Genomic DNA, 57671 nt, shown 5'->3' with positions numbered 1-57671 from the left:
GCAAATATCAGCGTGCGGAAAGTCTGTTTAACAATAGTTTTCTCGCCTCTGAAGGGCCTGTTTCTTCATCAGAAGCCGCTGTGTTAGCACCGTTTAAACAAGAACTGCCACCGGCATTGTTCTCTGAAACCTTTCATTGGCCGACCACCGATGGTTCAGGTAATGATCGGGCGAACCTGATTAAAGCAAAGCAACTGCTTGAAGCCGCCGGCTGGAAAACCGAGCAGGGGCGGCTGGTTGATGCCAATCATCAACCGTTTGTGATTCACTTTCTGGTGCCGTCTCCGGCGATGAAACCTGTCCTCGGTGCCTATCTGCAAAATTTGAAACGACTGGGAATTGAAGGACAAATCGCGGTGCGTTCAGGTACTGAATTCTATAAGCAGTTGATGCAACGTCAGTTTGATATGACGCCCATTCAGTACAAAGTGCGTATTCCGCCCAACACCGAAGTCCGTTCTGCTTTATTGTCGTCATTTGCTGATGTGGCAACCAGTAATAATATTGCCGGATTTAATGACCCGGTGATTGATGCGTTGGTTAAAGATTTAGTGCATGCCGATAGTTATGAAAGTACCGAAGTCTATGGCCGAGCTCTGGATCGGGTGTTGAAATGGAAATACTACTTTCTCCCGTTATGGGCTCGTAACTTCCAGCTTGTTGCACATGCCAATTATATTCACCGGCCGAAAGTAGATCCGGCCTATGGCTATGAAATCGAATTTTGGTGGGACAGTCGGAATAGCGGGGACAGTCGGAATAACGTACAGCAGGACAGCGCCCACCCATGATGCGCCAATATGTAGTCAAACGGTTGTGCCTGATCATACCGACCTTGCTGGCGATTGTGACACTGAATTTCTTTTTGTTGCAGTGGCTGCCGGGCGGACCGCTTGATGCGGTTCTCGCCCAAATGGGGGGAATGGATACAGGCACGACGTCTCTGTTTGAAAGTGAGAACACCCAGTTGGACGGGCAGCAGATCGATACGCAGTTGCGCCAGAAAATCGCCCGGCAGTACGGGTTTGATCAGCCGCTTTGGCAACGGTATACCGAGACTGTATGGCATTATCTGACGCTGGATCTCGGTAAAAGTTATTTTAGTGGTCAGTCGGTGGCTGCGTTAATCGGGAGCAAATTGCCGACGTCTTTTTCCATCGGCTTTTGGAGTTTATTGATTACCTATGTGGTCGCGATTCCTCTCGGGGTCTGGAAAGCGCTCAATCGCGGTGGATGGCTGGATGCAGTGACCAGTTTTGTGCTTTTTCTTTCTGTCGCGTTGCCAACATTCATTATTGCGATTTTGTTGATGATTCTATTCGCCGGTGGCGGCGTGTTTGACTGGTTTCCACTGCGGGGGCTGGTTTCTCCGGGATTTGAACAGATGACGCTGATGGAACAGATAAAAGATTATCTCTGGCATATTTTCTTACCCGTGATGACTTGTGTCGCTGGCGGACTGGCTCCGATTACGGTCTTGATCCGAAATTCAGTGGTCGATCAGCTCAATCAACCTTATGTCGAAACGGCGCTCAGTATCGGTGAAAGCCGTCAGAGTGTGTTGTTTCGTCATGTATTACCCAACAGCCTACTGGTACTGATAGCCCGAATTCCAGCTGATTTACTGGCATTATTTATGGGCGGGGCTTTGTTAGTGGAAATTATCTTCTCGCTTGATGGTGTCGCGCTGCTGGCATTTGAATCGCTGTTGCAGCGGGATTATCCGGTGGTGTTGGGGATTATTTATGTCTATTCGCTGCTTGGGCTGATGATGACTTTACTGGGTGATATTCTGTACCGCCTGATTGACCCGAGGATGACGTTTGAGGCGGTGAACGGATGAGATTACAGGACAAGCAGTTTAAAGTTGTCAGAAGAGGCAAAATTGCAGCGATGCTCCTTGCCATGATTTTTCTCATCAGTTGTCTGTCCCCCTTACTGGCCAACGATAAACCATTACTGATCGTGTATCAGGGGCAATGGTATTTCCCATTGCTCCATGTTTACCCTGAAACAGTATTTGGCGGTATTTTTGATACAGAAGCAAACTATAAAGATGCGTTTGTTGCCAAAGAAATTACCCAACATGGCTGGTGGTTATGGCCACCGGTTCATTTCTCGTTTGATACGATTAGTTATGATGTGAGTTTTCCGTCTCCCCCGTCAGCGGTGAACTGGCTGGGTGTCGATGACCAAGGTCGGGATGTGCTGGCCCGAATTCTCTACGGAACGCAAATCAGTTTATTGTTTGCGCTTGGGTTGACCATCATTGTCGCTTTGCTGGCATTATTTTTTGGTGCCTGTCAGGGCTACTTCGGTGGTGTTGTTGATCTGCTGGGACAGCGAATTACGGAAATCTGGGGAGCCATTCCGGCTATCTTTATTGTCATGATTATGGCAAGTCTAGTGCAGCCGGGCCCTTGGATGTTATTGCTTATCTTGTCACTGCTAGGCTGGCATCATTTGGCACAGCAGGTTCGGGCGGAAGTATTGCGGATTCGTCAGCTTGATTACGTGCAGGCTGCGATCATTGCCGGTGTTTCTGACCGACGTATTATTTTCACCCATATTTTGCCGAATGCTGTCGTTGCTTTGATCAGTAATTTACCGTTTATTTTTGTCGGGGCATTAGGCGCGCTGATCACTTTAGATTTTCTCGGTTTTGGCCTGCCTGCCGGTTACCCCTCATTGGGAGAGTTGCTAGCTCAGGGGAAAAATAACCTACAGGCTCCTTGGCTGGGCATGATCGGATGCACCTATATTTTAATGCTGGTGACCTCGGTGGTTTTAATCGGGGAAATGGTTCAGGAACTGGCGGCAAGACGGAGCTCTGTTAGAGGGACAGGCGTTGCAGTAACCGTTGAAGGCGTTGCAGGGACAGACGCTTTTACGGATGCGGATATTAAAGGGACAGACACCTCAACAAAAGCTGTTCAATACGGGGACACACCGAATTCTGACTCCGAAACGAAAGGGAGAGACGGGCGTGCTTAAATGTTGTGAGCTTTCATTCTCGATTGGTTCTCAAACGTTGTTAAAGGATGTCAGCTTTGAACTGCCTGCCGGTAAGACGCTTGCGATTGTCGGGGAAAGTGGTGCCGGAAAGACGCTGTTATCGAAATTGATGACGGGGCTTGCACCGAGTAACGGTTTGCACAAGGGACAAATTTTCTTTGAACATCAGGATCTGAGCAAGATTACCGAAAAGCAATGGAGATCACTGCGCGGTAGTGTCATTGGCCGAGTGTCCCAGGAGCCACTGTCAGCTTTAAACCCGGTCAAGCGGGCTGAATGGATACTCACTCGGGCTATTACGTTACATCAGCCCAATCATCAACTGTCTAAACCCCAGATTCGTCAGCGTGTTGATGAGCTGCTGCTTCAAGTGGGATTGCAGCCTGAACATCGAAAACGTTTTCCTCATCAGTTATCCGGCGGGCAAAGGCAGCGTCTCCTGATCGCCATTGCGATCGCAAACTCACCGCAACTCTTGATTGCTGATGAACCGTCAACAGCGTTGGATGAGCAAACTCAGCAGCAAATTTTACGACTCTTGAAACGTTTGCAGCAAGAGCTGAACATTGCAATGGTGCTTATTTCACACGATTTACAATTGGTTCGTGATATTGCTGATCAAGTGCTGGTTCTGAAGCAGGGAGCCGTTGTCGAACAGGGGAGTACCGAACAGATTTTCTCATCCCCGACACAAGACTACACGCGGATGCTGTTAGAGCATGAGTCCTCCGGACGGCCTGAAGCTGTAGTTTCTTCTTCGCTGTTACGTGTAAACGATCTCTCGGTCGGTAATATTATCAATGGCATTCATTTCGAACTGTCCTTGGGAGAGAATCTAGGGATTATCGGCGAGAGCGGGGCGGGGAAATCGACTCTGGCAAAAGCCTTACTGAGGCTTATTCCCGCCGGGGGAATGATTGAATTCGATGGTATGGACTGGCAGCGTCTGTCCCACAAAGAACTGCGAGCACAACGCGGTAAGATGCAATTTGTATTTCAGGATACAACATCCAGTTTTAATCCGCGTCTGACCATTTACCAATCTCTGAAAGATGCTTATTTGGCTCAGAAGCGTGGACAGACCGATACCGTTGCACAAAAGCTCACTCAAGCGATGCAAGAAGTCGGTCTTGATGAGTCGCTGCTTGAACGTTACCCCCATGAACTGTCTGGCGGGCAACGGCAGCGAGTGATGATTGCCAGAGCATTAATTGTGTCACCGAAGCTGTTGATTCTCGATGAGCCGACGACGGCATTGGATCAAGTCAATCGTCGTCACATTATGACGCTGCTGCAGCGTTTACAGGCCGAGCGACACTTCAGCCTGATTGTGATTAGTCATGATCAGGGGCTATTAGAGCGTCTTTGTCATCAGTATCTGGTGTTATCTCAAGGCCAGCAGCGTGCTTGGGGTGAATATTCTGATTTATGTGATGCACGGGACTGCTCTTCTGGTGACTATCCTGAAGAACAACACCACAACAGAAACCAGACATCATTACAGGTTGTTTAATTATGGAATCTTTAGCGCCTTTATTATCCAGACGTTCTTATTGTCGGAAAAAACTCATTCATCCGGCTCCCGACGATCAAGAATTGCAGCGTTTATTTGAGTTGGTGATGACTACGCCTGATCATGGCAATTTGAAACCTTGGCGTTTTCTGATTGTGAAAGGCGATAAAATGCAGGTGCTGGCAGATGCCACATTGGAAATGTATCGTCGGCAGCTCCCGAATGGTGAACTGACCGAAAAGGCTCGGCGCTCCTGTCAGGAAATCGCCAATACCCCGATGATGATTATTGCTGTGACAGACTTAAAACCAGAGCACCATGTGTCATTGTGGGATCAGTGGTTATGTGGTGGTGCAGCGGTACAAAATATTATGACGGGCCTGCATCTGATGGGATACGGCGGTTTTTGGTATACCTTTCTGGCAGGCGATGAGCTTAAGCCAGTTCTGGGAATGCAACCGGAAGATCAGGTACTTGGCGCGATATCCGTCGGCACACCGAAAGAACGGTTTGTCCGACCTGTAGAGAGGCAGTCTCCCAATCAATACTGCTTTGAATGGCAGGGGTTGGCAGAACAACCAACGCCATATTTCGAAGATTAGGCTAGCGAGGTACGGAGGACACACGGTTTATGGTGTTATGGGTGTTATGGGTGTTATGGGGACAGACTGTTTTGTTATCTGGAAACACAAAATAAGCTCATCGCCTTAAATCCAGCGAGTATGTCATTCTTGAGTAACATAAAAGTTACATAGAAAAAAGTTACATCACACGTAACCTCGCCAGAGAACTCTTTTTCTACGTTCTTACTTGCGGCAGACTCATTTCATCATTCTTCGACCGGAATTGTTATGACGATTGCCCGAACACAGCTCGTTTCCCCTGACATCACTTCGTTCTACCATTGTGTGTCACGCTGTGTTCGGCGCTCTTTCCTCTGTGGCGATGATCCCCTCACTGGTGTTTCTTATGAACATCGTCGCCATTGGGTTGAGCAACGTATATTGGCTTTGGCTCAAATTTACTGTATCGATATCTGTGCCTATGCAGTGATGAGTAACCATTATCACTTGGTTGTTCATATCAATCGCGCCAAAGCCCTGCAACTCTCTGAAAGAGAAGTGGTTGCGAGATGGGAACAAGAGCATCAACTGCCCCCATTGATACAATCCTATCTTAAAGGACAACTCTCAGCATCTGAGTATCCTGCATGTCTGAAGCTGATTCATATTTGGCGGGAACGTCTTTATTCGCTCAGTTGGTTGATGAAAGAGTTGAACTATCATATTGCTTTGCGGGCAAACCAAGAGGATCAGTGTCGCGGACATTTTTGGGAGGGGCGATTTAAATCTCAGGCACTGTTAGATGAAAAAGCCTTGCTGGCAGCCATGACGTATACCGATTTGAATCCTGTCCGAGCTAATATCGCTGAAACGCCAGAGACATCAGAATATACATCATTCAAGCGGCGTGTTAATGCATTGGAAAGTAATCAAGAGACACCTTTGGGTTTGTTTCCATTTATCGGTGATATGCATCAGGATCAAACGAATGGTATTCCATTTCGTCTGATCGATTATATGGAATGGGTTGATTTTGTGGGGCGTCAAATGCGGGAAGGAAAGCCGGGGTATATCAAGCAAACACATCCCGGTATCATTAGCCGCTTATCTTTGAATCAAATTGACAGTATCCATCTTTGTACTCGTCTTGAAAGAGAGCGCGGTTTATGGATTGGCACTAAACAACGCCTTCAGTATGTGAAATCTCTCCTGAACAGACAAAGGCTGCATGGGATCATGGTGTGAAAGTTTTATCCCTTAGAGCAAGCGAACCAAATTCTCGATAAATACCTTTAAATTCTGCTGGAAATAAAAGTGATCACCCGGCCAGTCTATATGTTGATAATCAGAGGTATACTGATTCCACTCTATTACTTTTTCTTGTTTAACGACCGGGTCGGAGAGGCCATGAATTGTGGTGATTGGACAAGACAACGGGGTAATATCTTGCCGAGTATAATAGTCATTCAGCGCGAGATCAGAGCGGATAATCGGCAAAAGAAGCTCAAGTAGTTCACGATGTTCCAGCACTTCATTCTTTATCCCTCCCATCTCTTTTAATAAAGCGATAAGTGCTTGTTCTGAAAGATCACTTTTTAGCTGAGTATCTCCTCGCAGATGAGGCGCATGGCTGGCAGAAATCACCAAGCTTTGTGGTGAGTCAAGGTCGGGTGTCTGCTGGATTTTTAACGCTAATTCGTAAGCGATAAGACCGCCTAAACTATGACCAAATAAGTGATGTTGTTCATGAGAAGGAAGTGTCGTTCTGAGCTGTTGTATCAAGTCATCCACCAGAGCCGTAATACTAGTCGGCAATGGTTCAGTAAACCGTCTTCCTCGGCCTGGATATTCAGGGCAGTAAAGCGTGATATTGTGTGCTGCGAGAAGTGGTTTCCAGTCAGAGTAGAGTGAAGATGAGCTACCGGAAGACGGTAGGCATATCAGTATTGCCATATGATTTCCTAAAATGATTGTATAAATTATGCATGTTTAACGTCTGTCTTACGAATACCTTGCATCCATCTATTTTAAAAGCATCTGTCCCTTTAGTTTTCCCTTTAGCTTTGGAGTGCCTGTCCCGCGAAGGAAATCGAGCGACTGTCCCGCTAATTTATTTGCCTTCAATTTCCATTTGCCTTCAATTTCCAAAAGAAAATAAAAGAAAGGCCGTCTGTCCCCCAAACGGCCTTCTTAAACCAAGCACTTGTTAATCAGAACTTATAATTCGCTTTCAGAGACACCGTTCTGGGTGACCCCAGATACACCGCATTCTGTGACGAGTCTGAAGATGAGGCATAGTAGTCTTTGTCGAACAAGTTGGCGACACTCAGTTGGACACGCAGATTTTTATCAGCAAAGGCTGGCTGATACCAAGCCGTCATATTCACGAGAGTATACGCATCAAGTGTATAATCATAGCCTTGGCGTCGGTTACCTGCGCGTTCTCCCACATAAACGACGCCTGTCCCTGCACCCCATTGTTCATTGATATCATAGAACAACCATGCACTGGCATTATGATCTGGCACGTTCACTGGTTTGGCTGTCGTATCCGGGGCATTGACAAACTCGACATCGGTATAGCCGTAAGAGAAGATAGCTGTCAGTTGATCGGTAATGGTGTAATCACCGTCAATTTCAAAGCCACGGCTGCGCTGTTTATACACATCATAGCTACCGGTGACATCCCCTTTATAAGCGACGTTATCCAAGTCAATCCGATAAGTTGAGAACGTCAGGTTGAGGTTTTTATCCAACAGGGCTAGTTTTGTGCCGATTTCATATTGGGTTCCTTTCTGAGAATCCACCCAATGATTGGCGACCGAGTCATATTTATCGTTCGGCATATAGGATGTCGCGATATTCGAGAACCCGGAAACATTATCGGTGAACTGGTATAAAGCCCCTAACTGACCACTGACGTTTGTTTCATAAGGTGTCTTTGTCTCACTTCCCTTGAATGATGGAAGCGTTGATTGCATATGTTTACGTGAATAGCGGTCGGCACGTAGGCCTGCAACAAAGTGCCAGTCACCGTATTCAATCAGATCATTCAGATAAATCCCATATTCAGTCAATGTCTGGGATTCATCTTGGATCTTGAACATGTCATTGGGGTTGGAAACATTGGTAAAATGGTCTGAATTATAGTCGTAAGCACCACTATTCGGATCAGCAGTTCCCAAAAAGCGTCCTGAATACACAGTTGTTGATGTATTTAAACCACTCCAACTGGCTGAAACGCTGGTTGTTTTATCTTCTTTGTAGCGGGTTGCATCAACCCCCGTGGTGATTTGATGGTAGGTCTGACCGATGTCAAAGGTCAGCTGGTTTTCCCAGGAAATTACATCGGTACGGCTTGAAGTATTCTCTCCGCCGATATATCGGTTGATTGTCCCGTCGAATACATTTTTGTTCTGATCCTGACCATAAATTGTGACACCTGCGGTTTTACCTCGGGAAGCAGCCGATGACGCATAAAAATGGACACGCGTGCCATCATAATCACGTTTCTGATGGCGCAGTTTCAGCCGAGTGGTCCACATATCATTCATATAATGCTCGATATCCAGCCCCCATTTTTGCGTGGTTCTCTCTTGCGAAGAGAATCCTGCCCCGAGCCGTTTGCTGCCGATATCAAGGAATCGCCAGTCACCGTTCGATGAATTGAGCACTGCCAAGGTACCACGGTCAAAAGGCACTTTTTCCTTATTGTATTTATAAGAGAAGGTAAGGCGTGTGTCCTCGCTGGCAATCCAAGTTAAAGAGGGGGCGATATAGGTTTGTCTGCTGTCGGAGTCATCACGCCATCCTTCAGAATCATCGGCCACACCGACAAGGCGATACAGCAGCGAACCATCTTCGTTCACCGCACCGGTGCTGTCGAAGCTGACGCGTCGTTTGCCATGCTCGTCAAGATTCAAACTCACTTGTGAGCTTTGCTCCGCTTCGGGTTTTTTACCGATAAGGTTAATCAGGCCGCCCGGATTCATGTTGCCGTACAGAATAGATTCGGGGCCTTTCACGACCTCAACGTATTCAATATCTTCCAAGACAGCTTTATCTGAGGCCAAGCCATAAATACGGGTGCCATCTTCGTAAACGCTGGCTTTAAACCCACGAATGGTAAATTCGTCGCGTGTTCCACCGTAGTCGTTATCTTTTGAGACATTACTGATATTACTCAGTACATCGCTCATATCGACCGCATTTTGTTGTTCGAGTAAGTCGCGGTTAAGCACTACCGCTGAACGCGGAATCTCGGTCAGATCAGCTTCTGTCCGCATCGTAGATTGCGCAATATTGGAGGTCAGCGTTTGTTTAATACTGCTACCAGTAACCACTATCACATCCGCATTGTCCTGGTCGGTTTCATTCGTTGCGGCAAAAACTGGAGAAGCGGTGAATCCAAGCACCAGAACATTACGGGGGTGGAGCAATGCACGAATGATTTGAGCTAGAGGTATTTTATTCATGTTGATGACTGCTTTTTCCGATGAAAGTAATTCGAGATAACCTGACAATTCCGTGTGTCCTTTCTATAGGAATGCAATTCATTCCATATTTATTACAGACAGCTATCTCACCATTGCATGTTAATTGAGCGCAATAAATGTAAACAATTCTATATACAACTGTAAAGTTCTAATGATAATTATTTTCAATATCACTATCATTTAGATTATGATAGCGTTCGATTTTTAATTCATAGAACAATTATGCATATACCCCATAAAGTGTATGTGTTTATCGTGCAGAGATAACCGACAAAAAATAATCACAGGAGATATCGCGATGGGAATTGAATTACCCCTGAAAGTCATCATGCAAAACCCGGAAGGCTGGAGAACGGATCTGGATAATATGCATCGGATTGTTGCAGACAATCTTCATCGGCATGGCGGTATTCTGTTCCGTGGATTCGATATTCTGGGCGAGACTGAATTTCAAGAATTTGCCCGATCATTCGGATTTCCGCTGCTCAACTATGAGTTTGGCTCAACGCCTCGCACCGATCTTGGTGAAGGGGTCTACACCACTACAGAGTATCCTGCCCATCAGGTTATCCCCCTACACAACGAACAGGCTTATACCCTCAACTGGCCGATGAAAATCTGGTTTCACTGCATTCAACCTGCGGAGACGGAAGGCGAAACGCCGATTGCCGACAGCCGTGAAGTGTATCGTCAGATCCCGACTCGGATCCGTGAGCGTTTCGAAGAGAAAAAACTGATGTATGTCCGCAACTATGGCAACGGGCTGGATTTACCGTGGGAAAAAGTGTTTGCCACCAGTGAGCCGAAACAGGTGGAAGCATTCTGTCGTGCCCATCAGATTGACTTTACCTGGAAAGGGGATGGTGAACTGAGAACCCGGCAAGTCTGTCAGTCCGTTGCCAGACATCCCGTCACACAGGAGATGGTGTGGTTCAATCAAGCGCACTTGTTCCATGTGTCCAATCTGGAAGCCCATATCCGGGAAACGCTGCTGTCTATTGTTGAAGAAGAAGATTTACCCCGGAACGTTTATTACGGGGACGGCTCACCGATTGAAGATGGCATTCTCGATGAAATTCGCGGTGTGTTAGATGAATGCATGGTGAAATTTCCGTGGCAACAAGGGGATGTTCTGATGCTGGACAACATGTTGGTTGCCCATGCCCGCTCTCGCTTTACCGGACCTCGCAAAGTGGTCGTTGCGATGGCAGAACCCAACTGCTAACCCTTGTTTTGAGCGCTAGGTGAGGAAAAAATAACGATGAATACGATTTCTCTTGAACAGACAAACGCAAACCAGCGAGTGTCACTCAATCAGTCCGCGCTGTGGTTTTTATACCAGCTTGCACCGACTTCTACCGCATATAACGTTTACTTTGTCAGTGAGCTAGGTCAGCCGGGCGAACCGCCTTTACAGTTGGATGAACTGGAAAAGAGTTTTTATCAGGCTGTCGAAAGTCATGAAATTATGCGTACCGGATATTTCCAGCAAGGGGAGCAAGTATGTGCGCGACTGTTTGCCGCGACGCAGGCAGAATTTACGGTCGAACATCAGATATGTGCTGATGCAGAACGGCCGGATTGGGTGAAACGTTCAGCCGATAAACCGTTCCAACTTGAAGCCGGAAACGTGCTGCGCGCCAGTCTGTTGATTGGTGAAGATGCTTCTTATATCACGGTCACTGCGCACCACATCGCCGGTGACTTTTACGGTATGGAGCGGTTTATGCAGACTTGGGCTGAGTTTTATACTCACCTGACGACGGGGCAACCGGCCCCAGAGATCCGCGAACAGTTTTCTCACTGGCTGGCACGTCAGGAGTTATGGCTGGCAAGTGAATCGGCAGCCAAAGCAACAACGTTCTGGCAACAGACCATCGGTGATGTACCCGAAGGATTAAATATTCCAACGGACTTCGAGCGCCCTGAAGTCCGTTGTTTTGCCGGTGATGAGTGGATTTGTCAGGCTGACAGCCGCCTGAGCGATACTATTCTGGCCACTGCAAAAGCGTATCAGGTCACACCGTATATCTTGTTGCTAAGTGCGTTTCAGTATTACCTTCACCGCTTGAGCGGACAGACGCGCTTTCTTATCGCGTCCCCCACATCCGGTCGGCGTGGACGACGAGATCGCGATGTGGTGGGTTACTGTGCGAACCCGATACCAGTGATGGCCGACTTTTCGCAATCCATTAGTTTTGCTGAATTGATGCAACAGAACACCGCCTTTCTTAAAGCTTCACTACCGCACCAGAAGTTACCGTTTGCCCGGCTTGCACAAGGGCTGATGAAAGAGCGCAGTGCTGATCGCAGCGGACTTGTGAGCCATATGCTGACTTACACACCGACCCATACACTTGATTTTTGTCGTCCGATCATCGGTCAGATGCTGGAAACCGGACAACGGGGTGCCGCCCACGAACTCAATCTCGGTGTGTATAAATCTCAGACCGGGGAACTGTCATGCCACTGGCGGTTTAATACCAGTCTGTTCCGCGAGGAAACCGTCGCTGCAATGGCAGATGACTTCTTTGCCCTGCTTGATTGTCTCACTGATAACCCGGAATGTGCGCTGCAATCTTTACCTGTGACGGCATGGATGAACGCATCTGACAGTCACAATGAGTGCGGTGACTCTCAACCTGATCCGCAACCGGCAACAGCGCTGGCACTCTGGCAGCAGCGTGCTGATGATGAAGTCGCGTTATTACATCACGAACAAGTTATCACAGTCGGTGAATTGAACCGAACCGTCGCCAGAATACACAATGGATTTGAACAGCAAGGGTTCAGCCCCCGAGAGCAGGGCTCACTTGCAGTGTTGCTACCACGGGGACAGACACAGGTTGCTGCGATGTTGGCGGCATGGCAATTCGGCATGCCCTATGTTCCGTTTGATGACAAACTGCCGACAGCGCGTTTACAAAGCATGATGGCGGATGCACAAGTACAGGCTTGCGTGGGACAAGGCGTGCGTCCGGCATGGCTGGCCGATCACATCGTATGGCTGAATGTGGACGATATGACGTCTTTCTCAGCACAAATGGCTGAATTACCGGCCAATCCTGCTTCAAGCGCTTATATGATATTTACCTCAGGATCGACCGGCACGCCAAAAGCTGTGGCTGTCGGGCACCAAGCGTTAGCCGCTTATGTCACAGCACTCAATCAGCGTTTGAACCTGAAACCCGGCAGTGTCTATGCCAGTCTGGCCAGTATCGCGACCGACTTGAGTTATACCGCACTATGGGGCGGATTGCTGGGTGGTTTCCCTGTCCGGGTGCTCGATGAAGAGTGGATGCTCGATGCCGAAGGGCTAGCGGATCATCTGCACACCTATCCGGTTGATATGCTGAAAATCGTACCATCTCATTTGCAGGGATTACTGGCCTCGGAGCGACAGGAAATCCTGCCCCGGGGGGCTTTAGTGCTGGGGGGCGAAGGGGTTACTGAGGCCTTGTTGCAACAGCTATGGCAAACTGCACCGAACCTGACCGTCTTTAACCACTACGGACCGACAGAAACAACTGTCGGCGTTCTTGCCGGCAAACTGACTGCCGGACAGCCGATTGCTCTGGGAACACCGCTGGCCGGCAACCGGATTTATGTACTGGATGATGCCATGTCTCCGGTTCCGACCGGCGCGGTCGGTCAGCTCTATGTTGCCGGTGCTCAGCTTGCTGAAGGATACTGGCAGGATGCTGAAAAAACCGCACAAAGTTTCATCGAGCATCCGCTGATCTCCGGTGAAACGATTTACCGCACCGGAGATCGGGTCCGGTGCTTGCCAAATGGCGCGCTACAGTTTATCGGCCGTGCCGATGGTCAGGTAAAAATCCGCGGTTATCGCGTCGAGCTGGCTGAAATTGAGCGTAAATTGGCGCAACTACCGTCGGTCAGCGAAGCTGCAGTTCATTTTGAAAGAGATGAGCGACGCGAATCACTGGTCGCATTTGTGGTTGCTGAGCATGGTCATGAACAACTTACAGCGGCGCTGGAAAGCGAATTGCCTAGTTATATGTTGCCGCATTTCTGGCACACCCTTGACCAGCTACCGCGTCACAGTAACGGCAAGGTAGACCGTAAGGCTTTGCGGGAGCTGGCGCAAAAGTTCATTGCCGGCCCGAGCTTAGCGGGACAGACGGATTTAGAGGCTGGCGACAAGTTAAAGGGACAGACGAATTTAGAGGGACAGGCAGCGTTAGCGGGACAGACCGATATAGCCGCGCCACAGCATCAGTTTGTCAGTCAGCTACAGACGCTCTTTGCGCAAGTGCTGCAACTGGAATCAACATCCATTGACCCGCAGGCGGGATTTTTCGCGCTGGGAGGCGATTCAATTCTGGCATTGCAACTGGTCGCGACTGCCAGAAAGGCATCATTGCCACTGACTCCTCAGATCATCTTCCGCCATCAAAGCCCGGCAGCACTGTCAGCATTCCTTGCTGAACAACAGGTAAAAGAAGCTGTAAATACCACTGCTGAGGTTGCTGATAACCGGACAACATCATTACAACCCTCGCGCTCTCGTCGTCAGATGGCATCACTGCCGAATACCATCGAATGTGGTGAGGTGACTACTGATCTCAGTCAACCGGATCTGACGCAAATCACCGCTCAGATTGACGCGAATGTAATTGAGGATATTCTGCCGTTGTCTCCCGGTCAGCAAGGGATCTTCTATCATTGCCTGCTGGAAGACGATCCGAGCTTGTATACCAATGTCACCGGGATGTCACTTGAAGGACGGATTGAACCGTTCGATTTTCTCCGGGCATGGCAAGACGCTGCGCAACGTCATGATATTCTGCGCAGCCGGTTTATCTGGGAAGGGCTGGATCAACCGGTGATGGTGGTGTGTCGCGGGCTGAAAATCGCGACGGACTATCAGGACTGGCAGCATCTGAGTGATGCGGATCAGGGGAGTGCATTTGCAGCGCTGTTAGCCCATGAGGCGGACAACGGATTTGATATTGGCACGGCACCGCTGATGCGAGTCACTTTAGTGCACTTTGGTCAAGCGCAGTTCCGCTTAGTCTGGACGCGTCATCATCTGGTGGTCGATGGCTGGACATCTGCATTGATCGCAGGAGAAGCGATCGCGCTCTATCGTCAGGAAAAGCTGGCCGAAGCCCCGACATTACAAGCGTATAGTCAATGGCTGGCCGATGCAGATGAGTCACAAGCGTTATCCTACTGGCAACAGACGCTGGCTGGTGTGGAAGCTCCGACGACGCTGTCATCATCGGTTTCGGCTGACGGTAGCCATTACGCGGAAGATGACGGTGAGAGTTCCGGGTTGCAAACCAACTATCCGCAAACCAACTATCTGAAAACCCAGCTCGATAGCACGTTACAGACACAACTGACGCAGCAGGCCCGGGCTCATAATCTGACGATCAATACCTTACTGCAACTGGGATGGGCACTGACCCTTAACCGAGTCACAGGGCGCAGTGATGTGATCTTTGGCAGCACCACCTCCGGGCGGAGCGATGCGGTCACCGCGATTCAGCAAACCGCAGGAATGTTTATCAATACATTGCCACAACGCGTGATCCTGCAAGCAGATATGTCGCTGCAAGAACTCGCTCAACAAGTGCAGCTCAGTGCGTCGGAATCACGCCATGCCGATTTTCTCTCGCTGGCACAGATCCAGTCATCGTTATCTCTGCCACCGGGGGAAGCCTTATTTGATTCGGTGCTGGTGTATCAGAACTATCCATTCCCACCGGCGCTGGCCGAACTTGATGATCCCAAAATCGAATTACTGTCGATCATCGAGCATAGTAACTTACCGCTCATGCTGCAGGTCGAGCCCGGTGAGACGCTGACGTTACACTGTCGGTATGACCGCCAGCGCATCAGCGAAACACGGATAGCAACCTTACTGACGATCTTTGAACAGGCATTAATTCAGCTCGGTCAGTCGTTGACGCAGCGGATCGATACCTGTCTGTCAGCCTTGATCGCACATGACAGTGAACTGGCGATATGCAAAGGGCCGATGACTGCCACACCATCCGGTCCGAGTTGCGACTTGATCCAGCAAATCCATGTTCAGGCCAGTCAAACCCCCGATAAACCCGCGCTGATTGCCACCGAGCAAACCTACACTTATGCCGCATTGGTTGAGGCCGTTGAAAAACGTGCCGCAGTGCTGACCGGTCTGGTTGCGGAACTAACGGGGACAGACACTTTTGTCGATGCATCTGTTACAGGGACAGACACCCTAACGCGGACAGTCGCGGTCGCGTTGCCGCGAGATGCTGAGTTGGTGATTAACCTGCTGGCGTTGTACCGCGCCGGTATCACCTATATTCCCCTTGACCCGGGTCATCCGGCGGAGCGGCTGGAGAATATTCTGCAACAGTCTGATGCGAGTTGTTTGCTGGTGGCGGAGCCACTGGCACTCAAGACTGCGGTACGTCAGGTGACGATTGCAGAATTACAAACGGCTGATGTCCCGGCTGCGAACCGCATCGCCATGCCGACATCGGATGAGACCATTCCGGCCGAGGCGATTGCCTATAGTATTTTTACTTCCGGTTCAACGGGGCAGCCGAAAGGGGTGCAGATCTCAAGAGGGGCGTTACAACACTTTATGCGTGTGATCGCCAACGAGATTCCTGTTTCTGCCCAGAGCCGCTTACTGGCCGTGACGACTGTCGGATTCGATATTGCTGCGCTGGAACTATTCTTGCCGTTGTTACACGGTGGTTTGCTGGTACTGGCCGGAGATGACGATTGCAAAGATACCCAGTCCTTGGTGCAGCAGATTATCAATCATGACATCAACCTGTTACAGGCGACACCAGCCACTTGGCAGGGATTGGCTGAATATGACGGGACATGGTGGCAGAAGCTCGATGTTTTATCCGGCGGGGAAGCGTTGCCGAAAACGCTGGCTGCCACATTGCTGCGGCAAGCCAACCGGGTATTTAATCTGTATGGTCCGACGGAAGCAACAATTTGGGCGAGTTGCGAGCCGGTTTCCTGTGCGTCACTGGACAGTCTGTCAACCAATCATGTCGTGATTGGTCAGCCATTTGCCGATACCGAGTTTTATGTGTTGGATGAGATGCAACATCCGGTGCGGCTCGGTGTTGAAGGGGAGTTATATATTGCCGGTAACGGTCTGGCTCAAGGTTACCTGAACCGGGCTGAACTGACGGCAGAGAAGTTTGTCGCCAACCCATTTCGGGATGAACCGGGAGCGCGGATGTACCGAACCGGTGACCGGGTAATGATGGATGAGCAGCAGCGTATCCACTACCTCGGACGAATGGATTTTCAGGTCAAACTGCGTGGTTTTCGCATTGAACTCGGCGAAATCGAAGCGCTGTTGCTCAACCATGAGGCGGTCAAAGAAGCGGTCGTGGTTTTATGGGATGGAGAGCAAGATTCAGCCTTTATTGCCGCTTATGTTTCACTCCGCCACGGACACAGTGAGTCAACGGATTTAACCGCATATCTGGCTGAGCACCTGCCGGGCTATATGGTACCGGCCTCTATCCAGATCATGGAGCACTTACCGCTGAATACCAATGGCAAGATCAACCGACAGGCATTGCCTTATCCGGCAGCGCGAGAAAGCCGTCATTATCGTCAGCCGGAAACGGCAACCGAGCAGCGTCTGGCGGAAATCTGGCAACAAATACTAAATGTTCCAGAGATGAGCGTTGACGACAATTTCTTCCATTTAGGTGGAAACTCGCTCTCTGCAACGCGCTTACAGGCCCGGATTCAGCGCACTTTCAATCAACGCCTGCCGTTGGCTGAAATTTTCCAGAACCCAACAATCAAAGCACTGGCAGACAAACTGAGCGCGGAATCTTCACAGCAAGATGATTTAGCGACGATGGCTGCCCTGTTAGATGAGTTTGAATTATGAGTCATGCCGAATTGAACCAACAGAATACCCTTGATGCCAGCAAGTCTGATGCAACCCCGCGTCCGAAACCGGAGAACCCGCTGGATCCGCATCATATCGCTCAGCGTCTGGCGCAGCTGCCTCCGGAGAAAAAACAGCAGTTCCGGGCATTACTGCAATCGAAGCAGATTGACAGTTGGCAATTGCCGATTGTCCCGGTGTCACATCCGGACAATCGTGCGGCGCTCTCCAGTGCGCAGCAACGCTTGTGGTTTATTGAACAGTATGAGCAGGGACGGGCGTTATATAACCTGACCGGACGGCTGGTTCTGACCGGACAACTTGACCAACAGGCGATGCAACGGGCGTTTGCCAGTTTGCTGCAACGTCACCATATTTTGCGCAGTACCTATCAGACCGATGCGGCTGGTCAGGTCTACCAGCAGGTTGAACAGGACTATCAACTGCCGTTCGAGATTCACACTCAAGTCACCGATATTGAGCAGCGCTGTGAACAGATCAGCAATCAGCCGTTCACCTTGGATCGCGATCTCCCTGTCAGAGTGGCGTTACTCTCTCCGGCAGAAGAGGCTTGTGAAAAGCGTCTGTCCTCAGAAGCTATGTCTTCAGAAGCTGGGGAAGCAGAAAAGTGCCTGTCCCCGGAAGAGAACCAAGCCTGCCTGTCCTCCGAAGAACGCTCTTTGCAAGGGCGTCTGTCCCCGCAAGGGGAGCCGTCTTCAGCAAGCCGTCACAACCAGTGCTGGCACTTACTGTTTGTCATTCACCATATTGCGTTTGATGCGTGGTCTGAATCTGTGCTGATTCAGGAGTTGGCCGCATTATACGATCATCATCTCAATCATCCGGGCGAAGAAGCTGCACCGCCGTCATCGTTGCAATATGCAGATTATGCGGTCTGGCAGCAGGAATGGCTGATGAGTGAGAAGGCCGAACAACAGCGTGAATTTTGGCAGACAACCCTAGCCAACGCCCCGAGTCAGACACAGTTACCGTTTGATTTTCCCTATCCGAGCGTGGCTCAGCGTAATTATCAGGGCGCGCAACAAAGTCTGACACTGCCTGCTGCTGTTCTTCAGGCTGCACAGAGTTTTGCCGCCCGGGAAGGCACCACGTTATATAACGTCATGCAGGCTGCGTTCTTGCTGCAACTCAACCGGCAAGGGGCCGGAGCCGATATCTGTCTGGGGACGTCGGTCGCCAACCGGCAACGGCCTGAGCTGGAGACGATGCTCGGATTTTTGGTCAATACACTGGTGTTGCGTCATCAGTTGCCGCCACAAGTCACATTCCGGCGCTTGGTCTCCCAAGTGTCGCAGACGACACAATCGGCATTTGAACATCAGGATCTGCCTTTTGATCTGGTGCTGGATGCATTGGATGTTGAACGCGGGCAGGCATGGAGCCCGCTGTTTCAGGTGCTCTTTGTCTATCGCAATGTGCCGCGTAGCTCTCTGTCTCTGACAGATCTTTCGATTGACGTGGTGGAACGTGAACTCAAACAGGCGCGTTTCGATATGACCGTGCGTTTAAATGAGATCGAGCAAGCTGACGGTGAGGCCGCGTTACGCATTGATCTTGAATACAGCACCGAGCTATTTAGTCAGGAAACGATCCAAACTTTACTGGAAGCGTATCTGCAAATCCTGACACAAGTGTTCGAACAGCCCGATCTGCGATGGGATATTCGTGAACGAGAGCTGGCTGAACCGGTGTCTGCCGATGATGCTACGGTTTCCGAGACGCTTTCGTCAGCGGACAGCGCTGAGGTGATGCAACTGGCTGAACAGATTGCAGCGGGATACCGTGAGATGTTACGCAAAGATGTGACACTGCATGACAGCTTTTTCCAGCTTGGTGGTGATTCGATTCTCTGCTTACAACTGGTGGCGTTGCTGAAAAAATCCGGAGTAAAACTGACACCGAAACAGGTTTTTGCCAAGCAAACCCCGCTGAAGATTGCCCGGGCACAATTACAGGTTGAGTCAAGTGATACCGACGATGTCACGCAACTGGCCGAACAGATTGCCGCCGGATATCGCACTATGCTGAACAAAGATGTGACGCTGCATGACAGTTTTTTCCGGCAGGGGGGCGATTCGATTCTCTGCTTACAATTGGTCGCGTTACTGAAAAAATCCGGGATAAAACTGACACCGAAACAGGTTTTTGCCCGGCAGACGCCAATCGCACTGGCTCGCGAACTTATCGGTGGCGTTCCGGCAGCAACTCAGGTTGAGGCGACCGAGCCGAGCCAGTCCAACATTCCGCTGGCACCGATTCAGCACTGGTTCTTTGACCAACATCTGGCGCAAGCCGATCACTGGAATCAGTCGGTGCTGTTAAGTTACACCGACACGATTGATCTGTCATGTCTGCGCCAAGCGGTATCACAAGTGTTTGCGCTGCATCCTCAGTTATCAGCGCGCTACTTTGTTGCTGATGAGGTGAGCATCGTTGCGGGGACAGACACCCCAACAGGGACAGACGTTCTTGCAGGGACAGACACTTTATCTGGGACAGACGTTTTATCTGAGACCGATTTGCTTACGGGGACAGGCACCCGAGCCGCGAATGCCCATGCTGAGAAACAAACCGTATTGCAGCAACTTGGCGAGGGGCCGTGGCCGGTCGAGGCTCATTCGTTGCCGGCTGAGCAACTTGATACCTTATTGCAGGCGCAGCAATCATTACTCAACTTACAGAATACCGCTCCGATTCGTGCCGATGTGATTGATTTTGATGATCAAGCCGGTGGGCGGATTTTGCTGACCGCTCACCATTTGGTGGTTGATGGTGTGTCTTGGCGAGTGCTGATCAGCCAGTTATGTCAGGCTTATTTTAGTCTTTTAGGCGGAGCGCAAGCTGAACTGCCTGAACCAAGTGCTTCATACGGGGAGTGGGTTCGCAGCCTGCAACAGTGGCCGGAATCCCACAAGCGTGCCGCCCGAGAATACTGGCAGCCGCTTGCAAGGACAGACGCCGCAACGCAGCACCAGTGGGTACGTTTGCCAGCCTCGGTCGGGGAGATCGATTTCACCCAGCCAAACCGTTTGGCGGATACCGAGAGTATTGATGTGCAGCTTGAACCTGTGCTCACCCGGAAATTAACCACGACCGCACTGCAAGCTTATGATCTCGGCATTAATGACCTATTACTTGCGGCACTGAATGGCTCCATCGCAGAATGGCGTGCAGTACCTGAAGTTCTGATTGAACTGGAAGGTCACGGTCGGCAACACGAGACATTGGATTTATCGCAAACCGTTGGTTGGTTTACCAGCCGTTATCCGGTACGTTTGCAGTGCCATGCGCATTTCGTTACGGGCAGCGTTACGGGGACAGACACCTTAGGAAAAGACGTTGCATGGACAGACGCCACAATGCGTCAGTTGATTCTGGATACCAAAGCGCAACTGCGTCAGGTGCCGGAGCAAGGGCAAGGATTCGGCGTGCTGAAATATTTGTGTGGTGAACTCGACACGCTGGTTACCCCCTCGATTGTGTTTAACTATCTCGGTCAGTTGGATCGTGGTTTAGCGATCGGCGATATCTCGCTCGCGGATGAAACGGTGCCTGAACAGCGACATGGCAGCAATACCCGCAAGCAGTGGCTGGATATCAATGGGATGATTAAGAACGGTGCGTTAACCGTGCACTGGCAGTTTAACCACAATGTGCAGACGCCTCACATGATCCGGCAAGTGGCAGAGCGTTTTATCACTGTGTTATCCGCATTGATTGAGCACTGTGAGCAGGCACAGCCAACCCTGTCACTGAGCGATTATCCGTTGGTGATTGACGCTGTGGATTCTCAAGAGGCATTCGAGCATTTGAGCGACCAGCTTCCGATTGATTCGGATGCGCTGGAAAATATTTACCCGCTGACCCCGACACAACAAGGGATGCTTTTCCATAGCCTTGCTGAGCCAGGCAAGGGATTATATCTCAATCAGAGTGTGATCGACTTTCATGGTGAACTGGACGTACAGGCGTTACAGAATGCCTGGCAGGCGCTGCTCGATCACCATCCGGTACTACGCAGCGGTTTTCACTGGCAAGGGCTGGATTCCCCATTACAATATGTGGCCCGCACCGTGCCACTGGATTGGCAAGTGATGACACTTCGTGACGACACAACGCCGGAGCTGCAAGTACATGAACTGGCTCAGGCTGCATTGACCCAAGGATTTGCGCTTGATCATCCCGGGTTAATGCGTTTCCAGTTAGTGCGTCTCAAAGCCGATCACCACTGCCTGATCTGGACCCGTCATCACTTGATTGTCGATGGCTGGTGTACCGGCCAGATGGTAGCCGAAGTGCGCCGCTCTTATCAAAGTTTGGTTGCGGGACAAGGCGTAGCTGATGCGGTCAGTGTCGGTGAATTCGCTGATTTTGTTGCCTGGTTGCAACAGCAAGATACCGCGGCCAGTTTAGATTACTGGCAACAGTTGTTGACCGAGACCAACGCGGCTGATAGTGCAAAGCTTCCCCGGCCATTCAAACCGGAGCAAGGGCAAGCACCAACAAACGCTGCAATAGGACAACAATATACTCAGGCGTTGTCTCCGGCATCGGTCACCGGGCTGAAAGCATTGGCGGCCCGGCATCAATTAACACTGAACTCCTTGTGTCAGGCGGCTTGGGCGCTGATTCTCAAACGTTACACCAATCATGACACCGTCACCATGGGCATCACCAGCGCAGGGCGACCCGATGCGCTGGAAAATGCACAGCAGATGATGGGCGTGTTTATCACCACCATTCCGTTAGTTGCGCAGCTCAATGAACCGCAATCATTAGTAGATCTGGCACACCATTTACAAAGCCAGCTGATGGACAGCCGTGAACATGAGCATGTGCCATTGGTTGAAATCCAGAAAACAACCGGCGTGGCAGACGCGCTGTTCGATAACTTACTGGTGTTTGAAAACTACCCCGGTGAACAATTCCAGATGGATGATGCCTTGCAGTTTACCGTGCGGGAAACGCTGGAGCGCAATAATTACCCGTTAACGTTAGTGTTGGTGCCGCATCAACAGTTAGATATGCGTCTCACTATCGATTCGGGTCAAGTTGAGCCGTTAGTTGCGACAGCGATGTTAGCGGATTTTGTCACGTTACTGACCCAGACTGCGACGGCTGAACATGATATTCATGGAGATGAATTTATCCGTGCGTTGGCAAGCGAGTGTCAGCAACCCGGCCCGTGGCAGTGGAACCAGACCGGACAAGTCTATGATGTGCCAGCCACGCTGGATGCTTATCTTGCAAGGCAGGTTGAACGGACACCGACGCACGTAGCATTGGTGTGTCCGGCTGACATTGTGTCTCCGATTTATCTGGAGGCTCTTGGCGCGAATGGCAGTGACTGGCAACCGGGTCAAGATCTAGCGCTGAGCTATCAGACGCTCGATGCGCTGGCGAGCCGGTTGGCGCATTACCTGCGCCGGTCACACCAATGTCTGCGTGGTGAGCGCATCGGTTTATGTATGCGTCGCTCACCGGAGATGGTGATTGCTATGCTGGCCTGTGTGAAGCTCGGCTGTGCTTATGTACCGCTCGATCCGGATATGCCGGCTCAGCGTCTGGCGATGATCGTTGCCAGTGCCCGGCCGAAGGTGGTTCTGGCACAGCAGAATGTGATGCACCAGCTCGAAGGACAGACGCCTGAAGAGCCGGTATTAACGGGACAGACGGCAGAAGGAGCGCTGGGAGCTTTCGCAGGACAGACGGTGCTGGCGGTAGAAACCGTTCTTACTGAAAGTCACAACTATCACGGACAACCATGGCAGCCAACGGACAGCCAAATCGTACAGGCCGATGATATTCTGTATGTCCTCTATACCTCCGGCTCGACCGGTAAACCCAAAGGCGTTGCTGTGCCCCATGCCGGGATCGTCAACCGGATTGCGTGGATGCAAGACACATTTGGCTTGCAGCATGATGACGTGGTGTTACAGAAAACCCCGTATGGTTTCGATGTTTCAGTCTGGGAGTTCTTCTGGCCGCTGGTCAGTGGCGCTCGATTGGTAATGGCTGAACCGGATGCGCATAAAGACAGCGGCAGACTGTCTGAACTGGTACGGGATTACGGCATTACGACCATGCATTTCGTACCTGCGATGCTGCATGGTTTCCTTGAATCCTTAGCGGGACATTCCTTAGCGGGACATTCCTTAGCGGGACAGACGCCTGAAGGAGAGACATCCTTCGCGGGACAGACACCGCAAGCGCCTTCTCAACAAGCAATCGCCTGTCCTCATCCTCAGTTACGCCGGTTGATTTGTAGTGGCGAAGCTCTGCCTTATCACGTGCAGCAACACTGTCTGAAGTTATTGCCGCATGTAGGGCTGTATAACCTGTACGGCCCGACTGAAGCCTCGATTGATGTCACATGGTGGGATTGCCGGGCGAAAAATATTGTCAACGAAGTACCGATCGGTTATCCGATTGCCAATATGCAGACGTGGATTCTCGACCGTCAGCTCAATCCCGTACCGGTCGGGGTTGAAGGGGAATTATATCTTGCCGGGGTCGGTCTCGCAGCCGGTTATCTGGGGCTGCCTGAATTGACTGAATCGGTGTTTATTGCCAATCCATTGGCTGCAACAGCAACCCCTTCAGCCACAACTCAACCGACCAGCGATGCGCAGTATGCCCGTTTGTATCGTACCGGTGATCTGGCGCGCTATCGTGCTGATGGCGCCATTGAGTATCTGGGAAGAGCCGACTTTCAGGTCAAAATTCGCGGGCAGCGGATTGAACCGGGAGAAATCGAAGCAGTGCTGGCAACCTATCCGGCGATTCGCGAAGCCGTGGTTCAGGTGCGCTCGCGAGGGCAGCAAGATGCATTGGTCGGCTATGTGGTCTGTGAGCAACAACTGCCGATTGAGCCGTTGATGACCTTCCTGCAGCAGCGCCTGCCCGTTTATATGGTGCCGGATCAGATTGAGATCTTAACCTCATTGCCGCTGACTCATAACGGCAAAGTGGATCGTAAAAATCTACCGGAGCCGAGCTGGCAGCGTGTGGCATTCTCCGCACCGCAAACTCCGACCGAACAACAACTGGCAGCCCTGTGGCAGAGCTTATTGGGTATCGAGTCTGTCGGGCGTCACGACAACTTCTTTGCACTGGGGGGCCATTCGCTATTGCTGACCCGTCTGGTGAACCGAATCAATCAACAATTTAACCTGAATCTTCGTTTGGCACAGTTGATGGAACTGCCGGATCTGTCAAGTCTGGCCGCTTATGTGGATATGCACTGTCATACCTGCCAAGCCGAACCAACGACCGACCACGAAGATGAAAGGGAGAGCTTTGAATTATGAGTATTGCCGTACTTTTAGCTGAGTTATTCCAGCGTGATATTCGCTTACATCTGGAAAATGGCAAATTGAAAATTGATGCCCCGAAAGGGGCATTTACTGCCGAGATCAAGCAGACATTACAGGCGAGAAAAGCGGAAATTATCGCGCATCTGCAACAGCAGCAACAGTCCCGGACATGGCCGGCACTGACCCGGGTCAACCGTGCGGATGCGGTGTTGCCACTCTCTTTTGCTCAGGAGCGGATGTGGTTTTTGCAGCAGTTTGAGCAAGCGAGCGGCCAATATAATGTCAATGCACTATTGGCGGTAAAAGGTCAGGTTGATCTGACGCTGTTCCGGCAGATTTTTGGCCAGTTAGTGGCAGAGCACGAAATTTTCCGAACCACATTTTCAGCGGCGGCCGATGGTCATCCGGTTGCCCATATACACACAGCACAAGCGATCATGGATGCATGGCAGATTCGCGAGATTGATTTAGGTGCTATCGAACAGCCGCAAGCCGATGATGAGGCTTATGATTCGGCACTGAAAGCCGTCATGAGTGAACCATTTGATCTGGCAAAGCCACCGCTGTTTCGTCTGACACATCTGAAATGTGCAGCGGGAGCTTCCCGGTTGCTGCTGACTTTTCATCATATTCTGGTCGATCACTGGTCGTTACAAACCCTGACAAGCATGATGGTGGAAAAAGCCAATCAGTTGACCCGTCAGTTAAGTTCGCAGCAAGACGTATCGTCACCCGAGCTGTTTCAATATATCGACTACGCCCAATGGCAGAAACAGTTACTCAGCGGCGATATCTACGAGCAACTGATGACTTACTGGCGCAACACACTGGAAGATGGCGATTATCACCTTGAGTTGCCGATGCGTCGTCCGGTTGAAGCGCAACTTGTGACGGCCAGCGAAGCAGACTGCGGAGATGATGAAGGGGCCCGGTACCATTTCTCACTGACCGAGGCCGATTATCAGCAACTGAAACGCGTCTGTGAAACGTACCGGATGACGCCTTATACAGTGTTGCTTGCCGCTTACCAGTGGATGTTGAGCCAGCGCACCGGGCAGCAAGATATCCGGGTTGCGTGTCCTGTGGCGGAGCGTTCTCTGCCTGAATTCGAAAATATGCTGGGACTGTTCGTCAATACCTTGGTGATTCGTTCACAACTCAGCACTGAAACCACCACCGAAAGTTGGTTACAAACGGTTCATCAGGCGCTGGCAGGCGCGCAGAGTCACAGTGCGATGCCGTTTGAGAAACTGGTCGATACACTGGTTTCGACACGAGATATCAGTCATGAACCGCTGGTACAGACCATGTTCAACTATCTGGATGATGCGTCATCCGGTCAGGTGACGCTGGGTGATATGGTGATTGAATCGCTGCCGGTGCCTGAATTTACCGCCAAATATGATCTCTCTTTATTTGCCGTTCATCATAATCAACAACTTGGATTGTCATTCCAGTATCGGACGGCCTGTTATCGCACAGAAGATGTGGCGCAACTGGCTCAGTTTTATCTGAGCGCGCTGCGTGATTTATTGCAATGTCTGACCGATGAACCGACCCGGCCATTACGCACTATGTCCGGTCTCAGTGAGGCAGAGTGGCAGATGCTATGGCAGTGGAACCAAACCGAACAACCGGCTTTTCTGCCGCCACAACTGGCACATGCTACGCTCGGTGAAGCCTTAGCGGGACAGGCACGCAAAACACCGCAGCAGCGGGCTTTAGTCTTTACCCAAACCACGGCGCAAGGGTCACAGCAAGTCTGCTGGGATTATCAAACGCTCAATCATAAGGTGAATCAGCTAGCCCATTGGATCCGCAAGCAAGGGGTGGCACCGGAAAGCCGGATAGCTATTTGTATGCCAAGAAGTGCCCAGATGGTGGTCAGTTTGCTGGCCACGGTGCAGGCCGGGTGTGCTTATGTGCCGGTTGACCCTGAGCATCCGCCGCAACGGCTGGAATTAATAGTCCAACAAGCACAGCCCACTCTGTTGCTGACAGTGCCTGAGCTGGAAAACTTCACGACGGAATTTGCCGGAGAAGTACCTTGTCATACGCTGGATGATGACTGGTCACTGGTGGCACAAGAAGCGACGGACTGGCAGGTGCCAAACCGGATTGAACCGGAACATCTGGCGTATGTCCTCTTTACTTCCGGTTCGACAGGCAAGCCAAAAGGGGTTGCTGTGCCGCATGTCGGCGTCATGAACCGGATTCTGTGGATGCAGGAGCAGTATCCCCTTGACGGGACAGACGTGGTACTGCAAAAAACACCGTACAGCTTTGATGTCTCGGTCTGGGAGTTTTTCTGGCCGTTGATGGTGGGCGCGACACTCGTCGTAGCACCACCGGAGGCACATAAAGACAGTCAGAAATTGGTCGATTTGATCCGTCAGCATACGGTGACCACGCTGCATTTTGTCCCGACCATGCTGCAAGCCTTTTTAGATCATCAGCACGTGGCGGCTTGTACCTCGCTGCGACGGGTGTTTACCAGTGGCGAAGCGCTCTCCTTTGCTTTGAAAGAGCGGTTCTTTTCTCAGTTTTCTTGTCAGTTACATAACCTGTACGGTCCGACGGAAGCTTCAATTGATGTGACCTACTGGGATTGCAGCACCCCGTGTCCGGCAATCGTGCCGATCGGTTACCCGATTGCCAATATGCAAACCTGGATTCTCAATGCTGATCTGAACCCGGTGCCGGTCGGCGTCGCCGGTGAGCTTTACCTGAGTGGTCCCGGTCTGGCGCGCGGTTATTTTGGCCGGGATGACCTGACAGAACAGGCATTTATTGCCAATCCGTTTTATGAAGATTACAAGGACAGACGCCTGAAGACTGGTGGCCGTTTTGATGAGGATGTTTACAGGGACACACGCTGGTATACGCGCTTGTATCGCACCGGTGATCTGGCGCGTTACCGCGAAGACGGCAGCATTGAATATCTGGGACGGACGGATTTTCAGGTTAAAGTCCGTGGTTTACGGATTGAGTTAGGGGAAATTGAAGCCGCGATTCTCGCGCTGGACTTCGTCAAAGAGGTGCTGGTGACCGCTCCGGATCAGCAGACGTTAGCCGCTTATGTGGTGATTGACGGCGATGAGCCTGACTGGGCGCGGTGGCAGACGCTACTTGCCCCTCATTTACCGGCTTATATGATTCCGGCGGTGTTTGTCCGTCTGGACGCGATGCCGGTCAATGCTAACGGCAAAGCGGATCGTAAAGCCCTGCCTGAGATTGATCTGGCACGTCAGAATGCCGGTGAGTATGTTGCACCACAGTCTCCGCGTGAAGTACAACTGGCACAAGTGTTTGCTGAGGTACTGCGGCTTGACACGGTCAGCATCGAAGATAATTTCTTTGCGCTGGGCGGTGATTCGATCATGAGTCTTCAGGTTGTCGCCAAAGCCCGGGCGCACGGATTAGCGATTGAACCGAAGCAAGTGTTTCAATATGCCACGGTCAAAGCGCTGGCCGCTGTTGCCCGTGTCAGTGAACAGACTGATTTTGCTGCTGATACGTATTATGGGGACACACAACCGAGTGCGATTCAGCACTGGTTCCTCACGCAGAACCTGCCCAATCCGAACCAGTTCAATCAGGCTGTTTTACTCGCAAGCACAGCCGATATTCAACCTGTATTGGTAGAACAGACACTGGCGGGTCTGTTACAGGCGCATCCGCTGCTTGCTGCTCGCTTTACCCGGAATTCGGATGGTCAATGGATTCAGTCGATTCCTTATCCAAATCAGATCACCGCCGAACAACTGGCGTTTCAATACCTTGAATGGCAGAGCTCAGCGGAAGAATCACTCCAAGTCCGCATCGACCAACTGTGTCAGCAAACGCAGTCGGCGCTGTCGATCGAAGAAGGACGGCTGTTCCGGGCGGTATTGGTGCGTATTGTCGATGATGCAACAGCGGCTTGTTCGTACCGACTGTTACTGGTGGCACACCATCTGGTGATTGATGCCGTTTCGTGGCGGATTTTATTTGAGACGTTAAGCCAAGGATATTCACAACTTGCCGCTGATGCCGACGGGCAAGGGGGGCTGTCTTTACCGGGACAGACGGCGCAACAGGTGCTTCAGCAAGGCGGAGTTTTCCAAGCTCAGACCTTGCCATATAAAGGCTGGGTGGCGCAGTTTGCCGCGTGCTTCGGCTCTCCTGCCACGGCTACCGGCTTACAGGGACAGACACCGGAGCAAGCTACGGACTTACAGGGACAGACGGTTGAACTGGCGGATGAACAAAACACCGGACTGAACGCATGGCAAGCGTGGACGGCACAGCCCGAGGTTCAGCAGGCCTTACAGGTCAATTATCCGCTGGCGACGCAGCCGCTGTTTCCGCAGCAACCCATTGGGATCGCAGCGCTGGAACGGTTTGAACTGTCGCAACACACCACGCAAGCGCTGTTTGAGCGCATTGCTCCGGCGGTGAAAGCCAATGGCGAAGAGGTTTGTCTGACGGCCTTGGCGCACGCTTTGTGGCAATGGAGCGGACAGCCGAACCATCTGATCCAGTTGGAAGGTCATGGCCGGGATCAATTGGATCTCGATGTCAGTCAGACTCTGGGATGGTTTACCCGGATTTATCCGGCGCTGATCAGTGCTGCGGTGACACCGGATCAATCGTGGCATCAGGCGTTGCTCTCGAATCGCGCGGCATTGAGCCATAACCCGGAACGTCAACAGGCAGTGCCATTTCTATCGATTCAGTCACAACTGACCGAGTTGTCTGCGGCACAGGGGCAACCGACGTTGGTATTCAATTATCTGGGGCAACTGGATCTGATATCCACAGAGCGTGATGGGGAGGCTTTGTTCCGCAAAGCGCCTGAATCGTTATCGGCATTCCGGGATGAACAAAATCCCCGTTATTGGCCGATCGAAATCAATGCGTTTGTCCAGCAGGGACAGTTGGTGGTCAATATTCAGTATGCCGCACAATGGTTATCTCAGACTGAAGCACAGCGGCTCGCAACGCTGCTGGCTGACAGCCTTCAATCTCTGGCGGATAGCAATGAGACGGCGACTGGGGCTATTGCTGCAGATTACCCATTGGCGAAGGTCAATGATGCACAGGTGCAGGTGATTGTCCGTCAGGCTGAACGTCAGGGAATGGCGGTTGACGATTTGTATACTCTGTCTCCGGCGCAGCAGGGGATGTACTTCCACTGTCTTGATTATCCGGATGCCTATATCAGCCAGAGCGTAGTGACATGCCGGGGGGCACTGCACAAAATGCATTTTCAGCAGGCATGGCAAAATGCAGTCAACCGCCATACCGCTTTGCGGACTTGCTTTATTTGTGACGGAGTTGATGAGCCGCATCAATTGGTGCTACGGCCGTTACGGGGACAGACGCCTAAAGGTCAGTCTTTACAGAGGTTACAAGGACAGTCGTTACAGGGACAGACACCGCAAATGCCGTTGGTGTTTGACGAATATGATGCATCATCACTGACCGAGTCTGAGCGTCAGCAACAGTTACACCGGTTGCAACAGCAAGCGCGGGAACAGTTGGATCTCGAACAAGCGCCGCTGATGCGACTGGCGTTGGTGCGCTGGCCCGATACCGCAGACGGACAAGCCGATTATCGGCTGATCTGGACGATTCACCATTTGATTATGGATGGCTGGTGTCTGCAACGGCTGGTGGGGGAAGTGATGGCGGATTACCGGACGTTGGTGAAAAGCGAACCTTTACCTAATATCGCCGGATCGGCTTATCGCGACTTTATTGCATGGCTGGGTGAATCTGAACGTGCCACCGATGCGAAAGCATATTGGCACAGTGCTCTGGCAGGATTTGAGCAAGGCAAATCACTTCCCGCTCCCGTGGCAGATGTGTCAGTGCGTTCAACAGCAACGTTCCATTCGCAGTCGCTGGGTGAGTCACTCAGTGCTTCACTGAGCAACTGGGCGCGAACCCAAGGGGTCACGCTGAATACTGTGATTCAGGGATTGTGGGGGCTGGTCTTATCTCGTTATCTGGCAACCGATGATGTGGTGTATGGGGTGACAACATCCGGGCGTCCGGCGGATCTCGCCAATGCCGACGGGATTATGGGCGTCTTTATCAATACCTTGCCGCTGCGCTTACGGATTGAAGCCGATGCAACATTGGGTGACTGGCTGACCGCCTTGCAGGCGCAAAATTTACACATGCGAGATTATGAACAGACACCGTTGGCGAATATCCAGCGTTACGCAGCGCTATCCGGCAACGGCCCTCTGTTTGACAGCCTGTTGGTGTTTGAAAATCTGCCGGTGTCCGATTCGACACCGATTGACGGGCTCTCTCTCACTCTGGATGCGCACCATGTGGAGAATAATTTTCCGCTGACATTACGAGTGGTGCCGAGAAAGAATCTGCAATTTGATCTGCTGATGAACCCACAGCAGGTGGATGCGGCATTGATGCCCGGGCTGGTCAGTCAGTTGATCCGTTGGATTGAGCGCGTGACTGCTGATCCGCAATCACAGCAGCAACCGCTGATAACCTTGATACGTCGCTGGTCTGAGGCGCAATCTTCATTTACGGCACAGATGACGCAAGAGGCGCTGGCTCATGCCAGTCCGGTACAATCCGTCAGTCTGGTACAATCTGAACATGCACTGGCACGGATACAAAAGCAGGCAAGGGAGGCGACTGCGCTGACGTTTTATTCCGACCACACATCACTGACGCAATGGTCGTATCAGACGTTGCTCTCTCAGGCCGGACAACTGGCGCAGCAATTACCTCGGGTAAATCGGCCCGAGGTGAATGGTGATGCGCCGGTCATTGCTATCTGTATGCCAAGACAGATGGAACAAATTGTCGCGATGCTGGCGGTCTGGTATCAGGGGGCTGCGTGGGTGTGTATTGACCCGGAACTGCCATTTTCCCGGATTCAGCACATCATCGACGATGCGCGGCCTGCTTATATTATTGGCGGTGAAATGCCTAGCTGGGTCAGTGACCGGGGAGACGGCCGGTGGGGTGTCTGTCCTCGCAACGATTCCTCCGGTGATTGGGGCGTCTGTCCCCATAACGATACCCATAACGATAACGACGCTGGTCAAGTGCTGTCGCATCATTCATGTGCGTGGATCGATATCACGGCACTGAATTTAGGCGATGATGTGACACCATCACCAATGTCGTTGCCACCATTGCCGCAGTTAACCGCGCAGGAGACCGCGTATTTGGTTTATACCTCGGGCTCAACGGGTAAACCGAAAGGGGTACAAGTGAGCCACGGCAATCTGCTCAGTTATGTCGATGCTTTGTTTGAGCGCGTATCACTGACAGCGGATGCGACGATGACGACGTTTGCGACCGTGGCAGCGGATCTGGGCTTCACGTGTGTACTGGCCTCGCTATGCAGTGGCCGGACGTTGCGTTTGTTGCCTCCGAATGATTATTTTGATCCTGAAGCCTTGGCCGGGCGGCTGGCACAACACCCGGTGGATGTGCTGAAGATTGCACCGTCACATCTGAAAGCGCTTCTGGCGGTTGCGAAGCCGCAACGGTTATTGCCGCAGCAGTGTCTGATTGTCGGCGGAGAATCTCTGGATGTGACACTGTGGACACAATTACGTGCGCTTGCACCGACGATGACTATCGTCAATCACTATGGCCCGACAGAAACCACCATCGGTTGTTGCGCGACTGAGCTCCGCTCGCAGGCTGACCTCGGCTCTATTGGAACCCCTTTGAGAAACAGTGTGGCTTATGTGGTTGATGAAGCAGGATTACCCGTGGCTAACGGGGTGGCTGGTGAGCTATGGATTGCGGGTGCTGGGGTCGCATCTGGCTATTTGAACCGGCCGGATAACACCACCAGACAGTTCAGCCGTACCGATGTGCTGGGTTTGAGTGAGCCATCTATGGCATTGCCGCTGTATAAAACCGGTGACCGCGTGGTGCGAGGGGCACAGGGCGAACTGCACTACCTAGGGCGTCAGGATGATCAGGTGAAAATTCGCGGCTTCCGGGTTGAGCTGGGTGAAGTGCGTGCCACGTTACAAGCGATGCCTGATGTTGAAGATGCTGTGGTGCTGGCGGTTGACGGGCCGAGTGGTCAACGTCTGGCTGCGGCTGTGATATTAGCCAGTCAGGACGAATCTCAGCCGCGCCGGTTAAAACAGCTCGAAATTGCGCTGGAAGGATTACTGCCGGATTATATGGTACCGCGATTGTGGCAAGTGTTGACTCAGTTCCCGTTACAGAAAAACGGCAAACTGGATCGACAGGCACTGGCATCAAGTATGGTGGCACCTGACGTGACATCTTCAGATGAAGCGGAGACAGCACAGGATTCTGAGCTACGTTGTGTGGCTCCGCAACCTGACAGCGAACCGAAGTTGTCGGCTAAAGCTGCACCCGATGTGGTGCTCAGCGATCTGTGGGAGAGCCTGCTTAAGATCCGGCCACAAGCGGAAGATAACCTGTTTGCGCTGGGCGCGGATTCAATTATCTGCCTGCAATTTATTGCCAAAGCGCGTCAGCACGGTTTCAAACTGACACCGAAACAGATTTATGCCGCCCCGACGGTTGCAGCCTTAACGACCCTTCTGGCTGAGCAAGCCGGTGAGTCTGATTGTGCGACACCGGAGACTGCACCGACCGAGAGCAAGCGCACAGTTGATGTTCCGTTTGGTGAGAAGGCGTCCGTTGCTGAGGGAGGCGTAACTGCAGCATCCGTAACTGAAGCATCTGTTGCAGCATCATCTCCGGAGAGTGAGACGCCATCGATTACGGAGACATTGCTGTCTCTCTGGTCTGCATTACTCCGGCAACCGGTGTCTGTCAGCGATAATTTCTTCACCCTCGGCGGAGATTCAATTATTGCCTTGCAACTGGTGGCCCGGGCGCGTCAGCACGGGCTGGTGATTACGCCGAAAATGCTTTACGCGACACCGACCATTGCTGAACTGGCAGTGACACTCGGTGAAACAGCGCAACCTGCGGCTGAGCCTGAAACTGTAGCGGCTGACACACCAAAGACAAGCGCGTTACCTGATCAGCAACCCCTTCTGCCGCTGTTACCGATTCAGCAGTGGTTCCTTGAACAGCCACAGCCTTACCCGCATTACTGGAATCAGGCTGTGATGCTTCGGGTTCCGACGCGGATTGTCCATCGTGTGATGAGTCAGGCGGTTGATGTCGTCTTGCATAAGCATCCGTTACTGACGGCGCGTTTTGAACATCTGGATACACCGCAACAGGCCGGTTATTGGTTGTCTCATGAAACTGCGGCCGTTTATGCCGGATTTGACGGACAGGATCCGGCCGGATTAACGGCTTTAGTGGCCGCAACTCAGCAGAGTCTGAATCTGACTGAAGGGCCATTATTCAAAGTGGTTGCTTTCAATTTGGCTGACGGTAGCAGTCAACTGTTGCTGGTTGCGCACCATCTGGTGGTGGATGGGGTGTCCTGGCGAGTGATTGGCCGGGAACTGCATCAGACCTATCAGACACTGTTGCATGGCGGAGAGGTCACACCCGATAAGGAAGAGACCACCGCAGCGCAGTGGCAGCAGCAGTTACAGCATTTGCCGGATGAAAAACTCACCGCTGCCGGGCAATACTGGCAGCCGATGGTCAATCGGTTTGATAGCGGGATCCTGATTGCCGGTGCCCAGCCCGGAACGGTCGGCGCCGTGGATACTCAACACCAGACATTCTCCTCCCAACTGACCGCCCGGTTGCTGGGTTTAGGGAACTTACATCAGCGCTCGGCTTGTGAAGTTGCCATGCTTGGCGCGCTGACTCAGGCGGTTCAGTCGCAGTTTCCGCGTGATCAGTTATTGATTGATATGGAGAGCCACGGGCGTTGTCCTTGGCTGGCTGATCAAGATTTGAGTGAGACAGTCGGGTGGCTGACCAGCCGTTTTCCGGTTCGTTTTGACACGGCATCTGAAGATCTGGACAGTGTCGCCCGCCAACTGGCAGCAGTGCCTGATCTTGGTATTGGTTATGGCGTGTTACGTTATCTGCATCAGCGGCTGGCATTTCCGGCTCCGCAGATCCTGTTCAATTATCTGGGTCAGACCGGCACGCTCGATATGGACTGGCAGTTGATTGACGGTGCCGGACAAGCGCGTCATCCCGACAGTCTTCGCCGCCAGTTGATTGAAGTGACCGCGCAGATCCGCGATGGTGTTTTGACGGTGGTATGGCAGTATCCGCCAGCGCTGAAGTCGCAGCTCGACCCCGTTGCTGATGCATTTGCACAGCGGCTTGAAGGTATTGCGTCCTTCGCAGGACAGACGCCTTTAGCGGGACAGTCGCAGCAGCAAGCGTTACGGGGACAGGCGCCTTTAGCGGAACAGTCGCAGCAACAAACGTTGCGGGGACAGGCGCTTTTAGCGGGACAGACACAGCAACAAACGTTACGGGGACAGACGGCTCAGCCGGCGGCAGGATATGCGTTGACACCGGTGCAGCAGGGGATGTATTTGCATAGTTCTGCACTGCAAGGGGCAACACCGGATGAGTCGCTGTACTTTAATCAGACAGCGGTCGCGATTGAAGGGACGTTGGATGCTGAAGCGTTTGTGCTGGCGTGGCAGCAAACGGTCAATCGTGAGCAGGCATTGCGGGCGCATTTTCAGGAAAATCAGCAGGGCGAGCCGCGTCAATACTTTGCAGCGCAGGTGCACTTACCGGTAGAGATCCTGGATTGGTCCGGTGATGCAACCACACAACAGCAACAACGTTTTGAGGCGTTGTGTCGGGCTGACCGGGAGAAAGGGTTTGATCTCAATACGCCGCCCCTGATGCGTCTGACTCTGATTCGGATTGCGGAGCAACAGCACTGGTTGATCTGGAGTCGTCATCATTTGATTGTGGATGCGTGGTGTTCGGCCTTGGTGATTCAGGATGTGATGTGCCGTTATCGTCAGGCGATGGGAGATACCTCGATTCAACTGACTCCGCGGCCGGATTTTTCGCTCTATCTCGATTGGCTGACACAGCAAGACCTTGATGCATCCAAAACGTTCTGGAAAAACTATCTGCGCGGATTTGAAACACCGGTAGCGTTACCTGCCGGAACGCCCGATGACGCATTTGAGCTGTTTGATCATCGTCTGAGTGAAACGCTTACCTCAGCGGTGAAATCGCTGTGTCGGACACATGGGGTAACTCTGAACTCAGTGCTTCAGGCCGCGTGGGCTCTGACGCTCTCTCATCACAGCGGACAGCACGATATTGTGTTCGGCATGACTACGTCCGGGCGTCCTGCTGAGTTGCCGCAAGCGCAGCGAATTATTGGTATTTTCATTAATACTATCGCAGTGCGAATGACGTTACAGGCCGATCAGACGCTGGCGCAACTGCTGGAACTGGCACACCGTCAGGGCGTTGAGCTACGTGAGCATGAATGTCTGCCGCTGGTGGACATTACCGCACAGAGTGAGTTGGCTCAGAACGGCTCATTGCGGGGACAGTCGCTTTTTGATGCGCTGTTGGTGTTTGAGAATGAAGCGCTCGGAGAGGGGGCTGGCAAGACGGGGAATCACGGTTTGTCAGTTACACCGTTACAGGCCTATGAGCGGAATAATTACCCATTGACACTGACGGTAATGCCCCATGACGCGCTGATAATGCGGATGGGGTGCGACGGCAAACGGGTTTCTCTTCAAGCGGCGAAGGCGATGCTTTCGACCTTGGAACAAGTTCTTTCTGCTTTCACTACGGCTCAGGGCAGTGACATGTTGGCGGAGATTAGTCGCCAGTGGATTGCTTCTGATGTCGGTTTCCGGGGGGAAGCGGTTACGCTGGATCAATGGCATCTTGGCGCGGGAATTTTGTCTGACTGGACACGTAAACGAGAGCGTGTTGCGGTGTCCGGTGCGGACGGACAACTGACTTATGGTGAGCTGCTGGAACGGACGTTGCACCTCGTCCATGCATTACGATGCCGGGGTGTTGATAGCCACAGTCGAGTGGTGGTGTGTCATGCTCGTCAGACTGACATGTTGGTTGCGTTGCTGGGTGTTTATGCGGCCGGTGCCAGTTATGTGCCGCTGGATCCGTCTCAGCCTCAAGCACGCTTGCAACTGATCCTTGAAGAGACGTCACCGGACTTGATCTTGAATGATGGTTCAGTGACGCTCGGCGATATTGGTCTCAACCATAGCGTTGCATCACTGATTGCGGCCACGCCGTTCAGTGACGCTGATCGCGAGCAAGCGTTGACACGTTTGACGCAGCAAGATCAAGGTTTGGCCTATACCATCTTCACCTCCGGCTCAACCGGGCGGCCGAAAGGCGTCCAGATCCCACGGACGGCACTGAGTAATTTCTTGCACAGTATGGTGTCAGTTACTCAAATCACGGAAGCCGATAAATTACTGGCGGTCACCACCGTCGGGTTTGATATTGCGGTGTTGGAACTGTTCGTGCCGCTGCTTGTCGGGGCGCAGGTGGTAATTGCTGATGAAGCCATGGTGCGGGATGGCGCGGCGTTATCTGCATGTCTGCAAAAACAGGGAATTTCCATCATGCAGGCGACACCGATGACATGGCAGATGTTAATGGATCAACCGTCGCAAAACTGGTCGCACTTAACGGCCTTGGTCGGTGGGGAAGCACTGCCTCCCGCCTTAGCTGAAGGGATGATCTCTCGTGGTGCTCGCCTGCTGAACATGTATGGCCCGACGGAAACCACAGTCTGGTCATCCTGTGCCGAAATTACACCGGATAATATGGTGCAGCCACCGCTGGGCCGACCGATTACCAATACACAATTGTATGTTCTGGATGCATGGCACAATCCGGTGGCTTTGGGCGCTGAAGGGGAGTTATACATCGGTGGTGACGGGGTGTCGCTGGGGTATCTGAACCGCACCGAGCTGACCTCCGGGGTCTTCTTACCGGATCCGTTTGCGCGCTGTGCTGACGCGGTCATGTATAAAACCGGGGATCGGGTGCGTTTGTCGGTTGATGGCGAACTGTTCTATGCCGGCCGGACGGATTTTCAGATCAAGTTGCGCGGTTACCGGATTGAGACCGGTGAGATTGAAGCGCGGCTCGGCGCTATCGAGGGGATTCGCGAAGCCGTGGTCATCCTCTGTTATGCCAATACTGAGAAAGCGTGTTTAGTCGGTTATGTCACCGTTAATGCCGCTGTTAATCAGGCTGATGATGTGATGAGCAGCGAGTCTATTTTGTCAGCGCTTAAGCGTGTGCTGCCTGCGTATATGGTGCCTCAGCACATCGTTTATCTGGCGCAGATGCCGCTCAATGCAAACGGTAAGATAGATCGCAAAGCTTTGCCTGAACCTCAGTTATCAGGCGTTATCTCGGCACAGAAAACCGCGCCGCAGACACCGGTTGAGATCGCGCTTGCTCAGGCTTGGCAGTTACTGCTTGGTACTGAAACAGTCTATCGGGAAGATGACTTCTTTACGCTGGGCGGCAACTCGCTACTGGCCGGCCGGTTGGTGGCGATGCTTCGGCGTCAGTGGGCACTGACATTGCCACTCACGGCCGTGTTCCGTCACTCTGAGTTGCAGGCATTAGCGCTGCATGTTGAAGCAGAACCGACACAGGCGGTGGTTAACAAGCCGGACAACGAATGCCACGCAGACGCAGCACTACTGGTTCCGATGAATGCTCAGGCTGAAACCAATTTGCTTACTTGTCAGGCGCGGGATAACGTATTTCTGCTCCATCCTGCCGGCGGGATTGTTCGTGCTTATCAGGCGATGGTGCAACAGTTCGGTAATCGTTTCCCGGCTTATGGTATCGAATCACCGCAACTACACGGCCTCAGCACGTCGGATCCACTAAATCTTGAGCAACTGGCTGAACGCTATGTGGCTCTGATTCGCAGTGTCCAACCTCACGGGCCTTATCGCTTGGTGGGCTGGTCTTTCGGTGCATGGCTGGCAATGGCAATTGCACATCGGCTCGAAACGCTTAATGAGATGGTCGGGCAGGTGACGATTATCGATGCCCGGGCCGATGTCGATAAAGCGCGTTTGCAAGTGCCGGAACTCAACCAGGTCTCGCGTTATTTGGCCTGCCTCAATCATCGCCATCGGACGTTATTGCTGGACAATCATCTGGCGGAACTGACATTGCTGGAGCAAACGTTAACTGGACAGACGCTGTTAGCAGGACAGACGGCGAAACCGGATCCGGAACCATCATCAGGTGGGGGATTATCGCGTCTGTCCCCGCAAGATTCGCAGGGCTTTGAGGCGTCTGTCCCCGTAAGTGCATCTCTCGGCATTAAATCGTCTGTCCCCGCAAGCACGGAGGCAGCGCAAGGGCGTCTGTCCCCGCAAGAGCAGGACTTGTTTGTGTTCGATACGCTGGCGCAGTTGTTGGGTGAGACAGCGCTTTTGGATGATGAAGCAGCAGACAGGACGTTACGCTTGATGCAGATGCAGTTGTTGATGCAGAGTCATCGGTTGATGCGTGAGCATGTGCTGCAGCCGGTTGCCGCACCGTTGCAGGTGTTTTGGTCGAGTCAGACGCTTGAGGGATCCCGCTATCAGCAAGGGGCAGATGCCGGAGAGTGGGATCGTTACGGGCAGGTTCAGTCGCAGGTGTTCTCCGGGGATCATGACACTATTGTCCGTGATCCGCGAGTGGCTGAGCAGATACTCACCGCTATCAAGGGGGCAGCTATCGCAGTCAGTGATGATATGAGCTAAGTGATATTCTGAGCTTGTGTATGACTCAAGAGAGCCCGACCATGTCGGGCTCTCTGATAACTGCTATCACCAGCTCTTCATTACCAATGCGCTGTGACTTCATCAGCCAACCCCACGCCATCGCATTAGAAAAATTTAATCGAGTTGCGTCCACTAACCGCATCACGTTCAGTGGTTTTTTTATCCGGTTCAGGCTGATTATTTTTTCCCGTGGTTGAGCTATTCGGATTGGTCTTTTGCTGTTTTGGCTGCGGTGACTTTTTCTTCGCTGCGGAATTTTTCGCCCGGTTATTTTTGCTTTTATGCTGTGAAGCATGCTCTGAAGTTGTTGTCTGAGATGCCTTTTTATTCGCTTTTTTCTGTATGGTGTCAGACGGTGATGGCTCAGCCACAGGGACATCACAAATCACCAGATAGTATTCACCGTTAAACTCGACGAGATCACCGTCATAGATTTTACAGCGTTTGCGCCGTTCGACCTCACCATTGACCACAACATATCCTTCAGCAATCGCATATTTGGCTTCTCCGCCACCGCTGAGCACATTGGCTAATTTCAGAACTTTATATAGTTCTATGGGCTGATGGTTGACTTCAATGCCAATCGCTTCGATTTCAATTTCTGCCGCTTCATCAGCGTGGTTGTCATGGTTTTGCATAGCTAAATTCTGAGAGATGATTTTGGGGAGAGTGTATCGGTTTGTCGGAGAAAGTGACAATGCTATTTATCGAAAATAGTAATAGCGGTCGGCAGAGATATTTTTCACATTTTAATTGTTTGTTTTAAAAGTGATTTTTTATATATTCACTTAGTTTATTATTGAGCTCCTTTTGTTTAACACAATATATGGAGTGAATATGAAGAAACAAGTAAAGCGTGCTGTTGCATTTGTTGTCACCGCATTGTGGGGCGCTTCGGTGTCGGCTGCGACGGGCTGCTATCCGGAATATACTGACGGTTCACAATGGTTTGAGAAAACGATTACCTTTAATCCCGCGATGACCATTAATTACGACTCATCGTCATGGGGAAGTATCCGTCATGTTGTGTTTAAGTTTGAGAGTTCAGAGATTGAGAATCCGCGGGACTTTACGCTGAATGTACAACTCGCTTCAGCGGTAACAAAGAAGCAGTATTTGTGGGGGGTGTTGCCCAATTCTTCCAGTAATAATGGTGGTATTTTGTTCCCCGGGAGTTCATCAGTGCGGATGAACATGACCAGATCGATGTATCTCAATGCGCTGACCGACGGAGAAATTGAGCTGGGTCTTGGCCGGACGCTCTCCGGTGAGACGTTAAGAATCACCCAAATCACCGCGAAATTCTGTGGTGTTCTGCCTGCTCCGGAGAGTGTTGAGGTCGATGTCAATCGTCACAATATCGGTGCCGGTCAGGGGAGTGCACAAGTTCATTTTGTTGACCCGAATACCACATATCGTGTTGAAGTGGCAGGGAGTGCCAGTGATAAAGAAGGGAATGAGATTCCGACAGTCGGTATGAGTTATGTTGACCCGCGTAAGCATCAGCATATCACGGTACAAGTGGCAGCAGGAAGTGAAGCATTTTTGAATACCGATGGGCAGGTGTCGCTGTTCTATTCAACCAGTACCACTGAAAATACCGGCGGACATCAGGTGAACTTTAGCCGAGTTAACCTTGATTAAGCCGTTTTTTGTTTTTTGATTCAGTGACTTTCTGATTCAGTCACTTGATGAACGATTATACATCCGGATCGTGTTGATGCTGTCCGGATGTTGTATGTTTATGACTGACTAAATTGCTCGACCAGCCGTTGCAGACTTTCCAGCCGTGTTACAAGTGCATTGGTGCGCTCAACCGATGATGACGAGAGTGATTTGGTGGACTGAATGGCATCATTCATCCGCAGTACGTGTTCGTTGATCCCTTTCGTCACTTGCACTTGTTCGGTAATGGCTTGTGCCGTGAATGCACTTTGCTCGCCGATAGAGACCAAGTCATGCACAATGGCTGCGAATGATGCCTTACTTTGTTGTGATTTGGCGACACTTTGCTCTGAAGCTTTGACCCCTTCTTCCATTAACTGTCCCGTTTTATTGACGGTTGTTTGCAACTCTTCAATTCTCGAGCGAATGTCTCCGACAGCGGAACTGGTTTTGCCAGATAAGGCGCGTACTTCATCGGCGACCACGGCAAAGCCGCGCCCGTGTTCACCGGCTCTTGCCGCTTCAATCGCGGCATTGAGAGCCAATAAGTTGGTTTGTTCAGCGATGCCCTGAATCATTTCCAGAATCGTTTCTATTCCGTCAACGTCACGATAAAGTTGTTCCAGCGCGGTTTTTGAATGGGTTAAATGTTGACTCAGGAGATGAACGGTGAGGACGGCTTCGTCAATGGTTTGGGTGCCCTCCTGCGCTTTGTTTTGCGCATCGTTCGCAAATTCAGCACTCTGTTTTGCCTGCTCGGAGACTTCATCAATTGAGGCCTGCATTTCTTCAGCAGATACAGCCATTGCATTGGTTGCTGTTTCCTGTCCGTTCAGCTCTTGATCAATGAGAGTGCGATTGTGAACTTCTTCATTGGCTGCCTGAAGCAAAGTTGCGGATGTTTCTTTAGCCCGTGCAGTTGCGGCTCTTAACTCTGCACGCTTCATCAGCAGTGCCAGCTCAATGCGAGAGAGATCGTCACAATAGCCTGTATATGGTTGTTCCATGAGGGGGTTGTTGTAATGATCCTGAGCCAGTTTATTCAAGGTGGTCATGCGTTGTTTCAGCCGCAATGAACAGGCAATCTGGAGCAGAAACAATGGGAGCATCATCCCGAGCGTAATGGGGAGCGAAAAGAGTGAAAAAGCAAATGCGCACAGAGTGGCAAGCTGTATCAATGTGACGCCCAGTAGCAGATTGAACCATGGGATACGTCTGATGGTGACAGGGCCTTTTTTTAAACGATGATACAGTGCGCTTGCCCTTGAAATCTGTGCATCGGTTGGCTGGGTTCTGACGGATTGATATTCGTAGATTTTTCCATTTGTTCCCATGATGGGCGTAACAAAAGCTGAGACCCAATAATGACCGGAATTTTTACATTGATTTTTGACCAGCCCCATCCAGCTGTTGCCGGATTGAATATAGTCCCACATTTGGCCAAAAGCTGCTTTCGGCATGTCATGATGACGAATTACATTATGGGGGTTACCGAGAAGTTCTGTTGGTTGATAACCGGCAACGCGGCAAAAATCTTCATTGCAGTAGGTGATATAACTGTCAGGGGATGTAGTTGATATGAGACTGTCATTCTCGGAAAAACTGACTCTTTTGTCTGCCATTGTAATCTCTTTACTATCGATCTATCCGTAATGATTGATGCGGCTTGAATGAATATAAGCACAGTGGTGTGTTGCAAGTTATAATTCTATCAAATAAGCATGACAGAACGTTGATATGGGTCATCAAGAGAATTGCTATTGATGCTGTGCTGGACTGCACAGTTATATGATCTTTCATTGATAGCGCTTCAAAATACATGCTATTTTGATAAAGAACATGGATTGCTAATGCACAAGCATGCAAAACCTGGAGATTTCAAAGCATTTGCGAGTCGCATTTTGCTTTGAAATCTTCAGGTTTTTTTATATAAAAAATGAGTTTGGATGAACATGCAGGTTGAAAAATTACTGAACAATAATGTCATTATTTCTATTGATGAGCATGGGAACGAAGTGGTGGTGATGGGCAAAGGGATCGGCTTTCAAATGAAGCAAGGAATGTCGATTGATCAACAGCTCATTGAGAAAGTCTTTACACTGGCCAAGACCGACGATAAAGCGGTTGATACCCGTTATCTTGAACTGCTGGAAAAAATCCCTTTAGAACTGCTTTCTGTGACGGAATCAATTGTGAGCTTAGCTGAACGGGATTTACCGGGGCAGTTGCATCCGAGTGTGCGTATTTCACTGGCCGACCACTTGTTTTTTGCTTTGGAGCGAATGATGCAAGGGCAGCAGGTCAAAAATGCGATGTTATGGGAAATCCGGCAACTTTATCCGCAGGAATATCGGGTCGGCCTTGAAGCATTGCGTTTATTGAAGGAGGCTTCGGGGATTCAGTTTGGTGAAGATGAAGCGGGCTTTATCACGTTACATTTGGTGAATGCGCAGCTTAATGAAGATATGAACAATACCATCAGTGTGACCAATCTGATTCGTGATATTGTGCAGATGATCCAGTATCAGATGGAAATCAGTCTGGATGATAAAAGCCCCGATTTTCAACGGTTAGTTACTCATCTGAAGTTTTTTGCCCATCGGCTCATTCATAAAACAACTATTGAATCTGATGACGATTCCTTATTTATCTCTATTAAAGAGAAGTACCCTAAGTCGTTTGACTGTACCGTGAAAATTGGTCAGTACGTCGAGAAAAAATATCAGCATGTGATGACTTCGGAAGAGATGATGTTTCTGACTGTCCATATCGAACGGGTCAGACGGGCTGCTCATTCATAATCGCAGAGAAAAGTGAAATGGATCATTATCAGGAGCTGGCGAGCCAGATTCTTATCTTTGTCGGTGGTGCGAATAATATCAAAAGCGTCGTTCATTGTACGACACGCTTGCGTTTTGTGTTGAAAAATGAAGAGCAAGTCGCAGGTGAAAAATTGCTTGATTTGCCGGAAGTTGTCGCGGTGATGACGAATTTTGGCCAGTATCATATTGTGGTCGGGGGGCATGTCGCTCAAATCTATCATGAGCTCATGGTATTGTTAGGCGAAAACGTGGAAGAGAAACACGTTCACGGATTTTTTAACCAGTCTATCGATATCATTACCAGCATTTTCACACCGTTACTCGGATTATTAGCCGGAGCCGGGATCCTCAATGGTATGTTGATGTTATGTTCCGCACTGGGCTGGATTACTCCTGATAGCGGTATATATCGCTTACTCAATCTGGCATCGACATCAACGTTCATCTTCCTGCCGGTTTTTCTCGGTTATACCGCAGCTAAAAAATTTAAGGGGCGTCCGTTTGTGGGGATGGCTATCGGTGCTGCTATGGTTCATCCTGATATTGCCAACACCGCTGAGTTATTTTTCTCGCAAGAGGCTTATAGCAGTCAGGGAAGTGATACGTTTTTAGGCTTACCCATTTATTATATTGATTATTCGTCGAGTGTTCTGCCGGTAATACTGGCAACTTGGGTGAATGCGAAGCTAGAGTATTTGCTCGCAAAATTTATGAAGTTTTCTTTTTCTGATTTGTTGATCCCTGCACTGTGTCTCGCTGTGACTGTCCCGATTACCTTTATTTTTATCGGGCCGCTCTCTTCTTTGATTGCTTCTAAAATCTCATGGCTGCTTATTACGCTTTATCAGGTTGAGCCGGGTATTGCCGGGTTACTGATGGGGGGGATCTGGGAAATTCTGGTTGTGTTTGGGATTCATTGGGGGCTGGTGCCTGCGATAATCAATAATATTTCTGTTTATGGCTATGATGTGTTGGTGCCTTTATTGATGCCAGCCGTCTTCGGGCAGGCGGGAGCTTGTCTCGGACTGTTTTTTCGTGAAAAAGATCGTAAGCGCAGAGGGTTATTGGGGTCTGCTTCAGTGACTGCGCTGTTTGGTATAACGGAACCTGCAATATACGGGTTTACCTTGCCAAGAAAACGTCCTTTCCTGTTTGGTTGTCTGGGAGGCGCTTTAGGGGGAGGATTGATGGGGCTTTATCAAGCCAAAGTCTATTCTATGGGCGTGATGAGCCTGTTTACGCTGACACAAATGATTCCTGAACATGGGATTGATATTACCGTTTATGCTGCTTTAGCAGCCAATCTCATTGCCACATTATTTGCCGGGTATCTGAGTTATTATTTTTCCGGCCAGCCGGTTCAGAAAGCCTCTCTCCGGCCAAACGCGGATGTTGGGAAAGAGCATAAACAGGAAAGGAAACCGTCACTTGCCACTGATACCGGAGATTGGTCCGGAGACCCAAGCTGGCAAGGAAAGGTGCAACAAATGGTCGCCGGTGAAGCGGCTCAAAGTGTATTCAGTGAAATCATTTCTTCACCTTTATCCGGAGAGATTCTTCCGCTTGAAGAGTCGGCAGATTCAATTTTTTCGATGGGGATTTTAGGGGCAGGAATTGTAATTATCCCTGATAGTGGCATCGTGTATGCACCGGCTGATGGGGAAGTTGTCTCCGATTTTAACCACAGTCATGCGATTGGTATCAAAACACAGCGGGGTGTAGAAGTCTTTATTCATATCGGTATTGATACAGCCAAACTGGAAGGGATGCATTTTTCTGCTGCTTTACCAAAAGGGACACCGGTGAAGCGTGGGCAGCAGCTCATTCATTTTGATCATACGATCATTTCTGATATGGGTTATGACTTGGAGACTGTGGTGATTATCAGAGATTCAGCGCAGTATGGTGAAGTGATATGCCATGTTCAAAAGGGAGACCCGATAGAACATGGCGCAACATTATTGACGGTTCGATCCGAGAGTTGAGACTTACAACTTAAGGCGTTGTTTCAGTGTGGGATAGGCATTGGTCGCTTTGGCATAGAATAGCTTGAGACCTGAGCAAAGATAGCTAAGCCCCGCCTCACCGTCCGGGGTGCGGATGAAGCGGCTTTTCGGGCACTCTCCCCAACATAAATTGAGAAAGAAACATTGGTTACAATGTTTCGGTAAAGACTCAAATTTAGCAAAGCCAAATTTTTTCTGTGCGTCAGAGAATACTAAATCCCCCTGATGAACCTGTTGAATGTTACCCAGTTTATATTCCGGGTAGACAAAGTGATCGCAGGAGTAGATATCACCATTGTGTTCAATCGCAACAGCCTTACCACAAACTTGCGCATTAACGCATTTCTGCGGACCGTGATTGAACATGATTGAAATGACATTTTCGAACTGATCGACAAAGGTTTGACCAAAATCGCGCTGAAACCATTCATCCCAAACTGTACAAAGAAAGTTACCCCAATCGATTGGATCAACGCTCCAGTCGGTCACGACGGAATCTTCATTGCCGGGTCTTGCTGCCGGAGAAGAAAGCATTGGTAGTTTATCCGGATCCCACTGACCCGGGGCGACCGATTCAAAATCTTTGGTTTCGATGCCGGGAATAAATTGAATGATACGTGGCTTCACCTGATCGCGGAGGAAGCGATAGACAGCCAACGGCTGTTGTGCATTGTCACGATTGACCACACACAGCGCATTAAACGGGATGTCATATTGGTGGAGCAGTGCGACGGTTTCCATCACTCTGGCATGGGTTGGCATTTTGGTTTTGGTGTAACGATAAAGGTCGTGAAATTCTGCCGGACCATCGATTGACAGACCGACCAGAAAATCATGTTCCTTCAAAAACAGGCACCATTCATCATCCAAAAGCAAGCCGTTAGTTTGTAAGTCGTTATAAACGATTTGATCCGGGCGTTTATATTTTTGTTGGATGCGGACGACTTTTTTATAAAAATCGAGCCCTGCGAGCGTCGGCTCTCCCCCTTGCCAGGTGAAATCGACACTGGGGCCTGTATTGGCTTCCATGTACTGGCGGATATGGAGTTCCAGTAAATCAGGAGCCATTCTTGGACGTTTGGACTGGTTCAAGAGCTGTTCTTTATGCAGATAAAAACAATACGTACAATCCAGATTACATAACGATCCTGTCGGTTTAACCATGTTGTGATAGACATAGTAATCATCATCACCGAGTTTCGGTAAGCGCAGCGCAGGCCCCGACTGCTGTGATGGTTCAACAATATTGATAGGGATGGTGTGGTCATTCATGACATGGCTCTCTGAATTATCGTTATCAAAAATGTGGATAAAAAAAACCTAAACAACTCAACACCCATCAATGGATGCCGACTTATTTAGGTTTTGCCTGATAGGAACAGTAACAATCCTAGGTTGCGCTTATCTTTATTGGCAGTGTCTCCGTCATTTCACTATCGCCCAGACTATGTTGACAGATATGATGATTGGAAGACTATGCCTGACTAAGAGCATAAACATACCCACCCCTAGATAGCAATATCTGTGACAAATTAAACCCCGTACTCGATCACAAATATGTCAGTACGGGGTTTTATTTTTGAGTTATTAATCACATCAAGAGTGAAAGCCTACTGTGGTGAGCAGAGTGATCCTTGCTCAAAAGCCGGCGCCAATTAACTGATAATGGCTTTCGAGCGTGGCTTCGGCAGGGGGGGGGCACTTTCAAAAACATCACGATATTACCGGTCAGAATCAGTACCAATCCAACCATCGCGCTTTGTGTCCAGACATAACCTTCAAACTGCGTTGAGATCGATAACGCCACTAACGGAAATAAGATCGTCGCATAAGCAGCCGCGCCTGTCCCGATACGTCCCACCAGCGCAAAGTAAGTGCCAAAGCCAATCACCGTGCCAAAAATCGCCAGATAAAAGAGCGCGCCAAGGTAGCTGACAGTGGTATCAATGGTGAAATGCGTATCGGTGACCCCAATGATCAGTAGCATGGTGAGCGCGCCATAGAGCATTGCATACGCATTGGTGGATAAGACATCATTGCCTCTTTTTTGATGACGGGCACTGATCATATTACCGAGCGAGAAGCCGTAGGTTCCCAGCAGGCACAAGCCGATGCCGTATAGGGTTGAGGTATCAAAATCATTGGCGAAGACACTCTCCCAGAACAGACAAACAATCCCTGAAATACCGATCAGACTGGCAATGGCGAGCCGGTAGGTAATGCGCTGACCGAGAAATATCACGCCATTGATCGCGTTAAACACAATCGCCATTGAAAATAAAACCGATTCTAAGCCGCTGTTGATATAGTGATTGGCTGAATAAAAGCATAAGAAATTCAGACAGAACACGCACACCCCTTGCAGCAGACAGAAGAGGTGATCGCGTCGATTGATGGCTTGTAGTTTGCCTGACCATTTCAGAATGGCAATGAGCAGACATGAGGCAATCGCAAAGCGGTAGAATACCGAAACCATTGCGGGGACGTTGCCCGTTTGGAGTGCAATCGCAAACCAGGTTGTCCCCCAGATGAGGACAGTGATGAGATAGAGTGAACCGTTAATCATATTTTGTTTTATCCGTCTGAATCGTACGACGGTGATTTTAACCGTGTTGCCATGACCGGGATTACAGGGGCTTGCTGATCATTTACATATTCTTGCGGGTTTTTTGAGAAAGGCGGCCGGGATCGGTTTGCTTGCCATCATGATTAGCCATAAACTGGTTTCTGGTTAAAGTTGATATACCGGAGAGGATAAACCATGTCTGAGCCGTACCGGATGATTGAATGCTTACAGCAGCAGAAGGCGCAGCAGCTTGATTCAACGGTGCTGGACAACGGTACCGGAGTGACATCCTGGTATAATCAACATGCGCTGGTAGATGTCAGTGCGCCTGAGCATCATACCTTGAGTTTATATGTCAAAGATGGTTATCAATCTTTCCTGAAAACACCGCACGGCTGGCGTAACGGTGGCAAGCCAGACCGGATGTGCCTGATGCCCAAAGATTATTCGTCTGTCTGGGATATTCGCGGCGCCTTATCATTTGTTCATTTTTATTTTACTGACCGGCATTTAAAACAGGTTGCGGAATCGGTGTGGGACAAGAGTCCGTACGGACTCAGTGTCGATGAACGGATCTTTGCTGATGACCCGCAAGTCACGACGCTGTACCGGCAATTTTTATTGAATCTGAGCTGGGATGATACCGCGGATCGCTTAGCCCTGAGCTCCGTGACGACACTATTGCTCACCCATTTAGTTCGCCACTACACCCATTTTAAATGGGAGCCGATAGCCGTTACCGGTGGACTTGCGCCTTTCCAGCTTACCCGGGTGAAGGCCTATATTGAGGAAAATTTGAGTGCCAACATCCAACTTGCTGATTTGGCTGAAGTAGCGAATTTAAGTGAATATCATTTTGCGCGGATGTTTAAACAATCCGTCGGACTGGCACCACATCAATATGTGATGCAGCAGCGCTTACTGCTGGCGAAAACGCTGCTGAAGACAACCGAACTGTCTTTAGTCACCATCGCTTTGCAGTGTGGTTTTAGTTCATCGGGGCATTTTTCCAATCGGTTTAAGTTTGCCAGCGGATGTACTCCGAGCCGATACCGACAAAGCTATATCAATCGGTAAATCCGGATGGTTCTGTCAACACTTTTGGTGTGTTTGTGTAGATAGCCCTACAGTGGCAGGGCATTTGACGATAGTTCATGGATTAGACGATAGTTCATGAATTAATAGTTGATGGTTTTTTTGACGGGGGACAGGGTTGCTATCCGGTCGGTAATCTCCGGTAACAGCTTGGCGTGACTCGGCGTATCATCCTGATCGAGCCAGATCAGCTCCCCAATGTTCATCGGCTGCGCTTGTCGGGCTAATCTTTCCAGTTCCGGCAGATACTCAGCTCCGGGATGGCCTTTTTTTCGGTAGGGCAAACGCTGTTTGTAACGTTCAACTACCGTTCCCGGCGATACTTGATTCCACACTTCGATCACATGATCAATATTGGCTTCATCCACATACCGGAGCAGCTCGGCTTTGGGGCGGAACCCAAACCAGGCATCGACCACATACACACATTCGTCGGGAGCCTGGGCGATCGTGTTCCAAATGACTTGATAAGCGGCCTGACCGAGTTTGCGGTTGAGGTTGCGATCCACATCGTGATACAGCCCCATAAACGGCTCTTTAATGGTATCGATCGACAGATAGGGACAGGTAAAGTAATCGGCAATTTTGGTTGCCGTCGTGCTTTTGCCTGACGCTGGGATTCCGTTAACAAGAATGACAGTTTTCATAATAAATTCAGTACCTCTTCTTTCGTCGTTGCCTGTTTTAATTGCTCCCGGATCCTAGCGTCACTGAGCCGTTCAAAAATGGGTCTTAGTCCTTGTTCAATATGGCTGTGACCATCTAAAGCACATAACATGATAATCAGATCCACTTCAGGACTTGATTGAATGGTAATCGGATGTTTGAGGGTGACTAAACTAAAACCAAGCCGGTTGACGCCGTCCTCCGGCCGGGCATGGGGCAGTGCAAACCGTTCGTCTTCAAACACATAATAAGGGCCGGTTTCTTCCGTGGTTGTTTTAATCGCATGCAAATAAGAGGGATTGATAAAGTGATGCTCCAACAGTGGTCGGGCGGCAATATCGAGTGCCTCTTGCCAGTTTTTTGCATCCACTTGTAACTGGATCGCATTGGCTTCCACTAAAAGCGCTTTCAGCATATGGTTTCCTTCTCAGAAATTTTTCCGCGCGGTATTTCTCAGCGCATTCATTTTATCAAACACATCATTGACACAATTTTGGTACGCAGGAACTTGGGCATAAATCGAGGCTGCCTGAGTATATTTCACCAACAGATTTTGCCGCAGGGTTATATCACCGGGGGTTGCGGCATACTGTTGTTCCAGTTGCAAAATGGCTTGGTGAATGGCATCCGCCTCACTTTCAGTGACAACCGGGGTGTTGTGGCCAGCGAATAACTTTTTCAGGAATTGCATATGAGCCTCCTCAATGGCCCCGCTGTCGCGGGGCGCTGAATCGAGATTGAAACGATGTGATTGAACTATCTGTTATTTACGTCTCTGTTATTGAAACAGGCGCATCTTCTCCGCAATCACCGCTCTGACTGCCTTGCGAGCCGGAATAAAGAACTTGCGCACCGAGTCATCGACTTTGCCGCTGGAGAAGGTGTCCTGACAGTGTTTCACCCACTGGACATTCATTTCAGTACCGACGTTGACTTTGTCCATCCCGTGGCGGATGACATAATGCATATCTTCATCACTGACACCGGTACCGCCATGAAGAACCAGTGACTTGTCGACCGCCTGATGAATTTCTGCCAATAATTGGTGCTGAATATTGGTTTTGGCGGTGTAAGACCCGTGCACCGTGCCAATACTGACGGCCAGCATATCGACATCAGCTTCGCGGACAAACTGGGTTGCCTCTGCTACCGATGTAAAAGCGATGTCACTCTCCGCAACGGCTTTACCATCTTCCGCACCGCCAATGGCGCCTAATTCTGCCTCGACAGTGACATTAAACTGTCGGGCGTAATCAAGAACAATATTGGTGTTGGCGATATTTTCCGCTAACGGTAAATGTGAACCATCATACATCACACTGCTGAACCCACTGTCGATGGCTTTTTTGATGTCATCGATATTGGAGCAGTGATCCAGATGTAAACAGGTGGGGACATCGTGTTTTTCCGCCAAGGATTGAATCGAACTCACCAATAGCTCACGGCCTAAATATTCCGCAGTCCCCGTTGAGATTTGGATCATCAATGGTGAATTGGTATCGAGCGCTGCTTCGAAATAAGCGGGCAGCATTTCAAGACAGTGTAAGTTAAACGACCCCACCGCATGAAAACCACGTTGTTGTGCAATGGGCAAGAGTTGTTTGAAATTAAGCAGTTTCATTAGCGATATCCTTTTTATCTTCAGTGCGAGAGAGCGATTTGTTGACGAAATAGGTAATGGCGATAACGAAGACGATGAATGTCACCACAAATCCCCAGTCACCGTTGAAGGCGTTGCCGAGCAGCAAACCGGATGAAATTACATCGGAGTCACTGAAGGTCACACCGACAAAACCATAGGTTTCAAGCAGTGGGATCAGAATGGCGGGTAAGAAGGTGATAAATAAGCCGTGGACGACACCACCGATAATGGCACCGCGTCGGCCACCCATTGCGTTGCCGAAAATCCCCGCTGTACCACCGGCGAAGAAGTTGGTTAATAAGCCGGGCAGGATCATCGCCAGTCCGAACATCGGGAACAGCAACATGCCAATCACCGTACCCACGGTGGTGGACAGGAAGCCCAGAATCACGGCATTGGGTGCATAAGGGAACAGCACCGGACAATCTAACGCAGGCTTGGCATTCGGCACCAAACGCATGGCAATCCCCTGGAATGCAGGGACTAACTCTTGCAGTAACAGACGTACCCCGGAGTAGAGCACAAAGACCCCGGCAACAAACACCATTGCCTGCATGAATGCATACATCAGGTAGTTCATCCCGTTGGAATATTTCGCAATGTATTCCGGACCGGCAGCGATTGCCGGGATGAGATACATCGGGATCATCACCACAGCCATCGACAGGTAGGTATCATTTAAAAAAGAGAAGGCTTGCGGCAGTTGAATGTCTTCGGTTGATTTGGAGTTTTTGCCGACCACTTTGGCGACCGCGGCCTGAACCATATAACCAATGGTACAGAAGTGCCCCAGTGCGATACTGTCGTTGCCGGTAATGCGACGTACCACAGGCTGCGCGATAGCGGGCATGGCAACCGCCATGATGCCGCCGAAGATCCCACCGGTCAGGATCAGGGGGAGTCCGGTTAATCCGGCTTTGTAGCCAATGACGGCACCAATGGTACTCATCCATAGCAACGCCTGACCGGTGAGAAATATATATTTCCATGGTGTGAAGCGGGCGATCAAAATATTAGTGGCGAATATCACCAAGAGGGTTAATGCTACTTCGCTGCCTAATTGTTTATTGGCAACCCCCGCAATCGCGGCGACATCAGTAATATAGCCCGACATGCCGAAACCGGTGGTGAAAATTTGATTAAGAAAGGTGAGGGTTTCGACAATAATATTAATACCGGCCATCATCACTAAAAAGCCCAGCATAGTTTTAAATGTGCCTTCAAATATTTTGCCGTAGGTTTTTTTCTGTAATATCAGGCCAATCATGGCAATAAATGCAATGAGTATTGATGCCTGGCCTAATAAGTCTTTTACAATAAATTCGAAAAAGGCGCTCATAATATGTGCTCCATTTTTAATCAATAGGGTACCCATAGCTTAATTTTTCATTAAGCTATGTTTGTGGATTAGATAAATAAAATAAACAGAGAAATATTATTGTTTATGAAGAAAGAACTTATTTAATTTCTCTTCCATTTCATTACTGTCAGTAAATTTCTGGATAGTAATTATTTTTTCTGCATCCTCGGGAGAGGCACTTGCTTTTATTGCATCAGAGAATGAAGTTGAGGTAATAATTGCATCCGGTTTTAATGCTAAAACCTCAGATACCGTGGTATGGTTTAAACTAAAATCAATACCGAGTTTTTCGAGTATGGGCTTTGCTGTCATTTCTAACGCAAAACTAGAGCCCAAACCACAACCGCACACACACCATATGTTATAAGTCATGAGCTAATCCTTCTTCATGTTCTATCTTTCATCACGTTATATTATGTTTTCATATAATTTCTAATTGTTTGGCAAGTTTAAAATAGTGGCCTTCCTTATCAATTGTCCGGTTTTCCATTGTATTGAGATCAACCGGAATCGGTTTATTACTGGCGTTAATGACAATAACTTTATTCGCCATGCCGCTCTTTATACAACGTACGACTTCACTGGCAGCAATCGTACCCTGATAAATTTCTTCAGTGGTCGGGTCTCCGTTTCTTAAACCAAACCCTAATGTGGTCTTTCTTATTCTGATACCAATTAAAGGTTCCAACTGTTCTGCCACGGTATCAATGGCACCCTGAAATCCGGGGGTATATTCATGGGTATAACTTTCAGCACATAAAATAATCACGCTATTTTGAATAGCTAATTTATCTTTTACCCGGCTGGCTAATTCTTCAATCGGAATCATATACTCAGGAATCAAGGCAAAATCAGCATTTGATTTTATCGCCGACTGAAGCGTTAATTCACCACAATATGCCCCGAGCACTTCAACCAGAAAGACACGATTCGGCAGTGCCCGGCCGGTATTTCTTAATTTGGTCACTTCATGTAACACTTCTTCACAGGCGGTTGAAAATCCAATCGTATATTCAGACCCTGCTAAATCATTATCCACCGTCATCCCGACGCCGAAACAGTTGACGCCATACTCACTGAGTTTATGCAGAAACTTCATCGAGCCGTCACCACCGGCCAGAATCAGCACCGATATCTTTTCCTTCTTTAAACGTGTTGCGATCTGTTCGTACTCTTTCGGGTTTAAATACCGCTCAGAACGCCCCGATGAAATAATCGGCATTGAAGAAATCGAGTAGTCAATCAAATCGCGGTAGCTGATATCAATCTTGCTGCCGTTGAGCAACCCGTAGATACCGCCATTAAAAATCGTGATATCCGCACCGGATAGTCTAGCCACCTGAAAGATAAAGTTATTGATACCAGCGCCATCTCCGCCGCTAATCACGATACCAATTTTCATAGGATTCTCCTTATTTTGTTATGGTTTGATTATTAAACACTCAACACGGCTTTGTTGTGATCAAGATCGACAAAAATTAGATCAAAAAATAATCTATGGATAAAATAGATCTAGATCACTGCTGTTTATTGTGATTTAAATCACATAAATATTCTATTTGTTGTTAAAATGTTAAATTTTGGAAGGTGGCGCATATGGGCGGAAGTATGGATTGATGGGGCTGAGTTTTTCTTGTAATCATCCCCTAAAATAATACTATACGGTTTAGCCTATACAGCACGTTCATATCTTATTTATTGGTTTGATTTCTTACGTTAAATAACAAGATTTAAATGAATTAATAGAAGTGTTGGTTACATAGTCTGTCGCAATAATCTGATCACATTTGATGAACAAGAAAACCCTTAGGGGTAGATAATAAAAAGCCCACATCATCATCTGCGGGCTGTTATATTGCTTTTTAATTAGTGCCAATATCCGGGTGAAATTCTTCTGGGGTCATGTGGTAATTGTTTTAGAGTATATTCATCGACAAGATATCTTCTCTCAAAGCTTCTTTTTCTTGCTCCGGGGGCTGGAAGTTCACGCAGTAACGTAACAACTGCTTGAACTTCTTTTGATTCGAATCTGTATCCTTCAGACCAAAGCCCATCTAATACAACAGTCAGTTCTTTATATGTTTCGTTAGCATCTTGTTTAGCTTCATACTGTTGATATAATTTATATAACATTGAGCCAATAACACCATACTTTCTTAGTTCTGCTAATTGACCTGTAAGTGATGGCATTATGCTTTCCTTTTTTTACTAATAAAGACACTGAGAATATAAAGCGAAAATAAAAATTCTAATAAATGAGAACCCCACCAATACTCAGGAAAATTTTGCTCTGAATATTCAATGACCGGATAGATAGTTTCACATATGATTAATGCAGGATATAAAATTCCAATAAGCTTAAATTCTTTCTCTTTGAAAACTTTTATGTCTCGCCAGATACCAAAGAGGCCAATTAATACTAAGACTGTAATAATTCCGCCAAGGAACTCTAAAAATTGTTCAATAATATCGCCTACATATGCTGATGCATTTGCTAATGATATAGCGATAATAATTAATATAAAAAATAAGCCAGCAACATGCCTAGATGTCATAAAATAACCTATACCTAACCAATGAAAATGTGCAGGAATAGTATCACGCTATAAGTAAAATGTTCTATTTGAAGTAAGCGCATTTTTTCTGCTTAGGGAATGGTAATGGGATCTTTATTCAAAAATTCCCCCACAGAGACTGGCCATTATCCTGCATTTCCAATCCTTCCCCGGCAAACTCGTTCCGTCATTTCCCGTAATTTATCTACTTCACTTTGTAAATACGTCAGCTCTTCTGCGGTGATTTCGTAATGTTCGGAATAGCGGGCATCGATGTAGGCGCGTTTGAGGCGCTGGAAGCTGCGGCGGTGGAACTTGTTTTCCATCGGGAACAGTTCGGCAAAGGCCGGATCTTGCTGGGCGCACATCGAGCGTAGGCTTTCGAGATTATGTGTTTTGGGCAGATAGTTGGTACATACTAATAGGGTACAGGCGAATGAGCGTTCGGCTGCTTGGTGAAGCATAAATGCAGAAAGATTTATGTCATCATCTTCAAGGCTCAATTGATAATGTTTGTAGTAGTTTCCTGCACTTTTAAACCAATGATTGAAATGTGTTTCGGCAATCACTCGAAATTCAGCTTCACTTAAATTCCCCGGCATGGGCAGTTCCCGCTTATCGGCGCTGAACAGTTCAATGCCCTGTTCTCGAATATCTTTAAAGAAGTAGTGACCTTGCTGAAGCTGCTGATGGACTTCATTGAGTGTGTGGACAATCAAGCCGAGCGGGGCGGAGTTAACCCGACGCGCAATCTGCTCTTCGGCACTGTGCCACACCGCGTACTCTTCGACCAATGCCGAGCGGTTGACGATCACCAGAATATCGTAGTCGCTGATATAACCGTTGGGACGATCACTGACCCAGGTGCCTTTGGCATGGCTGCCAAACAGGATAATTTTAAGAATCCGAAACTCAGCTTTACTGCCATTTTTGTTGCGTAAGAAATCATCCAGCGTATCGCGTAATACGGTGGTGATGGTGTGAAGTTCTTGTTGCTTCCGCTCCGGGAGATGGTCGAGTGCTGTTTTCATCGCGGTTATCCTACTATGAGCCGTGGGCAAAACAAACCGTTACCGCGTCGAGCGGTACTATTTTTGTGATGATTTGTGGTTTTGTCATGGTGATGCCAGCTGTGATTTGATATCGGTATCGTGAGCGATTTTGGTGGCGGTGGCGATATACGCAGGGTCACTTTGCGACACAATTCAGGAAAAATCATACTTTTCTAATGCTTATGGGGGAGATATTGCGCTGGCACTGGGAGGCAAGCCGGATACCTTGAGCATAAGAAAGCTGGGGATTTCGCATGTGTCTGGTTACACAATCGGTCTGACGGGATGTTCCGGATTGCTTTTGTCTCCAGATTTGACACAGTTTATGAATGAACGTAACACCAAATCAGCCGTAGATGCCATGTGGCAGTGATAACACGGTATAAGTTAAGACCATTGAAAAAACGATATATTTGATGATAACTCTCCCTATAATCGATTCAATTCGGATAATATGTACGAAGTTGAAAATCATAGGGAATCTAAATAAAAATGGATAAAGTCATTCTGTAGTGGTACGGTGAATTTGGCCACCTGATTAGAGGTGTTAAAATACACCTCATAGCATGACAGGTGAAACTATGACCAAGCGTACCAGACGCACTTTCAGTGCGGAATTCAAACTCGAAGCAGCGCAACTTGTTCTCGATCAAAACTACACCGTTGTTGAAGCTGCAAAAGCCATGGGTGTTGGTAAATCGACAATGGATAAGTGGGTAAGGCAGCTCAAGCAAGAAAAA

The 57671-nt window shown here is 49.7% G+C and carries 32 protein-coding genes (1 of these 32 running past the window's edge); 16 read left to right on the top strand and 16 right to left on the bottom strand.

Translation table 11 applies throughout. The annotated features are described in order from the left end of the window. The 6 genes from VR7878_RS03420 to VR7878_RS03395 form a co-directional block, all read left to right on the top strand. A protein-coding gene (locus tag VR7878_RS03420) for an extracellular solute-binding protein (protein WP_235862841.1) crosses the window boundary here: on the top strand, window positions 1-791 show its 3' portion. The gene continues 1045 nt to the left of window position 1, outside the view; 791 of the gene's 1836 nt are visible here — the last part of the coding sequence; the start codon falls outside the window, past its left edge; it ends in the stop codon at window positions 789-791. Next, window positions 788-1843, top strand: a complete 1056-nt coding sequence (locus VR7878_RS03415) for an ABC transporter permease subunit (RefSeq protein ID WP_077333469.1) — start codon at window positions 788-790, stop codon at window positions 1841-1843. The genes VR7878_RS03420 and VR7878_RS03415 overlap by 4 nt, the downstream gene beginning before the upstream one ends. Further along, window positions 1840-2994, top strand: a complete 1155-nt coding sequence (locus VR7878_RS03410) for an ABC transporter permease (protein WP_077333467.1) — start codon at window positions 1840-1842, stop codon at window positions 2992-2994. The genes VR7878_RS03415 and VR7878_RS03410 overlap by 4 nt, the downstream gene beginning before the upstream one ends. Further along, window positions 2987-4528: an ATP-binding cassette domain-containing protein gene (locus tag VR7878_RS03405; protein ID WP_159440424.1), complete on the top strand. Its 1542-nt coding sequence runs from the start codon at window positions 2987-2989 to the stop codon at window positions 4526-4528. The genes VR7878_RS03410 and VR7878_RS03405 overlap by 8 nt, the downstream gene beginning before the upstream one ends. Window positions 4529-4530: 2 nt before the next feature. Then, complete coding sequence (locus VR7878_RS03400) at window positions 4531-5130, top strand: nitroreductase family protein (protein ID WP_077333463.1); 600 nt, start codon at window positions 4531-4533, stop codon at window positions 5128-5130. A 249-nt stretch (window positions 5131-5379) separates the two neighbouring features. Then, entirely contained in the window at window positions 5380-6336 is a 957-nt protein-coding gene (locus VR7878_RS03395; protein ID WP_077333461.1) for a transposase, read from the top strand. Window positions 6337-6348: 12 nt separating this feature from the next. On the opposite strand, the gene VR7878_RS03390 is transcribed toward VR7878_RS03395, so the two are convergent. Both VR7878_RS03390 and VR7878_RS03385 read right to left on the bottom strand, forming a co-directional pair. After that, a complete protein-coding gene (locus VR7878_RS03390) occupies window positions 6349-7044 on the bottom strand; it encodes a thioesterase II family protein (RefSeq protein WP_077333459.1) in 696 nt (231 codons plus the stop codon). A gap of 257 nt (window positions 7045-7301) precedes the next feature. After that, window positions 7302-9566, bottom strand: a complete 2265-nt coding sequence (locus VR7878_RS03385; RefSeq protein WP_077333457.1) for a TonB-dependent siderophore receptor — start codon at window positions 9564-9566, stop codon at window positions 7302-7304. A 319-nt stretch (window positions 9567-9885) separates the two neighbouring features. Here VR7878_RS03385 and VR7878_RS03380 point away from each other — a divergent pair, with 319 nt between their 5' ends. The 4 genes from VR7878_RS03380 to VR7878_RS03365 are packed head-to-tail and all read left to right on the top strand — an operon-like array spanning window position 9886 to window position 39481. Next, the gene (locus VR7878_RS03380) at window positions 9886-10812 is read left to right on the top strand and encodes a TauD/TfdA family dioxygenase (protein ID WP_077333455.1); all 927 of its coding nucleotides are present in this window, start codon (window positions 9886-9888) and stop codon (window positions 10810-10812) included. Between the two features lie 36 nt (window positions 10813-10848). Then, window positions 10849-17481, top strand: coding sequence for a non-ribosomal peptide synthetase (locus tag VR7878_RS03375; RefSeq protein ID WP_077333453.1), 6633 nt, complete (start codon window positions 10849-10851; stop codon window positions 17479-17481). Next, window positions 17478-24812, top strand: coding sequence for a non-ribosomal peptide synthetase (locus VR7878_RS03370; protein ID WP_077333451.1), 7335 nt, complete (start codon window positions 17478-17480; stop codon window positions 24810-24812). Before VR7878_RS03375 ends, VR7878_RS03370 begins: the two co-directional genes overlap by 4 nt. Then, window positions 24809-39481: a non-ribosomal peptide synthetase gene (locus VR7878_RS03365; protein ID WP_077333449.1), complete on the top strand. Its 14673-nt coding sequence runs from the start codon at window positions 24809-24811 to the stop codon at window positions 39479-39481. The genes VR7878_RS03370 and VR7878_RS03365 overlap by 4 nt, the downstream gene beginning before the upstream one ends. 125 nt (window positions 39482-39606) lie before the next feature. Here the strand turns inward: VR7878_RS03365 and VR7878_RS03360 are convergent, their stop codons facing one another. Continuing rightward, a complete protein-coding gene (locus VR7878_RS03360) occupies window positions 39607-40140 on the bottom strand; it encodes an RNA-binding S4 domain-containing protein (protein ID WP_077333447.1) in 534 nt (177 codons plus the stop codon). 199 nt (window positions 40141-40339) lie between these two features. Here VR7878_RS03360 and VR7878_RS03355 point away from each other — a divergent pair, with 199 nt between their 5' ends. After that, on the top strand, window positions 40340-41146 hold the full coding sequence (locus tag VR7878_RS03355) for a hypothetical protein (RefSeq protein ID WP_077333445.1): 807 nt from the start codon (window positions 40340-40342) through the stop codon (window positions 41144-41146). Window positions 41147-41244: 98 nt separating this feature from the next. On the opposite strand, the gene VR7878_RS03350 is transcribed toward VR7878_RS03355, so the two are convergent. Then, the gene (locus VR7878_RS03350; protein WP_077333443.1) at window positions 41245-42789 is read right to left on the bottom strand and encodes a methyl-accepting chemotaxis protein; all 1545 of its coding nucleotides are present in this window, start codon (window positions 42787-42789) and stop codon (window positions 41245-41247) included. Between the two features lie 324 nt (window positions 42790-43113). Between VR7878_RS03350 and licT the strand changes: the two genes are divergently transcribed. Together licT and VR7878_RS03340 are read left to right on the top strand one after the other, a co-directional pair. Continuing rightward, on the top strand, window positions 43114-43968 hold the full coding sequence (gene licT, locus VR7878_RS03345; protein ID WP_205409413.1) for a BglG family transcription antiterminator LicT: 855 nt from the start codon (window positions 43114-43116) through the stop codon (window positions 43966-43968). 17 nt (window positions 43969-43985) lie between these two features. After that, complete coding sequence (locus tag VR7878_RS03340; protein WP_077333441.1) at window positions 43986-45974, top strand: glucose PTS transporter subunit IIA; 1989 nt, start codon at window positions 43986-43988, stop codon at window positions 45972-45974. Window positions 45975-45977: 3 nt separating this feature from the next. Here VR7878_RS03340 and VR7878_RS03335 read toward each other — a convergent pair whose 3' ends face one another. Both VR7878_RS03335 and VR7878_RS03330 read right to left on the bottom strand, forming a co-directional pair. Then, the gene (locus VR7878_RS03335) at window positions 45978-47267 is read right to left on the bottom strand and encodes an anaerobic sulfatase maturase (protein ID WP_077333439.1); all 1290 of its coding nucleotides are present in this window, start codon (window positions 47265-47267) and stop codon (window positions 45978-45980) included. A gap of 319 nt (window positions 47268-47586) precedes the next feature. Next, window positions 47587-48561 (bottom strand): DMT family transporter, encoded by a 975-nt coding sequence (locus tag VR7878_RS03330; RefSeq protein ID WP_205409412.1) that lies wholly within the window; start codon window positions 48559-48561, stop codon window positions 47587-47589. Window positions 48562-48756: 195 nt separating this feature from the next. On the opposite strand from VR7878_RS03330, the gene VR7878_RS03325 reads away from it, so the two are divergent. Next, entirely contained in the window at window positions 48757-49638 is an 882-nt protein-coding gene (locus VR7878_RS03325) for an AraC family transcriptional regulator (RefSeq protein ID WP_077333437.1), read from the top strand. Between the two features lie 101 nt (window positions 49639-49739). Here the strand turns inward: VR7878_RS03325 and VR7878_RS03320 are convergent, their stop codons facing one another. From VR7878_RS03320 to VR7878_RS03275, 10 genes are all read right to left on the bottom strand, one after another. Then, window positions 49740-50303, bottom strand: coding sequence for a P-loop nucleotide/nucleoside kinase family protein (locus VR7878_RS03320; RefSeq protein ID WP_077333435.1), 564 nt, complete (start codon window positions 50301-50303; stop codon window positions 49740-49742). Further along, window positions 50300-50737 (bottom strand): PTS sugar transporter subunit IIA, encoded by a 438-nt coding sequence (locus VR7878_RS03315; protein ID WP_077333433.1) that lies wholly within the window; start codon window positions 50735-50737, stop codon window positions 50300-50302. The genes VR7878_RS03320 and VR7878_RS03315 overlap by 4 nt, the downstream gene beginning before the upstream one ends. A gap of 12 nt (window positions 50738-50749) precedes the next feature. Further along, window positions 50750-51013: a hypothetical protein gene (locus VR7878_RS03310; protein ID WP_077333431.1), complete on the bottom strand. Its 264-nt coding sequence runs from the start codon at window positions 51011-51013 to the stop codon at window positions 50750-50752. 87 nt (window positions 51014-51100) lie between these two features. Beyond that, window positions 51101-51943, bottom strand: a complete 843-nt coding sequence (locus VR7878_RS03305) for a class II fructose-bisphosphate aldolase (RefSeq protein ID WP_077333428.1) — start codon at window positions 51941-51943, stop codon at window positions 51101-51103. Next, entirely contained in the window at window positions 51930-53303 is a 1374-nt protein-coding gene (locus VR7878_RS03300) for a PTS sugar transporter subunit IIC (RefSeq protein ID WP_077333474.1), read from the bottom strand. Before VR7878_RS03300 ends, VR7878_RS03305 begins: the two co-directional genes overlap by 14 nt. A 96-nt stretch (window positions 53304-53399) precedes the next feature. Beyond that, window positions 53400-53696 (bottom strand): PTS sugar transporter subunit IIB, encoded by a 297-nt coding sequence (locus VR7878_RS03295; protein WP_077333426.1) that lies wholly within the window; start codon window positions 53694-53696, stop codon window positions 53400-53402. A gap of 49 nt (window positions 53697-53745) precedes the next feature. Further along, window positions 53746-54726, bottom strand: coding sequence for a 6-phosphofructokinase (locus VR7878_RS03290; protein WP_077333424.1), 981 nt, complete (start codon window positions 54724-54726; stop codon window positions 53746-53748). Between the two features lie 464 nt (window positions 54727-55190). Beyond that, window positions 55191-55514: a hypothetical protein gene (locus VR7878_RS03285; RefSeq protein WP_077333422.1), complete on the bottom strand. Its 324-nt coding sequence runs from the start codon at window positions 55512-55514 to the stop codon at window positions 55191-55193. Continuing rightward, window positions 55514-55879, bottom strand: coding sequence for a hypothetical protein (locus tag VR7878_RS03280; RefSeq protein ID WP_077333420.1), 366 nt, complete (start codon window positions 55877-55879; stop codon window positions 55514-55516). The genes VR7878_RS03285 and VR7878_RS03280 overlap by 1 nt, the downstream gene beginning before the upstream one ends. Before the next feature lie 146 nt (window positions 55880-56025). Continuing rightward, window positions 56026-56910, bottom strand: a complete 885-nt coding sequence (locus VR7878_RS03275) for a HEPN domain-containing protein (protein WP_077333418.1) — start codon at window positions 56908-56910, stop codon at window positions 56026-56028. Window positions 56911-57043: 133 nt separating this feature from the next. On the opposite strand from VR7878_RS03275, the gene VR7878_RS03270 reads away from it, so the two are divergent. Together VR7878_RS03270 and VR7878_RS03265 are read left to right on the top strand one after the other, a co-directional pair. Then, on the top strand, window positions 57044-57304 hold the full coding sequence (locus tag VR7878_RS03270) for a hypothetical protein (protein ID WP_077333416.1): 261 nt from the start codon (window positions 57044-57046) through the stop codon (window positions 57302-57304). Window positions 57305-57512: 208 nt separating this feature from the next. Beyond that, the coding region (locus VR7878_RS03265) for a transposase (RefSeq protein WP_077333472.1) at window positions 57513-57671 on the top strand (159 nt) is incomplete at its 3' end.

Origin of the sequence: Vibrio ruber DSM 16370 (assembly GCF_900163965.1) — a bacterium.
In the GTDB taxonomy this organism is placed as follows: Bacteria; Pseudomonadota; Gammaproteobacteria; order Enterobacterales; family Vibrionaceae; genus Vibrio; species Vibrio ruber.
This window is presented reverse-complemented; position numbering and strand designations above follow the sequence as displayed.

What these genes read in the sequence shown, in the direction of transcription:
- VR7878_RS03415 (WP_077333469.1), top strand. Translation starts at nt 788, where the DNA reads ATGATGCGCCAATATGTAGTCAAACGGTTGTGCCTGATCATACCGACC.
- VR7878_RS03410 (WP_077333467.1), top strand. Translation starts at nt 1,840, where the DNA reads ATGAGATTACAGGACAAGCAGTTTAAAGTTGTCAGAAGAGGCAAAATT.
- VR7878_RS03400 (WP_077333463.1), top strand. Translation starts at nt 4,531, where the DNA reads ATGGAATCTTTAGCGCCTTTATTATCCAGACGTTCTTATTGTCGGAAA.
- VR7878_RS03395 (WP_077333461.1), top strand. Translation starts at nt 5,380, where the DNA reads ATGACGATTGCCCGAACACAGCTCGTTTCCCCTGACATCACTTCGTTC.
- VR7878_RS03390 (WP_077333459.1), bottom strand. Translation starts at nt 7,044, where the DNA reads ATGGCAATACTGATATGCCTACCGTCTTCCGGTAGCTCATCTTCACTC.
- VR7878_RS03385 (WP_077333457.1), bottom strand. Translation starts at nt 9,566, where the DNA reads ATGAATAAAATACCTCTAGCTCAAATCATTCGTGCATTGCTCCACCCC.
- VR7878_RS03380 (WP_077333455.1), top strand. Translation starts at nt 9,886, where the DNA reads ATGGGAATTGAATTACCCCTGAAAGTCATCATGCAAAACCCGGAAGGC.
- VR7878_RS03375 (WP_077333453.1), top strand. Translation starts at nt 10,849, where the DNA reads ATGAATACGATTTCTCTTGAACAGACAAACGCAAACCAGCGAGTGTCA.
- VR7878_RS03370 (WP_077333451.1), top strand. Translation starts at nt 17,478, where the DNA reads ATGAGTCATGCCGAATTGAACCAACAGAATACCCTTGATGCCAGCAAG.
- VR7878_RS03365 (WP_077333449.1), top strand. Translation starts at nt 24,809, where the DNA reads ATGAGTATTGCCGTACTTTTAGCTGAGTTATTCCAGCGTGATATTCGC.
- VR7878_RS03360 (WP_077333447.1), bottom strand. Translation starts at nt 40,140, where the DNA reads ATGCAAAACCATGACAACCACGCTGATGAAGCGGCAGAAATTGAAATC.
- VR7878_RS03355 (WP_077333445.1), top strand. Translation starts at nt 40,340, where the DNA reads ATGAAGAAACAAGTAAAGCGTGCTGTTGCATTTGTTGTCACCGCATTG.
- VR7878_RS03350 (WP_077333443.1), bottom strand. Translation starts at nt 42,789, where the DNA reads ATGGCAGACAAAAGAGTCAGTTTTTCCGAGAATGACAGTCTCATATCA.
- licT (WP_205409413.1), top strand. Translation starts at nt 43,114, where the DNA reads ATGAACATGCAGGTTGAAAAATTACTGAACAATAATGTCATTATTTCT.
- VR7878_RS03340 (WP_077333441.1), top strand. Translation starts at nt 43,986, where the DNA reads ATGGATCATTATCAGGAGCTGGCGAGCCAGATTCTTATCTTTGTCGGT.
- VR7878_RS03335 (WP_077333439.1), bottom strand. Translation starts at nt 47,267, where the DNA reads ATGAATGACCACACCATCCCTATCAATATTGTTGAACCATCACAGCAG.
- VR7878_RS03330 (WP_205409412.1), bottom strand. Translation starts at nt 48,561, where the DNA reads ATGATTAACGGTTCACTCTATCTCATCACTGTCCTCATCTGGGGGACA.
- VR7878_RS03325 (WP_077333437.1), top strand. Translation starts at nt 48,757, where the DNA reads ATGTCTGAGCCGTACCGGATGATTGAATGCTTACAGCAGCAGAAGGCG.
- VR7878_RS03320 (WP_077333435.1), bottom strand. Translation starts at nt 50,303, where the DNA reads ATGAAAACTGTCATTCTTGTTAACGGAATCCCAGCGTCAGGCAAAAGC.
- VR7878_RS03315 (WP_077333433.1), bottom strand. Translation starts at nt 50,737, where the DNA reads ATGCTGAAAGCGCTTTTAGTGGAAGCCAATGCGATCCAGTTACAAGTG.
- VR7878_RS03310 (WP_077333431.1), bottom strand. Translation starts at nt 51,013, where the DNA reads ATGCAATTCCTGAAAAAGTTATTCGCTGGCCACAACACCCCGGTTGTC.
- VR7878_RS03305 (WP_077333428.1), bottom strand. Translation starts at nt 51,943, where the DNA reads ATGAAACTGCTTAATTTCAAACAACTCTTGCCCATTGCACAACAACGT.
- VR7878_RS03300 (WP_077333474.1), bottom strand. Translation starts at nt 53,303, where the DNA reads ATGAGCGCCTTTTTCGAATTTATTGTAAAAGACTTATTAGGCCAGGCA.
- VR7878_RS03295 (WP_077333426.1), bottom strand. Translation starts at nt 53,696, where the DNA reads ATGACTTATAACATATGGTGTGTGTGCGGTTGTGGTTTGGGCTCTAGT.
- VR7878_RS03290 (WP_077333424.1), bottom strand. Translation starts at nt 54,726, where the DNA reads ATGAAAATTGGTATCGTGATTAGCGGCGGAGATGGCGCTGGTATCAAT.
- VR7878_RS03285 (WP_077333422.1), bottom strand. Translation starts at nt 55,514, where the DNA reads ATGCCATCACTTACAGGTCAATTAGCAGAACTAAGAAAGTATGGTGTT.
- VR7878_RS03280 (WP_077333420.1), bottom strand. Translation starts at nt 55,879, where the DNA reads ATGACATCTAGGCATGTTGCTGGCTTATTTTTTATATTAATTATTATC.
- VR7878_RS03275 (WP_077333418.1), bottom strand. Translation starts at nt 56,910, where the DNA reads ATGAAAACAGCACTCGACCATCTCCCGGAGCGGAAGCAACAAGAACTT.